Source organism: Mesorhizobium sp. B2-7-1 (assembly GCF_006440735.1).
Lineage (GTDB): Bacteria > Pseudomonadota > Alphaproteobacteria > Rhizobiales > Rhizobiaceae > Mesorhizobium.
The window spans coordinates 1-56669 of record NZ_VFUA01000020.1; the positions used below are offsets into that span (position 1 = coordinate 1).

Here is a 56669-nt window from a genome sequence, read left to right on the forward strand (position 1 = left end):
CTACACGACGGAGTCTGCGCTTGGCCTGATCCCGCCGAATGCGGACTATATCGCGTCGGAAACCGCATACTACCTTGCCAACGTCACGAACGTGAAATCCATCGACGATCTGATGGCCAACAGCCGATTGTACAACTATGCGCTCTCGGCTTATGGGCTCGATCCGGCCACGGAAAGCAAGGATCTCATCCGCAGCGTCCTAGCCAGCGGCGTTCGCGATCCCGACAGCGTCGCCAACAAGCAGACCAACAAGGCCTATGCCGGGCTCGCCACCGCCTTCAACTTCGAGCAGTACGGCGAAAACGCGACCACGACCAATCCGGCGCAGCAGCCGACCGTCGACATGTACATGCGCCAGACGCTGGAGGAGGATGCCGGCAAGACCAATGAAGGCGTGCGGCTGGCACTTTATTTCCAGCGCAAGGCGCCAGACATCACCAGTTGGTACGACGTGCTGGCCGACACGGCGCTTGCCAGCGTGGTCCGCACCGCGCTCGGCCTGCCCGATTCCTTCGCCACCGCCGACATCGACAAGCAGGCGCAGCTTTTCGAGCAGAAGCTCGACATCACGGACTTCACCGATCCCGACAAGCTCGGCAAGTTCCTGACCCGCTTCACCAGCATGTACGAGATCAACCATCCCACCTCGACGGCCGTGACGTCGGTCAGCGTGCTCTTTGCGCAGCCGACAAGTGTCGGGATCTCCACCGATCTGATGATGGCCATGCAGCAGTTGAAGTTCTGAGAAGATCATGCAGGACAGTCTTTACGTCGCCCTTTCCTCCCAGATCGCCCTCGAGCGTCGTCTCGACACCATCGCCGACAACGTCGCCAACGCCTCGACCATCGGCTTTCGCGCCACCGGCGTGAAGTTCGAGGACGTGGTCTCGGGCACCGGGCCGAAATCGGTCTCCTTCGCCTCCTCCGGCAAGACTTATCTTTCCGGCGCGCATGGCGCGCTGACCGAAACCGGCAACCCGTTCGACTTCGCCGTGCAGGGCGACGCCTGGTTCGCCATCGAGACGCCGGCAGGCACGGTGATGACGCGTGACGGCCGCTTCTCCATGAACGAGAACGGCGAGCTGATGTCGATCGAAGGCTACCCGGTGCTGGACAGCGGCGGCGCTCCGATCCAGCTCGATCCGCGCAACGGCCCGCCCAAGGCAGGCGCCGACGGCTCGCTCAGGCAGAACGAGCAGCTGGTCGGCGCCATCGGCCTCTACAATTTCGACCCCGGCGAGAATTTCGTCCGCTATGGCAATTCGGGCATCGTTCCTGCGCGCACGCCCGAACCCGTCACCGATCGCTCGGACGTCGGCGTCGCTCAAGGATTTCTGGAAGAGTCGAACGTCAACCCGGTGCTGGAAATGACCCGGCTGATCCAGGTGCAGCGCGCTTTCGAGAACACCGCGGCGCTGATGCGGCAGACCGATTCCTCCACCGACGACGCGATCAAGACGCTCGGCTCGAAGTGACGGCATGACGACCGGCTCGTCCCTGTTGCGCGCTTCCGAAGGCCCGGCGGATACCGGGCATACGGACAGGCTGGCCGCGCTCGAACGCGTCTGGCGGCGGTTCGACGATCCGCAGGCGCTGCTTGCGCGCGGCGGCCGCGTCGCCGAGATATCGCCGACGCATTACAAGGTCCGCGGCCTGTCCGGGATTGCCCGGCTCGGCGACATCGTCGAGCAGCGCGGCAAGGCCGGCGCGCGGCGCGGCGAGATCGTCAAGATCGGCAGCGACGAGGTGGTGGTCGCGCCCCTCGAGCGCAGCGCCGATGCCGGCATCGGCGATGCCGTCTTTCGCCGCGGCCCGCTCGCGGTCACGCCGCATGTCTCCTGGCGAGGGCGCGCCATCGACGCCTTGACCCGCGTCATTGACGGCGGTCCGCCGCTGATCAGGCCGAATGCGGCCGATGCCGCGCATGGCGCGACGCCTGGCGCCCTGTCGCGACAGCGCGTCGGCACCGGCTTCCTCACCGGCGTCAGGGTGATCGACATCTTCACCCCGCTCTGCTTCGGCCAGCGGCTCGGCATCTTCGCCGGTTCCGGCGTCGGCAAGTCGACGCTGCTTGCCATGCTCGCCGGCGCCGACGCCTTCGATACGGTGGTCGTGGCGCTGATCGGCGAGCGCGGCCGCGAGGTGCGCGAATTCCTCGAGGATACGATCGGCGCCGAGAGCATGGCCAAGACCATCGCCGTCGTCGCCACCAGCGACGAAAGCGCCATGATGCGCCGACGCGCGCCCGACACCGCCATGTGCGTGGCCGAGCATTTCCGCGACCAGGGCCATCGCGTGCTCCTGGTGCTGGATTCCATCACCCGCTTCGCGCATGCGCTGCGCGAGGTCGCGACCGGAACCGGCGAGCCGCCGGTCGCGCGCGGCTATCCGGCCTCGGTCTTCACCGACCTGCCGAAGCTGCTCGAACGCGCCGGGCCTGGAGCTGAGGGCCCCGGAGTTAAAGGAAGGGGATCGATCACCGCCATTATTTCCGTGCTGGTCGACGGCGACGACCACAATGATCCGGTCGCCGATTCGGTGCGCGGCATCCTTGACGGCCACGTCGTGCTCGACCGCTCGCTCGCCGAGCAGGGCCGCTATCCGCCGGTCAATCCGCTGTCGTCGATCTCGCGCCTTGCCGACAAGGCCTGGAGCGCCGAGCAGCGCATGCTGGTGACAAGGCTGAAATCGATGATCGCGCGCTTCGAGGATACGCGCGACATTCGTCTGCTGGGCGCTTACCAGAGCGGCGCCGATGCCGAGCTCGACAACGCGGTGCGCCAGGTGCCGCTGATCTACGAGGCGCTCACGCAATCGCCGAGGGACCGCGCATCGGCCGATCCGTTCGCCGACCTCGCCCGCCATCTCAAGGGGAAGCTGAATGGCGATCAAGGAGACTGAGCTCCAATACACCGAGCGCATGCTGCGCGACATGCTTGCCGAGGCCGAGGCTGCGGAAAGGGCTGAGGCCGACGCGGCAAGAACTGCCAGGGACAAGACCGCGCGCGCCAAGGCTGACAAGGCGACGGCGCTTCTGACCAGGGCCGACAGGCCGCATGCGCCGCGGACATCCGCCACCGCTGCAGCCGGTGTGGCTGAGATCAGCCCCGATTCGTTGCTCGACGGTCTTTTTCCCCGCGCCGAATGGCCTGAGCCGTCGAAAGCCCAGTTCCCACGCCTCACCGACAGGAGCGCCGACCGCCGCAGCGATTTCGTCATCGCCGCGCTCGGCATCACGCTCGGCCTGATCTGCGCGTTGTTCCCCTGGTACATCTTCTTCAACCAGGAGCAGTTCGGCGTTCAAGCCATCAAGTTCGGCGGCAGCGGCAGCAACTCCGGACGCGATGGCGGCGGCATCGTGGCCGAACGCAGCGGACCGCTGACGGCCAAGGACGTTCCCAATGCCGATATCGACCTGTTTGCCACCGGAACGGTGCAGGACGATCCCGCGCCGCCGCCTGGCGACCAGCCCTTCCCCGCCGCCGCTTCGGAATTCAAGATGGTGCATGTCGCCAACGGCCGCGCCATGATCGAGGACGATACCGGTCTGTGGATCGTCCAGCGCGGCTCGGTGCTGCCCGATTCCAGCCGCGTCGCCTCGATCGAGCAGCGCGGCGGCAAGTGGGTGATCGTCACCAGCACCGACCAGGTGATCCAGCTCTCCAAGTAAGAATCCGGGCCTTACAGCTCGCCCCGCGCAAGGTCCGCGCAAGACTGGCCGCCTAGTCTTGTGCGTACTTGCCCGGGAGATTCCTATGGAACCGGTAAATCTTTTCGATCTCGCCACGCGGCAGTCGCAATGGCTGGCCGTGCGCCAGTCGGCGATTGCCTCCAACATCGCCAATGCCAACACGCCGGGCTACACGGCCAATGACGTCGAGCCGTTCGAAAAGGTGCTCGACCGCACCGCGGTGACGCTTGTCGCCACGCAGGCTGGCCACCTTGGCGCCGAAACGGCCCATGCCGGCTTCAACGTCAAGCCGGAAGACGCTGACGGCGCGATCATGCCGTCGAAGAACACCGTGGTCCTCGAACAGGAGCTGATGAAGGCCGGCGAGGTGCGCCGCTCCTTCGAGCTCAACACGGCGATCGTCAAGGCCTTCCATTCGATGATGACGATGGTGGTGAAGAGCTGACCATGGATGCGCTGACTGCAGCCCTCAAAGTCGCGGCCTCCGGCCTTGGCGCCCAGTCGGAACGCCTGCGCGTGGTCTCGGAAAACCTCGCCAACGCCCAGTCGACCGGCAACACGCCCGGCGCCGATCCCTATCGTCGCAAGACGATCACCTTCCAGTCCGAGGTCGACCGCGCAAGCGGCGGCTCGCTGGTGGAAGTCAGCGCGATCTCCCGCGATCCATCGGACTTCCCGATCGAATTCCAGCCCGGCAACGAAGCCGCCGACGACAAGGGGTACGTCAAGATGCCCAACGTCAACACGTTGGTCGAAATGGCCGACATGAGCGAGGCGAACCGCTCCTATGAAGCCAACCTGCAGGTGATCAAGCAGGCTCGCGATCTGATTTCCATGACCATCGACCTGATGAGGAACCAGTAATGATCGGCGGTATCGGGGCAATACAATTCAAGACGGCGGTAGACGGAGCGGAATCTGCGTCTCCAAACCTGCTGCCAGGCGGCGTCGGAACGCAGGCCAGCGAAAGCGTCGGCAGCACCTTCGCTGAAGTCCTCAGCCAGGCGGCGACGAAGACCGTCAACACGCTGCAGGGCGCCGAGCAGATGTCGATACAGGCGCTCAAGGGCGATGCCGACACGCGCCAGGTCGTCGACGCGGTGCTGAGCGCCCAACAGGCGCTGCAGACCACTATCGCCATCCGCGACAAGGTCGTCTCGGCCTATCTCGAAATCAGCCGCATGAGTATCTAGGACCGCGTCATGAAAGCCCTTGCCATCGCCGCTACCGGCATGAACGCCCAGCAGACCAATCTGGAAGTCATCGCCAACAACATCGCCAACATCAACACCACCGGCTACAAGCGCGCCCGGGCCGAGTTCTCCGACCTGCTCTACCAGGTCGACCGCACGCAGGGTGTGCCCAACCGTTCCAACACCTCGCTGGTGCCGGAAGGCGTCTCGATCGGCCTCGGCGTCAAGACGACGGCAGTGCGCAACGTCCACACGCAGGGCGAACTGGCCAGCACCGGCAACAGCTTCGACCTGGCTTTGACCGGCCGAGGTTGGTTCCAGATCCAGGGCGCCGACGGCGGCATGCTCTACTCGCGCGCTGGCGCCTTCAACACCAACGCCACCGGGCAATTGGTCACAGTCGACGGCGCCGAGGTCATTCCGGCCATCACCGTGCCGACCGACGCTGTCGAGGTGATCGTTAACAAGACCGGCCAGGTCTTCGCCCGCCTCGATGGCCAGACCGACCTGCAACTGCTCGGCCAGCTTCAGATCGTCAACTTCGCCAATGAGGCGGGGCTGGCGCCGCTCGGCGACAATCTGTTCCAGGAAACGGCCGCCTCTGGTCCTGCCAATGTCGGCGTTCCGGGGGATCCCGGCTTCGCCACCATCCAGCAGGGTTATCTCGAATCCTCCAACGTCGATCCGGTCAAGGAAATCACCGAGCTGATCTCCGCCCAGCGCGCCTACGAAATGAATTCCAAGGTCATCCAGGCCGCCGACGACATGGCCTCGGTGGTTTCGAAGAACATCAGGTAACGGATGATGGCCGGGCCGATCTCCTCCGCACTCCGCCGCGCCGCGCTGGCCATCGTCCTGGTGGCCACCGGCTTGCCGGCATTCGCGCAGGACACGACCGGCCAGTCGGCAAACCAGATCGCCGTCGGCGAGGCCGTCGGCGAGGCCGTGCTGATCCCCAACCGGGTCATCTATCCCGGCGAGACCATCGAGTTCGCCTCGCTCAAGCAGGTGACGCTGATCCCCGGCAAGCACAAGCCGGACGGCATGGTGACGCGCTCCGAGGAACTCCAGGGCAAGGTCGCCAAACGCACGCTTCTGCCCGGCCGCTACATCCCGGTCAGCGCCATCCGCGACGCCTGGCTGGTCGAGCAGGGCGCTTCCGTGCAGGTCTATTTCACCGCCGGCGCGCTCACCATTTCGGCGGCCGGCGTCACGCTGCAGCCAGGGGCCGCGGGCGACCAGATCAAGATCCGCAACACCGACAGCGGCAAGATCATCTCGGGCACGGTGATGGCCGACGGCACCATCAAGGTCGGCGCTTCGTGATGCGCGCCTTTGTCCTTCTGCTGAGCGCCGCCATCGGCCTTCAGCCGGCAATGGCGGATGGGCTGACGCCCAAGGCCAAGCGCGAGCTCGCGCAGAAGAACGGCGGCGTCTACGACGATCCGGAATATGATCCGGCGACCACCCAGCGCATGTTCCGGGTCTCGACCGGTCCAAGCACGCTGCCGCCCGGCCAGGTCGCCGCGCGCATCAAGGACATCGCCCAGTTGCAGAGCGCGCGCGACAACCAGCTCGTCGGCTACGGCCTGGTCATCGGCCTTGCCGGAACCGGCGACAGCCTGCGCAACTCGCCCTTCACCGAACAGTCGATCCGCGCCATGCTGGAAAACCTCGGCATCGCCACCGAAGGTGGCAGCGCGCGCGCCAAGAACGTCGCCGCCGTCATCGTCACCGCCAACATGCCGCCCTTCGTCCAGTCGGGCGCCCGCATCGACATCGACGTCTCCTCGATGGGCGACGCCACCTCGCTTGCCGGCGGCACTCTGGTGATGACGCCGCTGAAGGCGGCCGATGGCGAAATCTATGCCGTCGGTCAAGGCTCGGTGATCGTCGGCGGCTTCGTCGCACAGGGCCAGGCCGAGCAGTTGACCCAAGGCGTGCCGACCGCCGGCCGCGTGCCCAACGGCGCCATCGTCGAGCGCTCGGTGCCGGCCGAATTCGACGATCAAGGCGTATTGACGCTGCAATTGCGCAATCCCGATTTCTCCACCGCCATCCGCATCGCCGACGCCATCAACGACTATACCTCGCAGCGCTTCGGCATGCGCGTCGCCGCCGAGCGCGATGCCCGCACCGTGCAGATCAGGCGGCCGAAGAACGTCTCGGCCGCGCGTTTCTATGCCGAGATCGAGAACCTCGTCGTCGAGTCGGACGCTCCTGCCCGCGTCGTCATCGACGAGCGCACCGGCACCATCGTCATCGGCAACAATGTCAGGATCTCGCGCGTGGCCATCAGCCATGGCACGCTCACAGTGCGCATCACCGAGGCACCGCGAGTCGTGCAGCCGGAACCGTTCTCCAAGGGCGAGACCGCGGTCGAACCGTCCACCGCCATCGACGCGACCCGGCCCAACGCCCGCGTCGCCGTGCTCGACGGCCCCGATCTCGAAACGCTTGTCTCCGGCCTCAATCGCCTCGGCGTGAAGCCCGACGGCATCATCGCCATCTTGCAAGGCATCAAATCGGCCGGCGCCTTGCAGGCCGACCTGGTTCTCCAATAGGCACGCCGATGATCGCGCTTTTCTCCCCGAAGACACGCCGCCCTCTCACAGTGATCGCCGCCGCGGCAGCCGCCGCGCTGCTTGGCGGCGCTTCCGTCGGCGCGGAGGAAATTCGCCAGGTCCTGCCCGGCGGACAGGCGCCGGCCCAGCCGGCCGAACTCACGCGCGAGAAGGAGCCGGCGCAGCCGGCCGCGCTCGCGGCCGGGAAAGCGCCTGACGAAAGCGAAGTCCAGCGTTTCTGCTCCAACATCGCGGACGCAGCGCGCGACCGCCGCTACGCTCTTCAGGCCGAGGAATTGAAGCAACTGCAGGCCGGTATCGACGAGCGCGTGAAAGCGCTGGAGGCGAAGCGGGCCGAATACGAGGAATGGCTGAAGCGCCGCGAAGTGTTCCTGGCGCGCGCCGAGGACGGTGTCGTCAAGATCTATGCAGGCATGAAGCCCGATGCCGCCGCCGAACGTCTGGCGATGGTCAATGCCGAACTCGCGGCCGCCATCCTGATGAAGCTCGATTCGCGCAAGGCCGGCGTCATCCTGAACGAAATGGACCAGAAGGCGGCGGCGACGCTCACCGGCATCATGGCCAGCGCGGCGCGAAGGGTTGATCCGTCATGAAGTTGAAATTCTCTGTTCTCGTCGCGGTTGCGGCGCTGTCCGGCTGCGGCACCAATTTCAAGGAGATCGGCCGGGAGCCCGCGCTGTCGCCGGTCGGTTCCGGCATCGGTGAAGGCGGTTCCGGACCCTATAGCTATCCCGAGCCGCCTGCCTCGCGGCCGAAGAAATTCTCGCTGTGGGACGACCGCCAGAGCCGGCTCTTTACCGATCCGCGCGCGCTGCGCGCCGGCGATATCCTGACCGTCAACATCAAGCTCAACGACAGGGCCAATTTCAAGAACCAGAACGACCGCAGCCGCACCGCCGCGCGCAAGCTCGGCTACGACATCAATCTCGGCTGGGAGAAGGCGAGCACCAGCGGCAAGGGCGATGCCGGCTTGAGCTCCAGCACCGAAACCAACGCCGATGGCGAAATCAAACGCTCGGAAGACCTCGCCCTCAACGTCGCCGCCGTCGTCACCGAGGTGCTGCCCAACGGCAATCTGATGATCAGGGGCTCGCAGGAGGTCCGCGTCAACTACGAGCTTCGGGTGCTGACCATTGCCGGCATGGTTCGTCCGTCCGACATCGGCGCGGAGAACACCATACCCTATGAGCGCATCGCCGAGGCGCGCATTTCCTATGGCGGCCGCGGCCGTGTGAGCGAGGTCCAGCAGCCGGCCTATGGCCAGCAGGTCCTCGACCAGGTTCTTCCCTTCTAGGACTGGGAGCGGCTGCCGTGGCGAATGTCGAACAGGTCCAGCCCAAGAAGGGACCTTCCCTGGTGATCCAGCTCGCCATGCTGCTGGCGATGACGGGCGCGGCTATCGGCATGGGCTGGTTTTCCGGCGGCTATCTCAAGCAAGGCGAAACGCCGAAGCCGGTGCCCGCGGCGCCGGAAAACGCCGGCACAGCGGAAAAACCCGCCGAAGGCGGCAAGGCGGCAGCCGGGCCGACGCTGGTTCAGCTGGCGCCGATCACCACCAATCTCGCCTCGCCCTCGGACGTCTGGATCCGGCTGGAGGCGTCGCTGCTCTATGACGCCCCGCAGCCGGCGGAAATGACCGAGCAGGTCCACCAGGATCTGCTCGCCTTCGTGCGCACGCTCAAGCTGCACCAGATCGAAGGCGCCAGCGGCTACCAGCATCTCAAGGCCGATCTCGAAGAGCGCGCGGCGCTGCGCAGCGGCGGCCACGCCAAACAGGTTCTCGTCAGGACGATGCTGCTCGAATGAGAAAGTTCCTCATAGCCACGGCGCTCATCGTCGTCACCACTTCCGTCGCCGCGGCCCAGCAGCTCGATCTTGGCGGCATCGGCAAGGCCGACGGCACGACGGTCGGCTATCTGATCCAGATGTTCGGCCTGCTTACAGTGCTTTCGGTCGCGCCGGGCCTTTTGATCATGGTGACGAGCTTCACTCGCTTCGTCATCGCCTTCTCGATCCTGCGTGCCGGCATCGGCCTGCAATCGACACCGGCCAACCTGATCCTGATCTCGCTGTCGCTGTTCATGACCTTCTATGTCATGGCGCCGACCTTCGACCAGGCCTGGAACACCGGCGTGAAGCCGCTGATGGACAACCAGATTACCCAGGGCGAGGCGTTCGAGAAAATCTCCGGCCCGTTCCGCGACTTCATGCTGCACAATGTGCGCGACAAGGATTTCGACCTCTTCGCCGACCTCGCCCGCGAACGCGGCCAGACCGTCTCGCGCGAGACCGTCGACCTGCGCATCCTGGTGCCGGCCTTCATGATCTCCGAGATCCGGCGCGGCTTCGAGATCGGCTTCCTCATCGTCCTGCCCTTCCTGGTCATCGACCTCATCGTCGCCACCGTCACCATGGCCATGGGCATGATGATGCTGCCGCCGACGGTGGTGTCGCTGCCGTTCAAGATCCTGTTCTTCGTGCTGATCGACGGCTGGAACCTTTTGGTCGGCAGCCTGGTGCGGTCCTTCACCTGACGACGCCGGGGCGAGTGCTGGAAACGCACTCCCGTTCCATTCGAATTTTACGCAATATATTTTCGATTAACCGTCCGATTTAGGTCTTTGGTAGGGACTTCCCGCCATAGTCGCTCGCAGATGGCGGGTGACCCAGCTGAGCGGTCATTGGCATGATGCCGCACCGTCATACCGGACATGCCGGTATGTAAAAAAAATCCGTGTAAAAATAGGGTACGAGTACCATGGCCAGTATCATGACCAACGCCTCGGCGTTGACCGCTCTGCAGAGCTTGAACGCCACCCAGAAGAACCTCGACACCACCCAGGCCCGCATCTCGACGGGTTATCGCGTTTCCCAGGCTTCGGACAACGCCGCTTACTGGTCGATCGCCACCACGATGCGCTCCGACAACCAGGCTATGTCCACCGTTTCGGACGCTCTCGGCCTCGGCGCCTCGAAGGTCGACACCGCCTACACCGGCATGGACAGCGCGATCACGACCATCAACCAGATCCAGCAGAAGCTGACCGCTTCCTACGGCCAGACCGATGCTTCGAAGGAAAAGACCCAGGTCGAAATCGCCGCTCTTCAGAAGCAGTTGAAGGCCTACGCCGACGGCGCCACCTTCTCCGGCACTAACATGCTCTCGGTCAACAGCGGCACCACCGCCACGACCGCAGCCGACGTCAAGATCGTTTCGGCCTTCAACCGCAGCGCCACCGGCGCGGTTTCGATCTCGACGATCGACGTCAACGTCGAAAGCATCAAGCTCTACGAAGCCGGCACGGCCACGGGCGTGTCGAAGGGCATCCTCGACGCCGACCGCCTCGGCACCGACGGCAGCGTCGCGGCGGCCGCCTCGAACCCGACCCTGGGTAACGCTGCGGCGGCCACCGACACCTATTCGGTCGCCAGCCTGAAGATCTTCTCTGGCACCACCGCCGCCAGCGACACTCAGATCCAGGCGATGATGAACGTCGTCGATGCCGCGCTCAAGTCCATGACGAACGCCGCGACCAAGCTCGGCGCCGCCAAGAGCTCGATCGACCTGCAGAAGACCTTCACCTCGAGCCTGATGGACTCCATCGATCGCGGCGTCGGCCAGCTCGTCGATGCCGACATGAACAAGGAATCGACCCGCCTCCAGGCGCTGCAGGTTCAGCAGCAGCTCGGCGTCCAGGCGCTGTCGATCGCCAACGGCTCGTCGCAGTCGATCCTGTCGCTCTTCCGCGGCTGATCGCTCTAAAAACAGCTACATCAGACAATCGGGCCGCGCCAAAAGCGCGGCCCGATTTGCGTTGAACAGTTCCCTCTTTCACGCAAGCGGGGACGGCCCATCTCTTTGCTTTGAAGCGGACTCCACATCGAAAATCGTTTTCAAACTTTTCTTGGAATTGCTCTTGCTCAAGGCTCGCGCAACCCTCGTTCCTTAACCTCTCGAAAGCCTACTTTTAACAGGCCATTAACCATATCGAGCTAGGTATGGTTAACCAATGACTTAGGTTGTCGAATCGGCCCGACCGGCACGATCGCAACCGATGGGCAGGCCGATCCTGGCCTGTGTGGCATGCCGGCTTTGAGAAGGAGCGAGTTTCTTGGCGAGCATCATGACGAACGCTGCGGCGTTGACTGCACTTCAAAGCCTCAACGCCACCAACAAATCGCTCGAACAGACGCAGGCCCGGATCTCGACCGGCTACCGGGTCTCCGAGGCCGCCGACAACGCAGCATACTGGTCGATCGCCACCACCATGCGCTCCGACAATTCGGCCCTGTCGACGGTGCAGGACGCGCTCGGCCTTGGCGCCTCGAAGGTCGACACTGCCTACACCGGCATAAACAATGTGCTGACCACCGTCGGCCAGCTCAAGACCAAGCTGCTTTCGATGGTTGGCCAGACGGATGCCAGCAAGGCGAAAACGCAGACGGAAATCACCACGCTGCAGGCGCAGATGAAGTCCTTCGCCGATGCCGCCACCTTCTCCGGCTCGAATTTTCTTTCGGTGATCTCCAAGCAGGTCACCAATCCCAATGACGGCGTCCAGCCCGACGCCAAGATCGTCGCCTCGTTCAACCGCTCTTCCTCAGGTGCCATCTCGCTCGGAACGATCGACGTCGATGTCGAAAGCACCAAGCTGTTCGATTCCGGCCTCTCCACCGCCGTCAAGAACCAGGGCATCCTCGATCGGAAGACTTCGATCTATTCCACCGCCGCCGACCAGTCGGCATATGATGCCGCCTACGCCGCCTCGATCGCCATCGGCAAAACCGACATCGCCGCCAACGCCGATGGCCAGGCCGCTGTGACGGGCACGCCCGTCAAGATCGACAACGTCTCCGCCTTCAACCTCGATATCACGGCGCCGGGCGTGACCGACGACATCATCACGCAGATGGTCACCAAGATCGACAACGTCATGAGCCAGCTGACGGACTCCGCCACCGTGCTTGGCGCTGCCAAGAGCTCGATCGACCTGCAGAAGACCTTCACGCAGAGCCTGATGGACTCCATTGACCGCGGCGTCGGCCAGCTCGTCGATGCCGACATGAACAAGGAATCGACCCGCTTGCAGGCGCTCCAGGTCCAGCAGCAGCTCGGCATCCAGTCCCTGTCGATCGCCAACAGCTCCTCGCAGTCGATCCTGCAGCTGTTCAAGAACGGCTAAGCCGCCCGGTCGCCTCGACCAACGAAAAGGGCCGCGCTTGAAGCGCGGCCTTTTTCGTTCTCGGATGGCGGCCGCCTGTCCGGCGCTTTGCTGGACCTTCGGCGGCACGCCCTATCATCCTCGCACAAGCTTCGCAGTCTAGTCTTCCGGCGGACAGTCATGCTGGGAGCGGTTGAATCGTGCCTGAACAGATCCAGAGCATCATCGCGAATTTGAAGAGCTTCGGCGTGCGACGTCTGGCGCTGATGGGCGGTATCGCGGCCCTGGTCATGGCCGTCATCGGCATCGCTTCCGTCTATCTCAACCGTCCGGCTTACGAGACGCTCTATGTCGGCCTCGAGCGTTCCGACGTCAACCAGATCGGCCTGGTGCTGGCCGATGCCGGCATCGGCTTCGATGTCGGCTCCGACGGAACCTCCGTGCTAGTGCCGGCCGGCACCACCGCGCAGGCGCGCATGCTGCTTGCCGAGAAAGGCCTGCCGACCAGCGCCAATGCCGGCTACGAGCTGTTCGACAATGTCGGCTCGCTCGGCCTCACCTCCTTCATGCAGCAGATCACCCGCGTACGCGCGCTGGAAGGCGAGATCGCGCGCACCATCCAGTCGATTTCCGGCGTCAAGGCGGCGCGCGTCCACATCGTCATGTCCGAGCGCGCCAATTTCCGCCGCGACGAGCAGCAGCCTTCCGCATCGGTGGTCATCCGCTATGCCGGCAACGATGCGGAGAAGAGCGCCATGTCGATCCGCCACCTCGTCGCCGCGGCCGTTCCAGGCCTCTCGGCGGACAAGGTCACCGTGCTCGATTCGAACGGCAACCTTTTGGCTGCCGGCGACGACCCGTCCAACACGAGTGCGGCTCGCACGCTCGGCGTCGAGCAGACGGTCGAGGCGCAGATCGGCGACAACATCCGCCGCGCCCTCACGCCCTATCTTGGCCCCGACAATTTCCGCGCCAGCGTCAAGGCCGACGTCAACACCGACACCCGCCAGACCGAGGAGACGATCTTCGATCCGAACTCGCGCGTCGAGCGTTCGGTGCAGTCGGTGAAGACCAACGAGGCCAGCAACCAGAAGCAGGCCTCGACCCCGACAAGCGTCGAGCAGAACCTGCCCGAGACGCAGACCACCAGCACCGAGGGGCCGCAATCCACCTCGCAGAACGACCGCAAGGAAGAGATCACCAACTACGAGATCAACTCCAAGAAGATCGCCACCGTCTCCAACGGCTACACGGTCAACAAGATGTCGATCGCGGTCGTCGTCAACCAGGATCGGCTGAAGACCATCCTCGGCAAGGACGCCACGCCCGACCAGATCGCCAAGCGCGTCGCCGATATCCAGAAGATGGTGGCCTCGGCGACCGGCTTCGACGACAAGCGCGGCGATATCATCGACGTGTCGGCCGTCGAGTTCATCAACGGCCTCGACGGCGAGCCGATCGACCAGCCTGGCATCCTCGCATCGATCGGCACCTATACCGGCACGCTGATCAATGCCGGCGCCTTCATCGTCGTCGTCTTCCTGGTTGCCTTCTTCGGCTTGAAGCCGATGGCCGCCGCGCTGACGGCGTCGGCGAAGCCCGCGGCCATTGCCGGCCCGAGCTTCGACGACGTGCAGCGCTCCTTGCCGACGCCCGATGCGCCCGTCGCCGCGATCACCGCCGACACCCTGCCCGGCGCGCGCGCCGGCGCAACCCCGCTCGATGACCTGCGCCAGAAAATCCGGCCGGCGCCGCAGGAGCGGCTGGCCCGCATGGTCGACCTCAACGAGGAGCGCACCGCGCAGATCCTGCGCAAATGGGCGGCCGCCCCGGAAGCCGTGGGTTAGGCCATGGCCTCGGCGCTCTTCGATCTCCTGCCCGATTTCGGTTCGCGAACCTCGCGTGCCAGCCAGCCGCCGTCCGCACGCGCCGCCGAGCATATACCTGTGGCGCCAGCGCCGCAGGCCGATATCGGCGCGCTGATCGCCGAGGCGGTGGCCGACGCGGAAGCCGCGCTCGAGGCGCGCCTTGCGCTCGCGCATCAGGCGGCGCTTGATGCCGAGCGCCAGGCCAGCGACGATGCGGCGAAAGCTTTCCTTGAAAGCTTCGGCGGCGATCTCGGCGCTGCTGTCGCCACGCGGATCGAGGCCATGGAGCAGCGCGTTGCCGCGCTTGCCGGCGCGACCGTCGCCCGCATCGTCGGCGGCCTTCTCAGCGACGACCTGCAGCAACGTTCGCTGCAGGCCCTTTCGCGCGCCATCGGCGCCGCGGTCGCCGACAGCGAGGCCGTGCGTATCGGTGTCCGGGGGCCGCTCTCGCTGTTCGAGCCGCTGAAGGCGGCGCTCGGATCCCGCGCCGCCAATCTCGACTTCACCGAGGCGCCGGGCTTCGACCTGACCGTCACCATTGACGAAACGGTGTTCGAGACGCGTATCGCCGAGTGGTCGGCGTCCTTGTCGGAGGTCCTGTCATGAGCGCCGTCGACCATGCCGACCCCCGGCACGAGATCATCATCGTCAAGCGCAATCACGACGGTCACGACGACGGTCACCATGGTGGTGTGTGGAAGATCGCCTTCGCCGACTTCATGACGGCGATGATGTGCTTCTTCCTCGTCATGTGGCTGATCAACGCCGCCAACGAGCAGACCAAGGCAGCCGTCGCCAGCTATTTCAATCCGGTCGAGCTGATCGACCGCAACTCCAGCCGCAAGGGTCTGGAAGACCTTGGTGACGGCCCGAGCAAGGTCGGGCTGACCGCGGACAACCCGCAGCAGGGCGCGACCAAGGCCGGCGATAACGGCAAGGGCGGCGCCGGTTCCTCCGAACGCCAGCAGACCAAGGATGGGGCGCAGGATGCCCAGCTCTCCGACGAAAAGCTGTTTGCCGATCCTTATGCCGTGCTGGCGGAGATCGCCGCCGATACGGGAGTGATGCAGAACGTCAGCGCCAAGGGCGAAGGTGGCGCCCAGACGTCCGGTCCTGCGACAGGCGCCTCCGGCGGCGAATCCTACCGCGATCCGTTCGCGCCGGATTTCTGGTCGCAGCAGGTGGCGGCGCCCGATGCCGAGGCAACCGCCGAGCGCGCCAAAATCGACGGCGATCCGGTCAAGCCCGGCGACAAGGTCGCCACGGTGGCCGTGCCGAAGGTGAAGGCCGTTCCGGCTGCACCTCCGCTCACGGCCGCGCCGCTCGAGCCGCTGGCAACTCAGGAAAAGACCGACGCCAAGAACGGCCAAAAAGCCGCGCAGGGCGAGTCCGAGAAGCCATCGAGTGAAGCCAGCAAGACCGAGAAGGCACAGGGCGGGAAAGCCGAAACCGACAAGCGCGAGGCCGCAGCCGGCGACGCTAAAGCTGAGGCGGCGAAGGCGGAAAAGACCGAACAAGAGCAAGCCGCAGACAAGGCTGACAAGGCGCCGAGCAAAGCCGCTCTTCAGGAAGCGGCGGACATCAAGAAGGAACTCGCCAAGGCATTCCTTCCGGGCGAGAAGCTCGCCGACGGCGTCTCGGTCGAGGCCACAGACAAGGGTGTCGTGATTTCGATCACCGACCAGCTCGATTTCGGCATGTTCGAGATCGGTTCGGCCATGCCGCGCCGCGAGCTTGTGCTGGCGATGGAAAAGATCGGCCACATCATCAACGAGAAGAAGGGCACCATCACCATCAGCGGCCACACCGATGCGCGGCCGTTCCGCAGCGACACATACGACAATTGGCGGCTGTCCACCGCACGCGCCCATTCGGCCTACTACATGTTGGTGCGCGGCGGCGTCGACGAAAGCCGCATCACCGAGGTCGCGGGCTTCGCCGACCGGCAGCCCAAGATCGCCGCCGATCCGATGGCTGCCGCGAACCGGCGCATCGAAATCTTGATGGCTGCTGGCGGATGAAGGGCAGAACCGTCATCGGCGGCGCGATAGCGCTGCTATTGCTTGCCGCGGCGCCGACATCGTCGGCCTTCGCACAAGACGCCCTGCAGCCCTATCAGCTGGTGCGTTCGCTGCAGCTGATCCAGGATCGCATTGCCGGCGGCGATCATGCCGCGCTGCCGATGCAGGCAAAGCTGCTCGAAATGATCGACGCCCGGATGCGCGACGCGAATGCCGAGGATTTCAAGGAACCGAAGAACTTCCGCGCTCTGCTCGTCTATGGCATGAGCGGCGGCAATCCGGTGACGGTCGCGGCGGCGGCCTCGCGCGCGATAACCGACCCGCAAAGCCTGGCCATCGCCAAAGGCGTCGTCGCCTATCTGAGCGGGCGGCCGGCCGAGGCGATCGACATGCTGAAGCCGATCGATCCGATGAGCGTGCCCGCCGACCTCGGCGCCTTCCTGGCGTTGGTCAAGGGCTCGCTGCTCGCGACCGATGACCCGGCGGCAGCGCTCACGCTGCTCGACGAGGCGCGCCTGCTCAGCCCCGGCACGCTGGTCGAGGAGGCTGCGCTTCGCCGCTCCGTGGGCATCGCGGCCGCGCAGGGCGACGCCGCCCGTTTCGCGCTGGCTTCGACCCAATATGTCGCGTCCTACCTCTATTCGCCCTACGCGAGCCAGTTCGCCGATGCCTTCGTTTCCGGCGTCATCACGCTGCACATGGCGATCAGCCAGGACAAGATCGCCGACATCACCTCGATAATGGATCCCGAGCGCGAGAAAGTGATCTACCTGCGCATCGCGCGCCATGCCGCGATCGACGGCATGACCGAGCTCTCGGCTTTCGCCTCGGCCAAGGCGGAGCTCGGCCGCAACGGCAACGGCAACCAGGACGACCCGCGCACCCAGCTGTATTCGAGCCTTTCCACCATGACATCGGCCAGTGTCGACGAGGTGCGCGCCAAGCTCGGCAAGATTGATCGCGGCAAGCTTTCGCAAAGCGACCGTGAACTGCTTGACGCTGCGCGGGCTGTCGCCGGCGAGGTGGTGGCGCCGGTGAAAGCGGCCGCCAAAGCCGACGCAGCACCGACAACCGTCGCAAAAGATGACGAGGCGAAATCCGTGGCCGAGGCCTCGGCCGATCCGGCCAATGCGGACCTGCCTCCGGTGGAAGGAGCAATGCCCGACCAGCCAACGGTTGCGGCACGCGATCCAGCGGTCGCGACAAGCGATCCGGCGGTCGCCTCGAGCGATCCGGCGAAGGACGCGCCGACCGCGGTTTCGCCGCCCCCTGCTCCACAGCCGGCGCAGACATCGGCTGAAACGCCGGCGGCCGCTCCGGCGCCGACTGACGCCGCGCCGGTGGTGCAGGCATCCGCGCCGGCGGCCTCGAATACGCAAGACCCGATCGACGCGGCGGTGACCAGCACGCGGCGTCAGCTCGACCAGATCGACCAACTCCTCGGAGCAGCCCCGAAATGACCAGCGTCAGCCAGACCCTGCCGGGCTTAGCTTCGTCCCAATCCCAGCCCCGGCAACATGCCGCCGGCAGCAAGGATGGAGATCAGAATTTCGGCGAAATGGTGCATGGGTCCGAGAAGCCCGAACGGCCGCAGGACAAGCACGCGACCGGACCGGTAGTGCCGAACGCGCATTCTGCAAGGCGCTCGCCGGTCAACAACGGCAACCGGGAGCCGGACCAGGATTCGCAGGGGAAAACCGGCACGCAGAAAGCAGCGACGGGAAAGTCCGCCAAGACCAGCGCCCAGACCGATCAGGCGAAGCCGAAGGCGGACAAGGATTCCACGGCGCAAGCCGACGATTCCGCACCGCTGCAGGATCGCCTGCCGTTGCTGATGGCGCTGAGCGACATGAAGCATTTCGCGCAGTCGTCGGGCGCGAGCGGCACAGGTTCCGCCGAAGGCGAAGATGGCGCCGGCGAACACGGATCGCTGGAATTGCCGCTGCGCGCGGGCAAGCGCACGGCGGTCGACAGTTCCGTCGAGCCGCGATCGCGATCCGCCCGTTCGACGGCGGCTGAAGATCACGGGCCAGACTTCGGGCAGAAGCCGGTAAAGGCGGACGCAGCTCTCGACATGCCGGGCCGCAGCGATATCAAGATCTTGCCGACGCAAGGGAATGAGCCGCAGGCCGACAGCCCGGCGCCGCCGCAAGGCTGGCGGCCGGCTTCCGCCTCCAAGACCTCCCAACAATCGCAGTCGACCACGCAGCAGACACCGGCCAAGCAGTCTTCTTCAGCCGCACGGATGGACGTCGTCAGCCAGCAGAGCTTCCCGGCGCCGGCACAAAACCCGATCGGCCAGACCGCGTCGGCACTGGTTGAAGCGCTTGCCTCCGACAAGGGCGTCCAGCAGGCCTTCGCAAGCGCCTCGCCGGGCTCGCAGACGACCAATTCTGTTGCCGTTCCGACACATGTGCTGAAGATCGAGCTCCACCCTTCGGAGCTCGGATCGGTTACCGCCAGCCTACGGCTCTCGGGGGAGCAACTTTCGATTGAGATGAAGCCCGCGACACACGAGGCATACCGCCGTCTCACTGCCGACAGCGACGCCATCGTCAAGTCCATGCGCAGTCTCGGCTTCGACGTCGACAAGGTTACGATCCTGCAACCTTCGATAGCAGTGCATGCGGCCAGCCGCAGCGACGCAACCAGCGCCATGCCGATGTCGACAGGCCGCGACCAGCCTTCGTTCCAGCCCGGGAACTCGGGCGGCAACGGCTCGGGCGGCGACCGGCAACCGGGAAGGAACGATGGCAATGGCGCACAGGAATTCGGTCGTGCCGCTCCGCCTCATCGCGAGGGTGCTGGCGACGATATGTATATCTAGTTTCGCCGCCGGCACAGCCAGCGCCGCCGCCAATCCCTGCGAGCCGGAGATCCTGCGCGCCGCCGATCGCTACGGCGTGCCGGCCGGCATCCTCTACGCCGTCGGCCTGACCGAGACCGGAAAGAAAGGCAGCCTTCAGCCTAATGCCTTGAATATAGAGGGAAAAGCTGTCTTTCCGCGCAGCCGCGGCGAAGCGCTCGCGACATTCGAGAATGCCCGCCGCGAGGGCAAGACATTGATCGATCTCGGCTGCATGCAGATCAACCAACACTATCACGGCGATCACTTCCGCAGCGTCGACGACATGCTCGATCCGCATCAGAATGTCGACTACGCGGCGCGCTTCCTGGCGAGCCTGCATGCCAGGCACATGACCTGGTCGATGGCCGTCGCCCGCTATCATGCCGGCCCCGACAACGATCCCGCGCAGAAGGTCTATGTCTGCCGCGTCATCGCCAACATGGTCGCCACCGGCTTCGGCAAATGGACGCCGAATGCCAGCGCTTTCTGCAACCAATAGTTGCTTGTTCTTTAACCCCGATCGGCCTTCGCCAGCCTATCGGCCGGCGCCAATATTCATCGGCCAAAAGTGGGGGCAAATACACCTGCGCGACCGCTTTTATTACGGCTCTCAAAAAAACTCCCAAGAAAATAGTTACAAGAAATGATGGTTTTTCAGGATTCACCGCGCCGGCTACCCCTTTCCGCACGGGGCAGATGAACTGATTCGGGGGCGGGTCGATGATCGTGATCGTTGATGAGCGAGAGCTCGTAACAGCGGGCTACTCTTCACTTTTCGATCGCGAGGGCGTGGCCACGGCCGGCTTCGCGCCGGGCGAATTCGGCGAGTGGGTGAGTTCCGCCGCCGACACCGATCTCAGATGCGTCCGGGCATTTCTCATCGGCGACTGCCGCGATGGCGCGATATCGCCGCGCCAGATCCGCGACCGCACCGGCGCACCGGTGATCGCGCTCAGCGAACACCACTCGCTCGAACATACGTTGCGACTGTTCGAAAGCGGCGTCGACGACGTCGTCCGCAAGCCTGTCCATATCCGCGAGATCCTCGCTCGTATCACCGCCATCCGCCGTCGCGGTTCCGAAGAAGCCGCCTATACCGAAGTCGGGTCGATGCGCATCTTCATGGATGGCCGCGACCCGGAGATCGACGGCGAGCCGCTGCCGCTGCCGCGGCGCGAGCGGCGCATCCTGGAATACCTGGCCAGCAACCGCGGCCGGCGCGTGACCAAGACGCAGGTCTTCAACGCCATCTACGGCATCTTCGACGAGGAGGTCGAGGAGAACGTGGTGGAGAGCCACATCTCGAAGCTGCGCAAGAAGCTGCGCGAGAAGCTCGGCCGCGACCCGATCGATTCCAAGAGGTTTCTCGGCTACCGGCTGATATTTTGATGGCCGCCCAAGGCACATCCCGCGCCAGCCTCGCGCAAGACACGAGGCATAGTTTCATGGCCTCCTACCCAGGCACTGCGGAGATCCATCGATGAGCCTCTACGGAATGATGCGGACCGGCGTTTCCGGTATGAACGCGCAGGCCAACCGCCTCTCCGCGGTGGCCGACAACATCGCCAACTCGGACACCACCGGCTACAAGCGCTCTTCGGCCGAGTTCTCGACACTGATCATGCCCGGCACCGGGGGCGCCTATAATTCGGGCGGAGTGACCACCACGATCCGCTCGGCCGTCAGCACGCAAGGCGTCATGACCTACACCACCTCGGTGTCCGACCTTGCCGTCAACGGCGATGGCTTCTTCGTCGTCCAGGATGCCAGCGGCACACCCTATATGACTCGCGCCGGTTCCTTCGTTCCGGATGCGCAAGGCCGCTTGGTCAATGCCGCGGGTTACCAGCTCATGGCCTACAGCTACGCCAATGGCGAACCGGCCGCGACGGCCAACGGCTTCGAAGGCCTCGTGCCGGTGCAGATCTCCGACCAGGAGATGACGGCGACGCCGAGCACCGAGGGCCTCTTCTCCGGCAACCTGCCGGCGGGCGCGACACCGCCCTCCGGCCCGCTGCCGTCCACCAACGGCGCGACCGCCGAATACACATCGAAGACCTCGCTGGTTGCCTATGATAATCTCGGCAACAGGAAGCTGCTCGACGTCTATTTCACCAACACCGCCGCCGGCACCTGGCAGGTCTCGGTCTTCGATCAGTCGAAGGCGACGCCCGGCACCTCCTTCCCCTACACCGGCGGCGCATTGGCATCGCAGAACCTTACCTTCGACACCACCACGGGCAAGATCACCGGCACCGACAATATATCCTTCACTGTGCCGGGCGGCTCGACGCTGAACCTCGATCTCTCCAAGGTCACCCAGCTCGGCACCGGCTTCACCGTCGCCGACGCCAAGGTCAACGGCAACGCGCCGAGCTCCATCCAGAAGGTGCAGATCGGCCAGGACGGCGTCATCTACGCGCAGTTCGAGGACGGCTCGACCAAGGCGCTGTACAAGATCCCGCTGGCCGATGTTCAGAGCCCCGACAACCTCACCGCCATGCCCGGCAACGTCTATGTGCAGAGCACCGACTCCGGCGCCGTCCACATCGGCTTTGCCAATGAGGGCAAGCTCGGCTCCATCGTCTCCGGGGCGCTTGAAAACTCCAACGTCGATATCGCCGAGGAGCTGACCAACATGATCGCGGCGCAGCGCAGCTACACCGCCAATTCCAAGGTCTTCCAGACCGGTTCGGACCTGATGGACGTCCTCGTCAACCTGAAGAGATAAACGACGGGCGCCGCCCGTGAAAGATCAGCATGTCGCTTTCCTCCGCACTAAGCATTGCCCAGTCGGCGCTTCTGGCCACGTCCAAGCAGACCAGCGTCGTATCGCGCAATGTGGCCGATGCGTCGAACCCGGACTACACCCGCCGCATCGCCGTGGTAACCAGCACGGCACCCGGCGCCCGGGCGGTGGAAATCCAGCGCACCGCCAATGACCTCCTGTTCCGGCAGAACCTCTCTGCGCTGTCGGCGTGGAGCGGCCAGAACGCGCTTTACAACGGCATGGATCAGCTCGACCTATCGGTCAACGGGGTCGACAATGCGTCGTCCCCCTCCACCGCGATCGCCGACCTGCAGAAAGCCCTGCAGCTCTATGCCACCACGCCGTCGAACCAGAACCTCGGCACCAGCGTCGTCGACGCCGCGAAGCAGGTGGTGAATTCGCTGAACAGCGGCACCAAGGCGATCCAGGACTTCCGCACCCAGGCGGACAGTCAGATCTCCACCGCCGTCAACGATCTCAACTCGCTGCTCAGCCAGTTCCAGGACGCCAACAAGGCGGTCATCTCGGGCACGCGGTCCGGCACCGATGTCTCCGACGCGCTCGACCAGCGCGACGCCCTCCTGAAGAAGATATCGGAATATGTCCCGGTCTCGACCTTCACGCGCGGCGACAACGACATGGTCATCACCACCAAGGACGGCACGACGCTGTTCGAGACCGTGCCGCGTTCGGTGACCTTCACGCCGTCTGCCGGTTATTCGGCCGGCACATCCGGCAACACGATCTACATCGACAATGTGCCGGTCTCGGCCGGCACTGCCGACAACGCCACCGCCGACGGCAAGCTTGCGGGCCTTCTGAAGCTGCGCGACGGCGTCGCCTCGACCATGCAGAGCCAGCTCGACGAAATCGCGCGTGGCCTCGTCACGGCATTTGCCGAAACCTCGTCGTCGCAGCCCAATGCGACCGGCCTGTTCACATGGTCCGGCGCGCCTGCAATTCCGACCGCCGGCACCCTGGTCGACAGCCTCGCCGGCACGATCAGCGTCAACGCCGCCTTCGATCCGAGCGCCGGCGGCAATCCCGCGCTGCTGCGCGACGGCGGCGCCAACGGCGCGGCCTATGTCGCCAACACCAGCGGCGGCGCATCCTATGCGGACCTGCTGATCGGCTACTCCAGCAAGCTCGATCAGCCGATGGCCTTCGACAGCTCGGCCGGCATCACCGTCAGCTCCGGCGTCTCCGACTATGCGGCCAACGCCATCGGCTGGTTCGAGGGCGTGCGCCAGCAGGCCTCGACCAATGCCGACAGCAAGCAGGCGCTGGCGGTGCGCACGGCCGAGGCGCTCTCCAACGACACCGGGGTCAATGTCGACCAGGAAATGTCCCTGCTGCTTGACCTCGAGCACACCTATCAGGCCTCGGCGCATATGATGAAGACGGTAAGCGACATGCTGGACGCCTTGATGAGCGCGGTAGGATAATTCATGAAAGCGACAGGCGTTTCCTCAGCGGCCATTTCCAACGCGCTGCGTTACCAGCAGGCAAAGATGCAGGCCGACCTCATCAAGGCGACGAAGGAATCGCAGACCGGCACGGTCGCCGATGTCGGCCTGGCGCTTGGCAGCCGCACGACCCAGGCCGTCACCTTCCAGCGCGATCTCGACCGGCTGAACGGCATTGTCGATTCCAACGCGCTCGTCTCCGCGCGCCTGACATCGACCCAGGATTCGCTCGGCCAGATCGCCGGTGCCGCGCAGAGCTTCCTGTCGGCGTTGACCAGCGGCGTGTCGGGCGACTCCTCGACCAGCATCCTGCAGACCGCCGGCTCCTCGGCGCTGCAGCAGATGACGGGCATCCTCAACACCAGCGTCAACGGCGAATATCTGTTTGCCGGCACCAACACCGACGTCAAGCCGGTCGACGATTTCAACGCCGCCGGCTCGCCGGCCAAGGCTGCGTTCGATGCCGCCTTTTCGAGCTATTTCGGCTTTACCCAGACAGATCCGGGGGCGGCGAACATCACCGCCGCGCAGATGGACGACTTCATCACCACCAAGGTCGAGCCGCAATTCCTGGGCGCCGCCTGGCAGGCCAACTGGTCGAGCGCTACCGACGACCAGATCACCAGCCGCATTTCGCTCAACGAGACCACCCAGACCTCGGTCAGCGCCAACGACCAAGGCATCCGCAAGCTTGCCATGGCGTCCGCCATGGTCAGCAGCCTGCTTACCGGCAGCATCAGCGAGGCTGCCCAGAACGCCGTCGTCGACCGCGCGCAGGCGCTGGTCGGCGAAGCCATCGGCGGCATCACCCAGGTGCGGGCAGAGACGGGCCTTGCCCAGCAGCGCGTGTCCGACGCCAGCGACCGCATGAAGACCCAGGTCGATCTCTTCGAGAAGCATATCGTCGATCTCGAAGGCGTCGATCCGGCGGAAGCCGCCACCCGCGTCGCCGACCTGACGCAGCATATCGAGACGTCCTTCGCCTTGACCGCGCGTCTGCAGCAGCTCAGCCTGCTCAACTACCTGACTTGAACACATAAACCGGAACGCCAGAGCGCCGACGATGTATCAATTCTCCTACGCCGACATCCAGACCGACTCCGTCGCCGACGCCAAGGACCGGGAACGGCAGTTGCTCACCCGCTCGATCGACATGCTGGCCGCGGCGGCAGCCGTCGGCACCGATTCGATGGAAGCGGTCGAGGCGCTGCACTTCACCAATCGCGTCTGGACCACCTTCGTCGAGGATCTCGGCTCCAGCGACAACGCCCTGCCTAAGGAGCTGCGCGCCAACCTGATCTCCATCGGCCTGTGGCTGCTGCGCGAGACGGAAGACATCCGCCAGGGCCGCACCAACAATTTCGAAGGACTGATCGAGGTCTCCCAGATCATCCGAGACGGCATCCAATGACCAACACGCTGAAGATCTCGCTGAAGCCCAACGAGAAGATCTATATCAACGGCGCGGTCATCCGCGTCGACCGCAAGGTCACCATCGAGCTGATGAACGACGTGCAATTCCTGCTCGAAAGCCATGTCATCCAGGCCGACCAGGCCTCGACGCCGCTCAGGCAGCTTTATTTCATCGTGCAGATCATGCTGATCAACCCGGCGGGCGTCGCCGAGGCGCGCGACATGTTCCGTCGTTCGCTGCCGATGCTGATCGCAAGCTTCGACAACTTGGACATCTGCACGGGCCTGAAGCAGATCGACCGCATGGTCGGCGAGGACGATATCTATGAGGCGCTGAAGGCGATCCGCGCGCTCTACCCGCTCGAGCGCAGGGCGCTCGACGACAATGACGACATTCCCGAAACGCCCCGCGCATTGGCTGTAGGAGCATAAGATGGCCGTCGACATGACGACAACGATTCCGGTTGGCGCCAACCAGGCCAGCCAGCAGACCTCGAAGACGGCGGTGGACTACCAGTCGTTCCTGAAGCTGCTCATCGCCGAGATGAAGAACCAGGATCCGACCAAGCCGATGGATTCGACGCAGTATGTCGCGCAGCTCGCCACCTTCTCCCAGGTCGAGCAGTCGGTGCAGACCAACACTAAGCTCGACCAGATCATGCAGTCCTCGGCCCTGTCGCAGGCCGACGCTCTGATCGGCCGCTCGATCACCTCGGCCGACGGCAAGACCACCGGCACGGTGGCTTCGGTGACGCTCTCGAGCAGCGGCCTGATCGCCGTGCTGCAGGACGGCACCCAGGTTCCGGTCGGCGCGGGTGTGTCGATCAAGCCGGCCGCCTAAGCAGGTCTCCCGAAAGTGGGTCCGGTTTCGGGACAAAGACATGCTTGAAATCAAAAAAGCTAACGCAGGTCGCGTGAAACCTTTTTCACGCGACCTGCGTTAGCCGATTCCCTGTAGGGGCAGCCCATGAACGAGGCCGACGCCCTCGATATCGTCCAGTACGCGGTGTGGACGGTTCTTACCGCTTCCGCTCCCGTGGTGCTGGTGGCGATGGCGGTCGGCATCGGCATCGCGCTCATCCAGGCTTTGACCCAGATCCAGGAAATCACGCTGACCTTCGTGCCGAAGATCGTCGCCATCATGCTGGTGGTGGCGCTGACCGGCCCGTTCATCGGCAGCCAGATCTCGGCCTTCACCAACGTCATCTTCGAGCGCATCGAACACGGCTTCTGACGCAAAGCCGCAGCAAGTGTCTGATGGCCTGTTCGCAAGCCGCGAGATCGCTTGCGGCAGCGTTTCTTGCAGCTAGATTGTAGGCGCGACGGCGTCGGCCGACGTCTCAGGCGATTCAGGAAGCGATGCATCAGGCAAGAACGGCCGGCAGGCCATGTGCGGAATAGCCGGCGTCTGGCGAAAGCGCGATCCGATCGGCAGCGGCGATCTTTCCGATATCGCGCGCATGATGCAGGTATTGGCGCATCGCGGCCCCGACGATCACGGCAACTGGAACGACGCCCGCCTGGCGCTCGGCCACCGCCGGCTGACCATCATCGACCCGTCGCCCGCCGCGCGCGAGCCAATGCTGACCGCGTCCGGCGACGGCGTGCTGTGCTACAACGGCGAGGTCTATAATTTTCGCGCGCTGCGCAAGACGCTGGAGACGGAAGGCCTGGCGTTCCGCACGGTGTCCGACACCGAGGTGGTGCTGCAGGCCCTGCACCACTGGGGTCCGCAAAAGGCCGTGCCGCTGTTCGACGGCATGTTCTCCTTCGCCTATTTCGATGCCCGCGACGGCGCTCTGTGGCTTGCCAGGGACAGGCTGGGCATCAAGCCGATGTCGGTCGCGGAAACCGGCGACCGCGTGCTGTTCGCCTCCGAAGACAAGGCGATCCTTGCCTGCCACGACTTTGCGCGCCGGATGGACACGCGCGAGCTGACGCTGCGGCTCGCCTGGCAGAGCCGCGATTCGAGCTACAGCGTTTTCGACGGCATCGAGCGGCTGCCGCCGGCTGGCCTTTGGAAGATCACTGGGGACGGCATCGACAAGCGCCGCTTCTGGCACGTGCTCGACGTCGTCGATGCCACGCGCATCGCTGGCGACAAGGCGTCCGACACCGAACATATGGCGACGCTTCGGACGCTGCTCGAGCAAAGCGTCGAGCTGCATTGCATCGCCGATACCAGCCTTGCCACCGCCTGCAGCGGCGGCATCGATTCCGGCCTGATCACCGCGCTCGCCAAACGCTTCAGGCCCGAGCTGCACGGCTACGTCATCGACCAGAAGCTCGGCCGCAGCGAGGCGCCGGACGCCGAGCGCACCGGTCGCCATGTCGGCGTCGACCTCCGCCGGGTCCCTTTCGACAAGGACCGGTTCTTCGAGCTCTGGCCGCGTGCGGTCTGGCATCTCGAAACCGATGGCTGGCATGCCAGCCACGCGGCGCTGCTGGCGCTTGCCGAGCAGTGCCGCGCCGACGGCGTCAAGGTGCTGCTCACCGGCGAGGGTTCCGACGAGCTCTTCGGCGGCTACAAATGGCAGGCATCGACGATCAGGCTCTGGCGTCAGTCCTGGCTGCAGCGCCTGTTTCGTTCCAAGGCCAGGCGCGACCGCAAATTCGCCGAATTGCGCCGCGCTCCGTTCCGCAACTCGATCGGCCGCGGCTCGCTTACGGACCGCACCATGGCGCTCAGAGCCCTGTCGCCCGAGTTGAACTTCCTGCAGACAAAGCTGTTCGACAGGCTGGTAGGCGTCACGCCGCTTGGCGACCGCGCTTTCCTGGCAAGCTGCTTCTACGACCTCTACTCGGATCTGCAGGACCTGCTGCACAGGCACGACCGGTTGAGCATGGCGGCGTCCGTCGAGCTCAGGGTGCCGTTCCTCGAGAACCGGCTGATCGACTTCGCCCTTCATCTGCCGCGCAGGCAGAAATACCGCGACGGAACCGGCAAGTGGCTGCTGAAAAAGGTGGCCGAGCGCCATCTGCCGCGCGAAGACATTCGCGCCGCGAAAAACGGCTTCGAGATGGCCGACGCTTTTTCGGCCGGCACGCAGGGCCTGCTGCGCGGCGGTCTGCTGCGCGACGCGATGAAATGGTCATCTTCGGAATTGGACGACCTGATCGACATGGCAAGAAGCCAGGAAACGTCGCGCCTGCGTCTCGTCGGCATGGAAATGCTGCTCAGGCTTTACATGAATGGCGAGACGACAGGCGACCTGACCGAGGCCCTGCATGCCGAGGCGAAAGGCGGGAAATAACCAAAAGTTGGTCCAGACCGGCGAGATGCTTGGTTTAAAGCTTCGCCGACGCATTTTCGCCTTTGCCATCCTATTGTTGGGTCGCACTCTTTGGCGAGTCGCCCGCCCTTCCGGGCGCGGCGAGCCTCTATAGCGGGACGAAGGCGCAACCATGATCGACGACGAGCCGGAAAGCGAACGCGTGTCCGCGCTGGCGCCGTTCCGGCACGGCATCTTCCGCGCTGTCTGGTCGGCCAGCCTGGTGTCGAATTTCGGCGGCCTGATCCAGGGCGTGGGCGCCGCCTGGATGATGACCACGATCGCCACCTCGCCCTATCAGGTGGCGCTCGTCCAGGCCTCGACCACCTTGCCGATCATGCTGTTCGCGCTCGTTGCCGGCGCCATCGCCGACAGCTTCAACCGCCGCAAGGTGATGCTGGTGGCGCAGACCTTCATGCTGGTCGTCTCGGCGCTGCTGACCTTGTTCACCTGGCAAGGCTGGATGACGCCGTGGACGCTGCTTGCCTTCACCTTCCTGATCGACAGCGGCACCGCGCTGAACAGCCCGTCATGGCAGGCCTCGGTCGGCGATATGGTGCCGCGCGCCAAGGTGCCGGCGGCGGTCGCGCTGAACTCGCTGGGCTTCAACATCACCCGCAGCGTCGGTCCCGCGATCGGCGGCGTCATCGTCGCCGCGGCGGGCGCTGCGGCCGCCTTCGCCGCCAACGCTGTCAGCTATATCGGCCTGATCGTCGTGCTCGCCCGCTGGAAGCCGGAGATGCCGGCACAGACATTGCCGCGCGAGTCGCTCGGCGCGGCGATGGGCGCCGGCCTGCGCTATGTCGCCATGTCGCCCAACATCGCCAAGGTGCTGGTCCGCGGTTCCGCCTTCGGCTTCAGCGCCGGCGCGGTGCTGGCGCTGCTGCCGCTGGTGGCGCGCGACGTCGTCAAGGGCGACGCGCTGACCTACGGCATCATGCTCGGCGCCTTCGGCATCGGCGCGGTCGGCGGCGCGCTGATCAGCGTGCGGCTCAGGCAGCTGCTCTCCAGCGAGGTGATGGTGCGCATGGCCTTCTGCGGCTTCGCGCTCTGCGCCTTCAACGCTGCCGTCAGCCACAACGCCTGGCAGACGTCGGCTGGCCTGCTCATCGGCGGCGCCTGCTGGGTGATCGCGCTCTCGCATTTCAACGTCACGGTGCAGATGTCGACGCCGCGCTGGGTGGTCGGACGCGTGTTGTCGATCTACCAGACGGCGACCTTCGGCGGCATCGCGCTGGGCAGCTGGATCTGGGGCGTCGTCGCCGACGCGCATGGCGCGGAAACCGCGTTGATCGCCGCGGCGATAGCGATGTTCGCCGGCGGCGCCATCGGCTTCGTCCTGCCGCTGCCACGGCAGACGGTGCTCAACCTCGATCCGCTCAACCGCTTCAAGGAGCCGATGCTGGCGCTTGACCTCAAGCCGCGCAGCGGTCCGATCGCCATCATGATCGAGTATATCATCCGTGAAGACGACGTACCGGAATTCCTGGCGACCATGGCCGAGCGCGGCCGCATCCGCCGCCGTGACGGCGCCCGCAACTGGACCTTGGCCCGCGATCTCGAAAATCCCGGCATCTGGATCGAGCATTACCACACGCCGACCTGGGTCGAGTATATCCGCCACAACCGGCGCGCCACCCATGCCGACGCGGTGGTCGGCGAACGCATCCGCGCGCTGCACAGCGGCGAGAACCCGCCGCGCGTGCGCCGCATGATCGAACGCCCGACCACCGCCGGCACGGCGCTTGTCTCGCCGAAAGGCCCGATCGATCACTAGATGCATCTGGTATTTTGCAGGGAAGCTGGATCGTCAGCGACAACTTCCAGCGTCATCGGCTTTTTTGCTACTGTTCAGGCGGTCCCAGTTGGATAGGCTGAATGATCTCGATCACGGAATACGCCGAACGTCACTTTGACGGCACTGATGCGCTGTGGCGAGAGGCATTCCCCAACGATGCCCCGTGGAATGCGGCCCACATTTCAATCGCCGAGAAGTTGCGGTTTCAACCAAACTTGCTTTTGGTAGCGATTCAGGCCGACCGTGTCGTCGGATCAATCATGGCCGGGTATGATGGCCACCGAGGATGGATATCTCGGATTGCCGTCCTGCAGTCCCATCGGCGGAAAGGCATCGGCGAGGCCCTCATCCATGAGGCCGAAACGCGGCTCGCCGGCCTTGGATGTGTCAAGATCAACCTTCAAGTCGTTGTTTCCAACTCGGCGGTTCTTGGGTTCTACCGCAAGTGCGGATACGAAGTCGAAGAGCGTGTGAGCATGAGCAAGTTGCTGCCGAAGTGCTGAGTACTTCACGTCAATCTGCTTTCAGCGATATTGAACGACTGGTCCTTGTCTCGCCCAAGCGCCGATCGAGCTCTGATGCAGGTCGCCCAAAAACGTCCAGAGCTTTGGGAAAGCAAAATACATCGAAAAAAGGATAAGCAATCAGGCGGCGCTCTGGATCATGTAGAGCTTGCGCGTCCTTTCATGGATCAGCCACTCGCCCTTCCACCCTTGCGGCAGGACGAGAAGGTCGCCCGGCCCCAGCTCACGCATCTCGCCATCGGCGCGGCTCACCGCGACGCGGCCGGAGATGATGTGGCAGATCTCGGACGAGTTCGCGCGGTCGGCGGTGAAACGGCCGGGCGTGCATTCCCAGATGCCTATGTCGACGGTCCCGTCCGGCCGATTGGAAGAACGATCGCGCGGCCTCCAGCTGATCCCCTTCGACAGAGGTCGGCTTCGATGAAAAGGCGCCGATGTCGGCCTTGGCGAGGTCGTGGAAAGTCGAAAGATCGATCAAGCTGGTCTCCATGAATCAGGGCAATTCCGGCGGTCTGGAACTGCGCGAGAACGAAACGGTCGGAGCGGCTCTGCGAACCGCTAATGTCCGGTGATGCTGTCGGCGAGAGCGGCCAGTTTCGACGTGTGACCGAGCCCGGCAGCCTCGCGGTTATCGGCGACGCGGTAGAGCTGGTACATCGAGTGGACGCCCAGCCAGCGGAACGGCTCCGGCTCCCAGGGCCGCACCTTGCGGTTGACCCAGGGCAGCCGCGTCAGCTCGGTTTTCTGGTCGAGCATCAGATCGGCGAGCGTGCGCCCCGACAGGTTGGAGCTCGACACGCCGAGCCCGACATAGCCGCCGGCCCAGCCGATCCGCGTCGCGGGATCGAGGCCGACCGTCGTGCACCAGTCGCGGGGCACGCCAAGCACGCCGCACCAGGCATGATCGACGCGGCAGCCGGCCGTCTGCGGCAGGAGCGTCGTCAGGATCGCGTGCAGCTGGTCGATCGTCGCCTGCTGCGTCTGGCCATTGACGTCGGTGCGCGAGCCGTAGCGATAAGGCACGCCGCGGCCGCCCATGGTGATGCGGCCCTCACGCGTGCGCTGGGCATAGCAATAGGCATGCGCGGCATTGCCGAGTAATTCGTGCCCCTCCCAGCCGATCTTGCGCCAGAGCTCGTCCGTCAGCGGCTCGGTGACGATCTGCGCGCTGTTGAGCGCCAGCCAGGTCCGCTCTTCTCCAGGGATGCCCGCCGTGAACCCTTCGGTGGCGCGGATGATGGTTTCGGCCCGCACCGTGCCGCGATCCGTGGTCACGACGCCCTTGGCAATGGCCGTGACCGTCGTCTTCTCATAAATCGAAACGCCGAGACGCTCGACCGCCGCCGCCAGCCCGCGCACCAGCTTGGCCGGCTGCACGCGCGCTTGGCCGTGGATGACGAAGCCGCCCATGACATTCCGGATGTTGATGCGCGCGCGTGTCACTTCGGCATCGAGCAATTCGATGCGTTCGGGATCGGCATCCCAGGAGCGAATCGTCTCGCATTCCTCGCGCACGCGTTCCAGCTGCGCGGCATTGGTGGCGACCGTCAGATTGTCGACGCGGCGGATGTCGGCGTCGATGCCTTCTTCCGTCGCCACTCGGATCACCTCGTCGACGCAGCCGGCCATCGCCTTCTGCATGGCGGTGACGCCTTGCCGTGTCGACGTCTTCAGATATTTCTCGCGCGACCAGCCGAAGCCGCCCGACAGCCAGCCGCCATTGCGCCCCGATGCACCGAAGCCCGCGAACTCGCGTTCGAGCAGCACGATGCGCAGCGAGGGCTTCGCCTTCTTCAGGTAATAGGCCGTCCAAAGCCCGGTATAGCCGGCGCCGACGATCGCGACATCGGCCTCGATATCGCCCGGCAAAGCCCGACGCGGCGCGGGGATGGCGCCCAGATCCGCATACCAGAACGAGATGTCGCCATTGCGCTTGACTTGCATGGGATGACTTCCGGGAGTGATCGTCTTATTGGCTGGACTGTCGATCGGTCAGCCCTCGCCCGACAGGTCGCGGCGCGCCTTGTCGAGCTCTTCGGCATAACGGCGCATCAGATGGCTTTCGGTGAGCAGGCCAAGCACGATGCGTTCGTCAAAATCCTCGACCACCGCCAGTTCTTCGGCGCCGGTGCGCTGGAAGGTCTCGGCGGCGGTCTGGACGTTCATCGAGGGCACCAGCACCGCATCCTTGAACTGGGCGAGCGCGCTGACTGGCGTATCGCCGTCGGAGGGATCGCTGTGCAGTTCCGGCACCAGCAGCATGCCGACATATTGGTCGGCCTGTTCGACGGCGATGACGCGTTGCCCGGAGCCGAGCGGGATCTCCTTGCGGAATTCGGAGAGCGTGGTCGAGGCGGGAATGGTGCGGACGTCCTTGCGCATCATCGAGCCGACGGTGAGGCTGCGCATCCAGCCGACGTCATGGGCGCTGCGGATCGTCTCGCCGCGCAGGTGGAAACGCCAGGTCGAGAAGGAATAACCGAAGGTCTCGCGCACCAGGATCGCCGACATGATCGAGGCCGCCAGCACCACGCCGGTGAGCGTCAGGTCGCGGGTGGATTCCAGCGCCAGGAACGTCATGGTCAGCGGGCCGCCGACGACGCCCACCGCAAGCGAGGTCATGCCGACGACGGCGGCGACCGCCGGGTCGATGCCGGCCGCCGGCGCGGTCAGCGCCATGACGCCGGCAAAGACCTTGCCGAGCAGCGCGCCCAGGAACAGCGAGGCAAAGAACAGGCCGCCGCGGAAGCCCGAGCCGAGCGAGATGGCGGAGGCCGCCAGCTTCATCACGAAGACGCTCGCCACCACCGGAAGCGCGTAATTCATGGCGAACTCGCGGTGCAGCGCGCCGTGGCCGCTGGAGAGCACCTGCGGCGTGACCAGTCCGAGCAGGCCTACGAAGATGCCGCCGATGAAGGGCCTGACCGAGGCGTCGATCGACAGCCGCACGAAAACGCGCTCGACAATGCTCACCAGTTGCATGATCGCGATCGAGGCCGCGCCACCGAGCAGGCCCAGCAGGAGGAACGGCACATACTCGCTGGCGGTCAGATTCGGCAAACCTGACAGTTCCAGCGGGAACGGCACGCCGCCGAACATTTCCGCCGTCAGCGAGGCGGCGATCGCCGCCGTCATCACGGGCGCCACATTGCCGACGGAGTAGATGCCGATGACCAGCTCGAAACCGTAGAAGGCGCCAGTCAGCGGCGCGTCGAAGGCGGCGGCAATCGCGCCGGCCGCACCGCAGCCGACCAGCATGCGGACGTCGTTGCGGCGCAGCCGAAACGCACGGGCAAGTCGGGAAGCTATGCCGGAGCCGATCTGCGTGTAGCCGGCTTCCAGTCCGACCGAGGCGCCGAAGCCGCTGGAGATCATCGTCTGCGCCACGATGATGAAAGTGTCGGTGAGCGACATGCGCCCGCCATAGAGGGCGTTGGCCTCGATCGGGTCGATCGGCGTGCGGAACTTGCGCTTTCTGAGCCAGATCACGGAAAGGCCGAGCAGCAGGCCGCCGATCGCCGGGAACATCGCCTGGACCGGATCGGCGAGCGAAAACATGGCCGAAAGCCGGCCGCCCGGCTGCACGTCGAACAGCAGCCAGTGCATGCCCTGCACCAGCGCGCTCATGCCCGTGACCAGCGCGCCCGCGATGACGCCGACCATGCCGGCCATCAACACGATCGCGATGCCGCGCGCCTCAAGCACGGGGATCGAACTGATCAGCACCGCGCGAAGCCGGCGGGCGTAGACTTGTGGGTCGTTTCTGGCAGGCAACGGAACGGCTCGCCGGTATGCGAAAGAAAACAGCTGCCGTGCCTGATACGCGCGGCGGCTCTGCGTGGCAATCGCAATGCCGACCGCTTGTGGCGTCATTTTGGCGTCGCGCGAATTAGCCTTAAGCAAGACTTGTCGCGCGACCAAGGAGATAGACTTAGTCAGGTACGGGGATGGTGAGAGGTCCGCAGTCGTCCTCCGCGACGAAGATCGCCAGCAGTTCGGCCGGCTCGGTGGCGCTGGCATTCTCCGCGAAGGCGTGGATCGCGCCTGGCGCTTCGAACCAGGTCTGGCCCATCGTGTATGTGACGGCGGGCCCGCCTTCCATCTGCGAACGCAGCGCTCCCTTGATGACGAAGGCCGTGACGGAGCCGGGATGACGGTGTCGCGGCGTGTAGGCATTGGGCGGGAATTCGACCAGCGCCGTGGTGATCGAATGCCCCGGCACGTTCGGCAGCTTTTCGCAGGAGAGCGGCTTCACCGTGGTGGTCGGACGCGCCATCGCCCCCTCCCTGGCGTCGGCCCCCATCATGTGGATATGCGCGTCCATTCCGCCAGTGATGGCGGTTGCCCTGTCGCTCTGGATTACGGCCACGCCAAGCAGCCCGGCAGCGACCGCGGCGACGCCGAGCAGCGCCAGGCTTCGGGAAGAAACGTCTTCGGTCATGACGGCAACTCCCTCACTCACCCGACAGCCTGAACCCGGCCTGCCAGCCAAGTTCGCGGACGGCCTTGTCGGTCGTGATATGGCTGTTTGGCTCGGCGACATTGAAGGCGCCCTGCGCGCTCCGCTCTATGGCAAGCAGCGCCGCGTGAGCGGCCGCGTCGACATGCACCGCGGGCTCTGCAGCGACTTCCGCGCCCGTGCCTGGGCCGTAGAGATGGCCATAGCGCAGCACGATGCCGGTGATCGGCGAGGCCCCGAGCACATGCTTCTCGAGCGCGATGACGCCGCCGACGCTGACGGCCCGGCCGCCTTCGGCGCCGCTGTCCAGCGGATCGGTCTCGGCATGCGGCTCTGCTCCCGCCGCGTAGGCCCAGGCGATGCTTTGCGCGATCAGACGCTTGGCATTGGCCGCCTTCGCCGCCCCGACGAGGTTGCGGGTTCCTTCGTCGCGGATGCGGGCGTTGCGTGCGATCGCCTCGGCCATCCGCGACGGATCGAGCCCGGCCGGCAGATCGGTAAGCTGGTGGATGACGATCTCCGGCTTCGCTGCCACGACCGCCGCCTGCAGTGCGCTCGCATCGAACACATCGACCACCACCGGATCGGCGCCGAGCGCGCGAAGATCCTCGGCTTTTGCCGCCTGGCGGGTCGCCGCCGTCACCCGATGGCCGGCCGCCACCAGGTGCGGCACCAGCCGGCGACCGATCGCGCCCGAGGCGCCCGCAAGAAAAATGCGATGGCCCATCGTCTTACGCTCCTTGATACGATAATATCAGAATACGAACAACATATAAGAGCTCTGATATTATGCGCAAGGGCAATCCATCCATTCCGTCCGCTGGTGAAGGCAAGCGCGGCGAGCAAGGCTATCTGGGCTATCTGCTGCGCCAGGCGGCCGGCGCCTACCGCCTGAAGGTGGAGCGGGCGCTGGATGAATTCGGCGTGACGCAGGCGCAATTCGCGGCCCTCACCATGATCTCGGCCTATCCCGGCCTGTCCAATGCCGACCTGGCCCGGCTTGCCGTGCTGACACCGCAGACGGTCAGCGTGATCGTCGGCAACCTGGAAAAGGCCGGCTCCCTTGTCCGCCGGCCGCATGCCGTTCACGGCCGCATCCAGCATCTCGACCTCTCGGACAGCGGCCGCGCCTTGCTGAAGAAATGCCGCGAGCGGGTTTACCGGCTGGAGGGCGAGCTGACCGTCGGGCTATCCGCCGACGAGGAGAGCGCGGTGCGGCGTTGGCTGGTGGCCGTCGCGACCGCGGATGCGGCACGAACATGAGAGCAGGTCGTTTTCAGGTCGGCGCGCCGCCATCCGTCTCGTAAAGCGTGAGCTTGCGGTCGCCGATGCAGAGTTCCGCCCAGCTCGCGCGCCATTCCGCGATATGCGCCGACTTGAAATGCGTTTCGAGCGCGACACGGTCGCTCCAGGCTTCCGAAACATGGATTAGCCCGGCCTCCAGCACGTCCTGCGCGTAGGAATAGCCGAGGCAGCCCGGTTCGGCGCGGCTTGCCAGGACCATGCTTTGCATCACAGGCTTTGCCTGTTCGAGCCTGTCTGGCGGCAGCCGGATAGTGCCGATGATCAGGAGCATCTGCCTTCCTTTCGCAAGACCGTGGTCAAATCCCGTAGCCACTCTCCCACCTTCGCGCAAGCTTGGGGGGTTACGGTCAAGGGCCTGCCCTGTACGTGGCGCTTCTTGATTTGGGGACGATATGGCGATCAGCGAAACACTCCCGTCCGGCCTTGTGGCCAAGAACGGGCGCGACGTCTTCTTCGCGCTCGGCATCGTCTTCATCCTGGCGGTGCTGTTCCTTCCGATCCCGGCCTTCCTGATCGATATCGGCCTCGCCTTCTCGATCGCGCTCTCGGTGCTGATCCTGATGGTGGCGCTGTGGATCCAGAGGCCGCTCGACTTCTCGTCCTTCCCGACCGTGCTGCTGATCGCCACCATGCTGCGGCTCTCGCTCAACATCGCCACCACACGCATGATCCTGTCGCATGGCAATGAGGGCACGCATGCCGCGGGCTATGTCATCTCCGGTTTCTCCAAGCTGGTGATGTCGAGCGACTTCGTCATCGGCCTCATCGTCTTCATGATCCTGATCGTGGTGAACTTCATCGTCATCACCAAGGGCGCGACCCGTATCGCCGAAGTCGGCGCGCGTTTCACCCTCGACGCCATCCCCGGCAAGCAGATGTCGATCGACGCCGACCTTTCCGCCGGCATGATCGACGAGAAGACGGCGCAGCTGCGCCGCCGCGAGCTGGAGGAGGAATCTTCCTTCTTCGGCTCGATGGACGGTGCCTCGAAATTCGTCCGCGGCGACGCCATCGCCGGCCTGATCATCACCGCCATCAACATCGTCGGCGGCATCGCCATCGGCTATCTGCGCCATGGCATGGGACTCGGCCAGGCGGCCGACGTCTTCATCAAGCTGTCGGTCGGCGACGGCCTGGTCACGCAGATCCCGGCGCTCATCGTTTCGCTCGCCGCCGGCATGCTGGTCTCCAAGGGCGGCACGCGTGGTTCGACCAACCAGGCGGTGTTTGGCCAGCTCGGCGCGCATCCGCGCGCGCTCTATGTCGCGGCCTCGCTGCTCGTCATCCTCGGCCTGATGCCCGGCCTGCCGTTGTTCCCCTTCTTCGCGCTCGCCGGCGGCATGGCCGGCCTCGGCTATATCATCCCGCTGCGCCAGAACCGCGAGCGCGCCGCCGCCGAAGCCCTGAAGACGCAGGAGAAAGCGAACAAGGTCGAAGAGGAGAAGAACTCGGTCAAGGCCTCGCTGGTCACCGCCGAGATCGAGCTTCTGATCGGCAAGCAGCTTTCGACCAGACTGATGGTGGCACATCAGGAGCTGGTGTTCCGCATGTCGAAGATGCGCAAGAAATTCGCCCAGCAATACGGCTTCGTGGTGCCGGAGGTGCGCGTCGCCGACGACTTCGCCATCCCGCCCAAGAGCTATCAGATCAAGGTGCACGGCACGGTGGTCGCCGAATACCAGATGCGCGTCGGCGAGATCATGGTGCTGCTCGGCACGCGCGGCGTGCCGGAGATCCCCGGCGAGGAGATCCGCGAGCCGGCCTTCGGCATGCGCGCCTATTCCGTGCTCGAAACCTTCGCCGAGGACCTGAAGCGCGAGAACTTCACCTTCGCCGACAACATGTCGGTGCTGCTCACCCATCTCTCCGAGGTGATCCGCAACAACCTGCCGCAGCTCCTGTCCTACAAGGACATGAAGGCGCTTTTGGAACGGCTCGACCCCGAATACCGCAAGCTCGCCGACGAGATCTGCACCTCGCACATCTCATACCCCGGCCTGCAGGCGGTGCTGAAGCTGCTACTCGCCGAGCGCGTCTCGATCCGCAATCTGCATCTGATCATCGAGGCCATTGCCGAGATCGCGCCGCATGTGCGCCGCACCGAGCAGATCGTCGAGCATGTGCGCATCCGCATGGCGCAGCAGATCTGCGGCGACCTCTCCGAAGGCGGCACGCTCAAGGTGCTGCGCCTCGGCAACCGCTGGGACCTCGCCTTCCACCAGAGCCTCAAGCGCGACGCCAAGGGCGAGGTGCGCGAGTTCGACATCGATCCGCGCCAGCTCGAGGAATTCGGCCAGGACGCCACCAAGGCGATCCGCAAGCATCTCGAGGCCGGCGAGCGCTTCGTGCTCGTCACCGCGCCCGACGCGCGTCCGTATGTGCGCATGATCATCGAGCGGCTGTTCACCACGCTGCCGGTGCTGAGCCACGTCGAGATCGCCAAGGGCGTCGAGATCAAGGTGCTCGGAACCATCTCGTGAACGCGCTCTCTCAAGGCGTCGTCATCGCCGCCTTCCTCGCCTTCTGCCGCATCGGCGCCTGCTTCATGCTGATGCCCGGCCTGTCGAGCGCCCGCGTGCCGATCCAGATCCGGCTCTTCGTGTCGGTGGCGGCGACCGGCGGGCTGCTCGCCTTCCTGTGGGACCGCATCTACCCGTTCGTCGATCCGCGCCCGCAGATCCTGGCGCCGATGATCGTCTCCGAGTTGCTGGTTGGCGGGCTGATCGGCGCCATGACCAGGCTCTATATGGAAGCGCTGCGCTTCATGGGCTCGGCCATCGCCATGATGATCGGCTATGGCGGCTCTGGCGGGCCGGCGATCGAGGAACCGGAACCGCAGGCGGCGCTTGCGGCCATCATCTCGTTCTCGGCGCTGCTTCTGCTCTTTGTCTTCGACTTCGACCACGAGATCGTCAAGGCGCTCGTCGCCTCCTATCAGGTCGCCCCGGTCAACGTGTTCTTCAACCCGCAGGCGGCGCTGGTCGACGTCACCGACACGGTGTCGGACGCCTTCTTCCTGGTCATCCGGCTGGGCAGCCCCTTCGTCGCCTATGCCATCCTGGTCAATCTGACGATCGGCTTCGTCAACAAGCTGACGCCGCAGATCCCGGTCTATTTCATCTCGCTGCCCTTCGTCATCGCCGGCGGCATGATCATCTTCTATTTCGCCGTCGGCACGCTGCTATCGCTGTTCGTCGACGGCTTCGTCGACCTCACGCTGGCGAGATAGCCGTGACCACGCGAAAAGACCGCCTGAAGAAACTGGTCAAGGTGCAGGAGCAGTTGAAGGCGCTGCACGAGACCCGTCATGCCGGCTTCCTCGCCTCCGCCGTCAAGGCGGAAGCGGAGGCCAAGGACCTGATCGAACGCTTCGATACCGACAGTTCGCTGGCCGGCCTGTTCCCCGCGCTTTACCACCGGCGCATCACCGACGCGCTCGGCCGGCAGAAACAGAACCAGGAAGATGCCAGGCAGGAAGCCGCCCTGATCGCCACAGCGACGGCGCGCACCAACATGGTCGAACGCGCCTACAAGGACGTGCGCCGTCGCGACGAGCGCGAGCGCTCCGACCGCGAGCGGCTCGATCTGATCACGCAAAAAAGAGACCAGGGCGACCGGTAATCCGGCCTTTCGGGCACCTCTCAAAACCGTGTCGAGAAACTCGCCTTGAACGCGTTCTCCATCGCGCCGGATGCGAACTGGCCGTCATAGCTGAAGCCGAGATGGCTGGCCGCGCCGAGATCGAAATCGACGCCGGCCTGCAGCGCCATAGCGTCGCGTGCGATCGGCACGCCGAAGACCGTGAAGCCGTCGCCGCCGTCGAACGAGAGCCGCGCCGCCGGCGCGTCGGCGAAGGCATGGCGCCAGCCGAGCAAGGCGCGCGCCTCGAAGGCTCTGCCGCCGACAATCATCTTTCGCGACACCCGCGCGCCGAGCGTGGTGAAGGTGGCGTCGTTGCTGAAGCCGCCTGAAGAGAGCGCCGCCGCGCCGCCGTCCTCGGCGAAGCCGTCGGTCGACAGATGCACATAGGCGAGATTGGCGAGCGGCTCGAGCTTGAGCGCGCCGAGATCGAAGGGACGCGACGCCTCGCCGAACATCTGCAGCGTGCTGGCGCCATAGCTGGCGCTGAGCTCGTCGCTGAAGCCTGGGAAGGCCGGGCTTCGCTTGGTGTCGACGTCGTGATGGCTGTAGCCGGCGCCGAACTTCAAATGAACGCTGTCGATGGCGCCGCCGCCGTAAGCGCCGAAATGCACGCTGGTGATGTCGGTGGAGGACGCACGGTCACCGATATCGAGCGAGGTGACGCTGATCCCACCGAGGAAGCCGAGCGTCCAGCCGTCGCCGACCGCGGCGTCGATGCCGGCGAAGAAGGCACCCGTGTTGGCGTCCGCATCGGCGGCGTTGCCGTCGCTTCTCTGCGAGCGGGCCAGGCCGGCGCCCTGCATCCAGAACCCCCTGGCGGCGGGTTCCGCGATAGCGGCGCCGACGCGGCCGAGCGCCGCTTCGCGCAGCAGCGGGCTTTCGTCCAGCAGCAGGCCGGCGGCCGCGGCATGGACCTCACCGGACAGCTGGTCGAAGGCAAAACGCGCGCCGTCCGCCGAAAGCGGGGCAACGGCATTGTAAACGGGGTTGCCGGCGCCGAGCGACTCGATGCCGCCGGCTGCCGCCTTCTGGTTCGGCGTTTCGGCAACAGACGAAAAGTCGACCGCGTTGCGGGTCAGCGTCAGCACGACATTGTTGCCGTCGCCGCCGTCATAGACCACGTCCGGCGTCAGGAAGGCATAGACATGGTTGATGCCGGCGAACTGCCCGGTCACGGCGTTGGCGCCCTGATTGTCGATGATGGTGTAGGTCTGGCTCGGCTGCCAGCCGGTGCCGGTCAGTTCGTGCAAGGCAAGCGTGCCGCCGGTGATATCGACATTGCCCGTCACCACGACCTTGTCGGCGCTGGCTGTATCGACTTCGATGTCGAGCGTGCCCGCCATCCTGTAATCGCCGTGGATGGTCTGGGCGCCGATCGACGCGCCCGGCGCATGATGGCCGCCGGACTGGATGGTGACCGTGCCGCCGGCCAGCGTGCCGATCGTGCCGTTGCCGCCGAGCGTGGCACCGCTTGCGACAGTGACATCGGCGGAGCCGAGCGAACCGTCGATCTGCAAGCTCCCGGCGCTGACGATGGTCATGCCGAGATAGGTGTTGGCGCCGGACAGGACCAGCTTGCCGGTGCCGGTCTTGGTGAAGCTGCCCTTGGCCAGCGCGCCGCCATCCGAAATGACGCCCGATATCGTCTCGTCGAGATTGAGCGCGCCGGTTTTAAGCGTATGCGCGCCGAACGATATGTCGCCAGCGCCGGAGACTGAGCCAAGCGAAACGCAATTGCACGGTCCGGCGGCATCGAAGGTCGAAAGATCGAGCTTGCCGCCGCTCTGATTGATGATCCTTGCCTGTTCCGACGTATTGTCGCTGCGGACCGCCGTGGTACCGCCGCTCTGGTTGGTGATGGCAGCGTTGCCGGCGCTGCTGCCGGCGAGGAAAACAGTCTCGCCGTTCCCCTGGTTGGTGATCTGAGCCGTGCCGGCGCTCGACTGGTTGTCGAACACCACCGAGCCGTTCTGGGTCGAGATCGAAAGCCCGTTGGCATTGACCGGACCGGCAAAGCGCAGCACTGGCAGGAGCGCCGCCGCTGGTGCGCCCGTCACCGAAACCCCGCCGGTGCCGAGCGCGCCATTGGCCGCTGCCACCAGTTCGCCCTCCTTGGTCGTCGTGCCGCCCTGATAGGTGTTGGCGACACCGAGCGTCAGCGTGCCGTCGCCCAGCTTGACGATGCCGCCGGTTCCGGAAATGCCGACATTGATGACGGCGTTGTTGACGCTGGCGCCGGGATCGGCGGCGACGATGATTTCGGTGGCGGCCGAATTGGTGATCAGCGCGCCGCCCGTGCCGGCGGCGAGCGTATAGGTCCAGTCGGTTGGATGCGAAACGAAGCGCAGGCCGGTGAAGGTCTGAGAGCCCGCCACCGTCACCGTGCCGGGCGTGCCGGCGAACACCGCCTTCTGGCTCGCCCAGGCGGCGTTGATGTCGCCGGCGGCATTCGTCCAGTTGGTGCTGGAGGGGCCCCAGGTGCCGTTGCCGCCGCGCCCATCGGCCACCCCGCCGGGGCTCATATTGGCGCCGTCCCAATATTGCTCGGCGGCGCCGGACGCCACCACGAGGTTGACGACGCCGCTGCCGCTCTGGATCGACCAGTCGCCGGGGTTGAAGCCCGGCGGCACGATGCCGATCACAAGCCCGTTGTTGACAAAGGCGCCGCCATAGTTGGCGATGCGGTAGGTGCCGTTGCCGAAACCGCCCGCGTCGCTCACCGAAAGCTTTCCGTCCAGTGTCAGCGCGCCGGTGACGTCGAACAGCGGCATGGTGTTGGCGGCGCCCAGCGAGACGTTGAGGTTCGAGCTGTCGTTCAATGTCAGCGAGGCCATGGTCAGCGTCTGGCCGGCAACGCCACGCAGCGTGCCGCCATTGAAGACCGTCGTCGCGCCCAGCGAACCCGTGCCGCCGAGCGTGCCGCCGGCATTGACCTGGAACGTGCTCGCCGCCATCGAGCCGTTGACCAGCAGCGTACCCGCATTGACCTTGGTCGTACCGGTGAACGTCCCGGAAAAGGTGGTGGAGGGAACCATCGTCAACGTGCCGGTGCCTTCCTTGGTGAAGGTACCGCTGCCGGTGATGAGACCGATGAAGGTGGTGTCGGCGGCGCCGCCGGCGGTAAAGTTTCCGGTGCCGGCGAAAATCCGTCCATAGCCGGACAGGTCGCCCACCGCCTGGTTGAAATTGTTGAGATCGAAGATGCCGCCGTTGACGGTCAGCGCGCCCGTGGCGGCCAGCCGGTCATTGCCGCCCAGGATCAGCCTGCCGAACGACACCAGCGTGCCGCCGGTATAGGTCTGCACGCCGTTGAGCGTCAGCGTCCCGTTGCCGGATTTCTCGAAACTGCCTTCGCCTGAAATGACCCCGGAATAGGTAGGCGTGCCGTTGGAATAGGAGAGGAGCTTGCTGTGGTTGACATAGTCGCCGGTCAGCGTGCCGTCACCGAGGAAATTGCCTGCGTTCAACTGGCCGCTATTGATGATGGTACCGCCGGTATAAGTGTTGGCGCCCGTCAGCGTGATCGTGCCGCTGCCGTTCTTGACCACCTGGCCACTGCCGGAAATGACGCCGGCATAACCAAGGCCGATATCATTCGAACGGTTGAGGATCAGCGTGCCGTCATTTGTGACGTTGCCGCTGATGCTGCCCGTCGTGCCGCCATTGCCGAATTGCAGCGTGGCCCCCGCGCTGATCAAGGTCGGCGCGGTGTAGGTGTTGTCGTTGGTGAAGATGGTGGTGCCGGCAATGATGTTGACGGCACCCGGGTTGTTGCCGGTGATCTGCGGCGCGAACTCGTAATTGGCTGACGTATGGTTGAAATTGATGGTTTGCGGTACGCCGGTGCTGGTGAAGATGACCTTCGCCGCGTCGAGCGTACCGGGCGCGGCGGCCGGACTGGCGGCGGCCGCACCGATGTTGAGCGTGCCTGACGACCCGGCCAGCCCGCCGATGAAGACAAAGGCATCCGTGGTGTTGACCTTGACGACACCGCCGTCGGCGATGGTCAAGACGCCCTTGCCGGCGCCGCCGATGGTCAGGCCCTGCAGATCGCTGGGGGCGGATCCCAAAATAGTGCTGATGGTCCAGACCGAGCCGGCGCCGCTCACGGTCACCGTGTCGGTGGTGGCGGCAGTCGCATCGGTGGCGCTCGAGATGTTGGTGTAGCCGGTGTCGAGCTTGCCGCCGCCGGACACGGTCACGGTGGCGGTCGAATTGGCCGCATTGCCGAGATAAAGCCTGTAGGGCGTGGTGAAGCTCGACCCCGCACCGTCGATGGTGATCGCCGCTTTCGAGTTTGCTGTGTTGGCGATGCGGGCGTCACCGCTGAGGAAGCTGCTCGCCGTGGAATCGATCAGCACCGTGCCGCCAGCAAGCACATTGAGTTCCGAAGTCTGGCTGGTCGAGCCCATCGCCAGCGGCACACTGTTGTAGGCACCGGTGATCTTCCATTGCGAACCGGCGCCGGTGACGGTGACCTTGCCGTTGGTGATGCTGGCGGCAGTGCTTGCCCCGACTGTGTAGGTGGTCGTGAGCTTGCCGCCGTTGGAAACGGTGAGCGTGCCGGTCGCCGTCTGGCCGACAAACAGGTTTCCCGTCGACCACGACGCGCCACCGGAGACGACAGCCGTGCCGACACCGCTGGTGCCGACATTGCCACCGACATAGGTGCGTATGGTCGTCGCCGTGGCATTGTCGAGCAGCTGGAAATCGCCCTTGCCGGTGGCGCCGATGACGAACTGAGCGGCTATCGAGCCGTTCATCGTGAAGTCCGAGCCGCTGCCGTTGACGATCAGTTGCCCGTCGGCATTGGCCGAGGTCTCGCCGATCATCACATTGCCGCTGGACAACAGCTTGCCGCCCGCCTCGACGCGAACACGGCCGACCGCGCCATTGTCCGCCGAGATCGACAGGAAATTGTTCGTCCATTGCGAACCGGCGCCTGTGATGGTGGCGGTGCCGTTCGAGGACGCATTGTTGGCGACGACACCGCCGGCGCTGGTGATCTTGCCCCCGCCCGAGATCGTCAGCGTGCCGGTGCCGTCGTTGCCGAGGATGAGATAGTTGCTTGCCACCGACAACGTGCCGGCGCCGATGACGACAAGGCCGCCGTTTGATCCGGATGCATTGCCGATGCTGACGGTTTTTGCCGCTGCCCCCGCAGCGCCGATCGTGGCGGTGTTGGCCACGCTGTCGATGACGATGTCGTCACTCGAAGTCGGCAGCGCGGGCGATGTCCAGTTGCCGGGCGTGAACCAGTTGTTGGAGATCGACCCGTTCCAGCTCAGCGACGCGCCGAGCGCGAGCGTCGAGCTCGACATGAACAGCGCCGCCAGACCGGCGACCATTACCGGCGAGGCACGCCGGCCCGCCTGCGCACGCTTCGTCATGTCCATTCCATGTCCCCAGCCTGCTGACGCAACCGCGCAGAACCCCCTTGGGCGCACCGACCGGTGGCCCGGGTCGAAAGCTAGAGACGCATGCCCAGAGCCGATACCGGCACATATGGACAGATGCGGACAATTCAGGACACGAGGGCGGGCTGTCCGTCGGTGGGAGCAGGTCTGGCTCGTGAATTGGCCTGCCCTCGGCGCCATTTGACGGTGCGACGACGAATCGTCGCTGCTCTTTCGCCGGCTGCGGATCACGTCGCCGTCATCATCCGATATCGCAAGCCTGCCACAAGCTTGTTCAGTCATTGTGCAGATGACAAAATCGGCAAAGGGCGGACTTTCTTGGCCATTTCCCCACCCAGCGACATCGTCATGGACGTTGCCCGCGCAGCGGAGCCGGCCGATGTCGAGGCCGCGCGGGCGGCGCTCGCCAGACGAGCGAACGGCGCCTCGGCACCGTTCGCCCTCGATCCATCCGCGACGGTCGATGCCGGCTCCGTGCTCTCGCGCGCCACGGCCGACAAGGCCGAGGCCGCCAATCCGGCGAAGAAGTTCCAACGTTTCGAGGCGATGGTGCTGACGACCTTCATCCAGAACATGATGCCCAAGGACACCGAGGGCGTTTATGGCAAGGGCCTGGCCGGCGACATGTGGAAGTCGCAGCTCGCCGAAAAGGTGGCCGATGTCATGGCCGCGCATGGCGGCATCGGCATCGCCCGATCCATGCTTGCCGACCACTATCTCGACGGCAAGCACAAGGTGCCGGTCGGCCCCGTTGGTGGCGGACCGCAGAAAACCGAGATCGACCAGCAGACCAGGCTTTCGACCTCGATGCTCGAGGAGCTCGAGCGCAAAGCCGCACGGTCGATGACCGGCGACGACATAAACATAAAAACGGACATCAAGATCTAGGGACCTACATGGCCGACCAAACGGACCTTTCCAACCTTCCCGCACGCACCAACGCAATGGAGGCGCCCGTCGCCGCGCGACCCGGCAACCTCGCCGCCATCATCGGCCGCATCGAGGAAGTCGTGGACGAGGAGACCGCCGGCATCCGCAGCGGAACAGCGTATGACCTCAAGGCCTCGAACGCGCGCAAGAGCCGGTACCTCTACGAGCTGAACCGCGCCTTGAAGGGTGCCAACGAGATCGAATTCCTCGAACAGCACCGCGAAGGCCTGCTGCGGCTGCGCCAGAAGCTGGCCAAGAACGAGGCGGCGATCCTTGCCCATCTCAACGCTGTCAACGAGGTCGCCACGCTTCTGCGGAACGCCATCCAGCGCGCCGATACCGACGGCACCTATTCGGCCGGCGAATTCGGAATGGCCCGGGCATGATCCCGAACCGCAGGACCGCGTCAGCGAAAAGTGGAGGCCGCTTTTCGGACGAGATCATGCTCGAAACAAATAGAACATGATAAAGTTCATCGCCGCCGCGCTGTGGATCTGCGCCGTGACGCTCGGCGCGGTCTTCTATTCCTTCCAGGCGGCCGGCCAGCGCGGCGCGGCCGAACCGCCGAAGCCGATGCTGGGCGGCCTCGACTACGTCAAGACCGACATGATCTCGGTGCCGTTGCTGCGCGACGGCACGATCGACGGTTATTTCCTCACCAAGCTCGTCTACACGGTTGAGCCGGAACAGATAAAGAAGCTGTCGATCCCGGCGCAGGCGCTGATGACCGACCAGGTCTATTCCTATCTCTATTCCAACCCTCAGATCGATTTCACCAAGAAGGAATCGATCGACCTCGACGCCTTCCGCAAGTCGATCCGCGACACCATCAACAGCCGCGTCGGCGTCGAGCTGGTGCACGAGGTGCTGATCGACCAGGTCAATTTCCTGTCCAAGGACGATATCCGCGACAACGCGCTTCGCCGCCGCAAGAATGCCGGCGAAACCGCGGCAGCGATGACCAAGCCCTTCCAGGCGGCGCCGGAGCATTGACGGCCTGACCGCCGTCCGGCGGAGACATGGCACAGCCCTCCAAGCGATATGACGCAGGGTGACCGCGTTGACGTTAACGTCAACTCGAAGCTATATGCGCCGGTGACAGGCAACCGCGCGCGGGCGCGGCGCCCTACCTCGCCCAGCGGCCAAGCGCCGGTGCGCGTCAACGCAACCAACGAGGAGACCGCCATGGGCGTTCAGGAGATTGCCGACAAGATCAAGTCGCGCGTGGCAAGCGCCGGCTTCGAGCATTCCGTCAAGTTCGACACCGGCAGCGACGGCGTCATCGTCATCGACGGCGCGACCGTCTCGACCACCGACGCGCCGACCGACTGCACTGTCAAGTTGTCGCTCGACGATCTGGATTCGCTGATTGCCGGCGATCTCAACCCGACCATGGCCTTCATGGCCGGTAAGCTGAAGGTCGAAGGCGACATGACCGTCGCCATGGCGCTCGGCCAGTTGCTCGGCTGATCCTTCGCAAAAAACAGCAATGCCGCCCGATGGGCGGCGTTGCTGTTTTGTCGAACCTGGAGCAATTCCAGGAAGAGTGCGTAGCGGTTAGGCTCGGCGCCTTCGCCGTAGCTTTCCGTCCGGAATTGCGTGAAACAAAGGCTTCAGGCGAGGAAGCCCGGCGCCTGTCCCTTGATCTTGCGGCCGGCGGCCTTGATCGTGCCTGTGGCGTCGCCCAGCGCGCCGTCCTTCAGTTCCAGCGCCAGCAGCCGGTGCCGCTCATAGGGGCCGGGCATGGCAAGCGCTCCGGTACGGTCGGCCGAGAAGCCGAACCGCCCATAATAGGGCGCGTCGCCGACAAGCAGGATCGCGCCATGGCCGAGCCGCGCGGCCTCAGTGATTGCATGCCGCATCAGCGCCGAACCTATGCCGCCGCTCTTCAAGCCCGGCTCGACCGCGAGCGGGCCAAGCAGCAGCGCCGCCGGACCGCCCTCGCCCAGCCTGACATCCCAAAGCCGCACCGTGCCGATGACGGCGCCCGAGGTATCGCGCGCGACGAAGGCCAGGCCTTCCGAGGGCCGGCGGCCGCGCCGCAGCTTCTCGGATGACTTCTTTCTGCGCTTCGGCCCCATGGCGCGGTCGAGCAGCGCTTCGCGCGCCACGACGTCGCCTCCGCCTTCGCCAAGGATGACGAAGGCAGGCGCCTGGGCGGCCCCCTCGTCCGGCGCGCCGCGCGAGCCAGCCTGTGCCCGGAGGGCAAGGGAGGGCGCCAGCGCCGCAGTCGGGCTCTTCTCCCCCGCGGAGAAAAGCTCAACCAACGGTCCGGACGAGGGGGCAATTTCGGTGGCCAAGATGGCCGATTTGGTCAGGTATTCCATGTCCGCGATCCTTCACGAGCGGAGATCTGTTCCACAAGCGAGCCCGGGCGGGCGATGGAGATCGCCCGCGCCGGATGATCTGAACGGTGCTTGCGAACCGGTCAGATCACGTAGGATCGGAGAGGCTCGAAGCCGTTGAAGGCGACCGCCGAATAGGTGGTCGTATAGGCTCCGGTGCCTTCGATCAGCACCTCGTCGCCGATGGTCAGCGACAGGGGCAGCGGATAAGGCGTCTTCTCGTACATCACGTCGGCCGAATCGCAGGTCGGGCCGGCGAGCACGCAAGGCGCGGTCTCCGAGCCGTCATGGCGGGTGACCAGCGGATAGCGGATCGCCTCGTCCATCGTCTCGGCGAGACCGCCGAACTTGCCGATGTCGAGGAACACCCAGCGCACATTGTCATTGTCGGCCTTCTTCGAGATCAGCACGACTTCCGACTTGATGACGCCGGCATTGCCGACCATGCCGCGGCCCGGCTCGATGATCGTCTCGGGCAGCGCATTGCCGAAATGCTTGCGCAGCGCCGAGAAGATCGCCTGGCCATAGGCCTGCGCGACCGGCACGTCCTTCAGGTAACGGGTCGGGAAACCGCCGCCCATGTTGACCATCTTCAAGACGATGCCTTCCTCGGCGAGCGTCGCGAACACCTTCTTGGCATCGCCCAGCGCGCGGTCCCAGGCCGAAAGGTCCGTCTGCTGCGAGCCGACATGGAACGACACGCCATAGGCGTCGAGGCCGAGACCCTTGGCATGGCGCAGCACGTCGACGGCCATCGCCGGCACGCAGCCGAACTTGCGCGACAGCGGCCACTCGGCGCCCTCGCCGTCGGTCAGCACGCGGCAGAACACGCGCGAGCCGGGAGCGACACGTGCGATCTTCTCCACCTCTTCGACGCAGTCCACGGCGAACAGGCGAATGCCGAGCTGGTAGGCGCGTGCGATGTCACGCTCCTTTTTGATGGTGTTGCCGAAGGAAATGCGATCGGCCGGCGCGCCGGCATCCATCGCCATCTCGACCTCGGCAACCGATGCGGTGTCGAAGGACGAGCCCATCGCAGCAAGCAGGCGCAGGATTTCCGGCGCCGGGTTTGCTTTCACCGCATAATAGATCTTGGAATCGGGCAACGCCTTCTCGAAGGCGCGGAAATTGTCGCGCACGACATCGAGGTCGACGACGAGGCAGGGACCGTTCGGACGTCGGGTGGCGAGGAAGTCAAGGATGCGCTGGGTGGCCATCGGGGTCTCTCCATCACGCCTTTCGGCGCGCAATAAGGCTGCGGGACGCGGGCTGTCGGCCTCGCGAACACGCGGTGGACAAAGGCGGGACGGAAATTCATGGAACCAGCCGGTGGAGACCCCGGAACCATGAAACGCCGTCTCGCGGCGGTGAACCTTGGCCTTGCCCGGCCTCGGTTCGCTTTGTCTGCCTTGGCTTGGATGGGAGACCCGTCCGCACTGCCGGCAATGAAGGTGTGCCTCTTTAGTAACCCCGGTCTTTGGACGACCGGAAGAGAACCAGAAAGGCCCGCACCGTCGTTGCTTCAAGGTGTCCTCGGTCTTGTGGTTGGCCACTGACCGACTGGAGGGGTTGGCTCCAGTTACCTTACCGATTGCCCTCACCATTCGAGGATCGGCGGACACCCACAGGCACGTGCGACTTTGGGCAAGCGCGATATAGGAGCGAAGGGTTTCACAATCAATAAAAATCGTAAGCCCAGGTTGTAAAATTTCTGGCATCGAACAATGTTTGTCGCACTGTATCCGGAAATCGAACGATGCCAGGAACTCAAGGACCGCTGAACGCCTTCCTCGATCTGCGCCAAATGCCTGTGGCGAATGCGGAATTGGGCCCGCTCGCCGGTCTGCGCCTGGCCGTCAAGGACATTTATGACGTCGCCGGCTACCGCACGGGCTGCGGCAACCCGCAACGGTTCGAGGAGGCGCATGCCGCCTCGCGCACGGCGCTAGCGGTGCAGACGATCCTCGATGCCGGCGCGCGATTCGTAGGCAAGACCCAGACCGACGAGCTGGCCTTCTCGCTTTTCGGCCAGAACGCGCATTTCCCGTACCCGGTCAATCCCGCAGCGCCAGATCGCGTCACCGGCGGCTCCTCTTCCGGCTCGGCGGCCGCGGTTGCCGGCGGCCTGGCGAACATCGCCACCGGCTCCGACACCGGCGGCTCGATCCGCGCGCCGGCGAGCTTCTGCGGCCTGATCGGGCTGCGCACCACCCATGGCCGCATCCCGCTCGACGGCGCGATGAAGCTGGCATCGAGCTTCGACACGTTCGGCTGGTTCGCCGACGACATCGAGACCTATGAGACGGTCGGCAAGCTTCTGCTCGGACGCGATCCGCACCAGCACCCGCTCAACCGCCCGCTGTCGATCCGCTGGCTGGACGCCTTCGTCATGGGTCCGGCGGAAGCCGCCGAATATGCGCGCATGAAGGCGCTGGCCGCCGGCGTCATCGGCCAGCCCGTGGAGACCGAATACGCCTTCGCCTCTTTCCCCGACGAGCTTTACTGGTGCTTTCGCCGCTTGCAGGCCTTCGAGGCCTGGCGCGAGCACGGCCCATGGATTTCGGCCGGCGGTCGCCTCAGCCCGGGCGTCGAGGAGCGTTTCGGCTTCGGCCGCACCATCGATGCCAAGATTGCCGGCACCGAAGCAGCGCGCCGGTTGGCGTTCCGGGCCGAATTCGAGGCACTGCTCGGCAACAACGGCTTCCTGGTGCTGCCCACCGTTCCCGGCGCGGCACCGCTCGCCGCCGGCGCGCCGGAACAGTTCCAGGCCTATCGCGAAAGGGCGCTGCATCTCTTGTGCCTCTCCGGGCTCTCGGGCTTTCCCCAGATCACCTTGCCGATCGGCGCGATAGACGGCGCACCCTTCGGCCTGTCGCTGCTCGGGCCTTCCGGCAGCGACGTTGCCCTGATACGGCTCGGCCGCAAGATTCTCGACGCGGCACGAAAGGTCTGACCATGGATACATTGACCCGCATGCGCGCCTTCATCGACGTGGTCGAAGCGGAAGGCTTTTCGGCCGCGGCGCGCAAGATCGGCCGCTCCAAGGCGCTGCTGTCGAAATATGTCCGCGAGCTGGAGGACGAGCTCGGCGCGCTGCTTTTGAACCGCACCACGCGCCAGTTCTCGCTGACCGAATCCGGCCACACCTATTATCAGCGCGCTTCCGAGATCGTGCGCGAGGTCGACAGCCTCGCCGAGACGGTGCGCCAGTCTTCCGGCGATGTTCGCGGCAGGATCAAGCTGTCGGCCGCCCGCACCTTCGCCGACGCGCCGATCGGCCAGTCGCTGGTCGACTTCGCCAGGCAGCACCCTGACATCGTGCTCGACATCCATCTCGACGACCGGTTCGTCGACCTCGTCGAAGAAGGCTTCGACCTTGCCGTGCGCATCTCGCGGCTGGAGAACTCCTCGCTGATCGCCAGGCGGCTGGCGCCGTTCTCGGTCAGGCTTTGCGCATCCCCGGAGCTGATCGCCAAGCACGGCGCGCCGACGCGGCCGCAGGATCTCGCCAACATGCCTTGCATCGTCGACACCAACGGCCGCTCACTGGCCAACTGGCGCTTCAAGGGCGAAGGCGAGGACTCTGTGAGCGTGGCCGTTTCCGGCCCGATCGAGGTCAACAGCCCGATCGTGGCAAGAGCGGCCGCGCTCTCCGGCCTGGGCTTCGCCATGCTGCCGGATTTCGTCGCCGCCCCCGACGTCGCATCCGGCAAGCTGGTCACCGCGCTCGACGACCGCATCCTGGCGGGTACCGGAATCTTCGCCGTCTACCCGCACCGCCGCTATCTGCCGGCTAAGGTGCGCGTCTTCGTCGACTTCCTGGTGCACTGGTTCAGGACGCGCGACACGGCCTGACGCCTGCGCCGGAACGTCAGCAACGGCGCGCATCGAAGTGAAGCTGCGGCATGTCGCCCAAAAGCGCGCAGCGGTTTTGGGAGAACGACATGCATTGAAATCAATGCGCGTCCCAATTTCGCCCGCTTTCTGTCAACTCTCGGGCTCGCCCCCGAAGTCAATGGAATCACGGCACGGAATGCATCTGAAACGGCAAGCAACCATGCTGGCTTCGGCCCTTGCGGCCACATTAGCCTCGGTCGAGCAGGCTGAAGTGCACCCGCACGTCTTCGCCGAAGCCCGCCTCGACGTCATCCTCAGCGCGGATCACCAAAGTGTGACGGCGTTGCGCCACCTTTGGCGCTTCGACGACCTGTTTTCGAGTACGGTGCTGATGGAGTTCGACAAGAACAACGACCTCAAGCTTGACGACAAAGAGCTCAAGGAAGTGGCCGACACCGTTCATTCCTCGCTGGCGGAGTTCAACTATTTCCAGCTCGTCACGCAGGACGGCAAGGACGTGCCCATGGTGCCGCCGCCGCATCTGATGGCGAACTTCGAGAACGATCAGTTGATCATCCTGTTCGAGTCGCAGCCGAAGGCGCCGATCAAGCTCGCCGGCAAGATCGATATCGGCGTCTACGATCCGACCTTCTATACGGCGATCGACTTCACCGACGACGCCAATCTCAACGTTGAGGGACTGCCTTCGACCTGCACCAGGAAGGTTATCCGTCCCGACCCGGACGAAGCGATCAAGGAAAACCAGAAGACCCTGACGGACGCATTCTTCAACGATCCGACAGGCACCGACATGAGCAAGATCTTCGCCACCAAGCTCGAATTGAACTGCGCGCCAGAAGGATGATCGGGTGATGAGACCGTCGCTGCGTTTGGCCCTCGGCCTCTTGGCCGCCGCCTTGATGGCGACCCATCTGTCGGGCGTGGCCCATGCCCAGAGCTCGCTCGGCATCGGCGTCAATGACGGCATGGCGCCGACCACCACGGGTCCGTTCGCCCATATCCTGATGTGGATCAACCTTCGGCAGCAGGAATTCTACCATTCGTTGGCTGCCGCCATGAAGGCCATGCGCCAGGACGGCAGCAAGCTCTGGCTTTTGATTGGCCTCTCCTTCGCCTATGGCATTTTCCACGCCGCCGGCCCCGGCCACGGCAAGGCGGTGATCTCGTCCTACATGGTCGCCAACGAAGTGGCGCTGAGGCGCGGCATCCTGCTTTCCTTCGTCTCGGCGCTGCTGCAGGGCCTGACGGCGGTGGTCGTCATGATGCTTGCCTATTTCGTGCTGCGCGGCACCTCGATCTCGATGACCGACGCCGCCTGGTTCCTCGAAATCTCCAGCTTTGTGCTGGTGACGCTGTTCGGCGCCTGGCTTTTGTGGCGCAAGCTCGGTCCGTCGATCCTGCGCCTGTTCGGCCGCGCACCCGCCTACAGCCTGTCGGCCGCCCATGCCGGCCATTCCCATGCGGGACACGCGCACGCCCATTCGCATGCGGGCCATTCCCACGCACATGCGCACGCCGCGCATTCCCTGCACGTGCACGACGATCATGATCACGATCATCATGACCACGCGCATGCCCACGCCCATGGTCATGGCGCGCATGAGCACCACCATCACGCCGCGCACGATCACGGTCACGCCCACCACGACCACGGCCTGGGTGAAGTCTGCGAGACCTGCGGCCATTCGCATGCGCCGGATCCGGCGATGCTTTCGGGCGACCGCTTCGACTGGCGCACGGCCTGGTCTGCGGTGGCCGCCGTCGGCATCCGCCCCTGCTCCGGGGCGCTGATCGTGCTGAGCTTCGCGCTGCTCAACGGGTTGTGGGTAGGCGGGCTGCTGTCGGTGCTGGCGATGTCGATCGGCACCGCGATCACCGTCTCGGCGCTGGCGACGATCGCCGTGACGGCCAAGAACTGGGCGGTCTATTTCGCCGGCGACGGGCGCATCGGCAACCGCATCCATTCCATCGTCGAGATCGGCGGCGCCGCCTTCATCTTCCTGGTCGGACTGCTGCTTCTGTCGGCCAGCCTGTCGGGCGGCGTCTGACTTTTAAGGCTGGCTCGCCAAGGTTGTTGAGATCAGGTCAGGCCGGCCTTACCTGGATATCAACGCACCTTCCCGCCCAGCTCATCATCGATGTGAGCCTGGATAATCTCCTCGAAATTGCTTTCGGCGGCAAAGCCGAGCTTCCGCGCCCGCCTCGCCTCGAACCGAGTCGGCCAGCCTTTGACGATCGCCCATATCGTTTCGTCCGGCTGCTCGCGTATCCGTTTCGCGACCTCGGCGCCGGCAATGCGCTGCAGCGCCTCGATCTGCTCGCCGACAGTGACGGCGACGCCGGGCATGGTGAGGTTGCGGCGCGGCCCCACCGCAGCGCCATCGATTTCCGCAGCGTGGATCAGGAAGCCCACCGCCGAGCGCGGACTGGCATGGGTGTGCAACACCGAGCGCGGCACCGGCAGGATCGCCTCCTGCCCGGCGAGCGGCTCGCGGATGATGCCGGAGAAGAAGCCCGACGCCGCCTTGTTGGGTTTGCCGGGGCGAACGCAGATCGTCGGCAGCCGGATGCCGATGCCGTCGAAGAAGCCTCGCCGCGTATAGTCGGCGAGCAGCGCCTCGCTCATCTGCTTCTGCGTGCCGTATGAGGTGAGCGGCGTCGGATGGAATTCGTCCGGGATGACGTCCGGGAACGGCGCGCCGAATACGGCGATCGACGAGGTGAAGATAAGGCGCGGCGCGAACGCCGCCAGCCGCACCGCATCGAACAGCGCGCGCGTGCCGTCGAGATTGACGCGATAGCCGAGATCGAAATTGGCCTCCGCCTCCCCCGACACGATGCCGGCCAGGTGGAAGATCACATCCGGACGGGAAGCCACGAGGGCAGCCGTAGCGCCGGGCGCGGAAAGATCGCCAGTATGGATCGAGACATCGACGCCGGCGAGCGCCGGCGCCTGCGGCGCCACGATGTCGTGCAGGTCGAGCGCCGTTATTTTTCGCCCGCGCAAGGCACCGTCCCTGGCCAGCCGCGCGATAAGCGTGCGGCCAACCATGCCGGCGGCACCCGTGATCAGAATCCTCATCTTCAGAGACCTTTCTTGCGCTGGCTGCGTCCGCGCAGCCAAAGGACCACGAACAGCCCGACCATGAAGACCACGGCAATGGCAGCGGCCAGGACCGTCGATACCTTGCCCGCGGCCAGCATGATCGTCGGCAGGAAATAGGCGGCGAGACCGAACAGAAGCAGTATCACGGCCGCGGCGATCGCCGCGTTGCGGGTGTCGCGATCCATCAGCAGGCCTTCCTCGTTTCGAGGCTGTTCGGCTTCGTCATCACGGCGCGATCAGTGATAGTGCCGGCGATCGGCAGGCGCGCCATGCGCGTGGTTGTGATCATGATGGTGGTCGTGCTCGTCATGGCTGTCGGCGCACTGGCCGAATTCGGTCTCGACCGTTGCATGCTCGATGCCGTGCTTGGCCGCAAGCCGTTTCTTGATGGCGCTCACCGCTACATGCGGATCGACGCCGTCGTTCAGGCAGGCATGCAGCGTCGCCATGTTGGAGGTCCCGTCGAGCGACCAGACATGCATGTGATGCACCTCGCGCACGCCCTTGACCGCGCCTTCGATGTCCTTGGCGACCACGTCGCGGTCGAGGCTTGCCGGCACGCCTTCGAGCAGGACATGGGCGGCCTCGCGCATCAACGACCATGCCGTCGACAGGATCAGCAGCGACACCAGGACGGAGAGGATCGGATCGATGGGCGTCCAGCCAGTTGCCAGGATGATGAGGGCTGCCGCGATTGCCGCGGCCGAGCCAAGCAGGTCGCCCAGCACGTGCAGGATGGCGCCGCGCATGTTCAGGCTCTCGCGGTCGCCGCCATGGAGCACGAAGAAGGAGGCGAGGTTGACCAGCAGACCTGCCACCGCCACGACCAGCATCGGACCGCCGAGCACCGGCGCCGGGTTCATCAGCCGCCCCCAGGCCTCGTAGACTATCCACAGCGCGATGACGAAGATGGCTATGCCGTTGGTGTAGGCAACCAGCGTCTTCACGCGGGCGAAGCCATAGGTGAGCCGGCCGGTGGCCGGACGCCCCGTCAGG

56 protein-coding genes and 1 pseudogene (1 of these 57 running past the window's edge) are annotated in these 56669 nt (G+C 65.0%); 45 read left to right on the top strand and 12 right to left on the bottom strand.

Going from position 1 to position 56669, the window contains the following annotated elements:
* From FJ471_RS10635 to FJ471_RS10795, 33 genes are all read left to right on the top strand, one after another.
* On the top strand, positions 1-745 hold a 745-nt coding region (locus FJ471_RS10635), incomplete at its 5' end, for a DUF1217 domain-containing protein (RefSeq protein ID WP_246684684.1).
* A 7-nt stretch (positions 746-752) separates the two neighbouring features.
* Positions 753-1475 carry a flagellar basal-body rod protein FlgF gene (flgF, locus tag FJ471_RS10640; RefSeq protein WP_140803112.1) on the top strand — a complete coding sequence of 241 codons (723 nt, stop codon included), beginning with the start codon at positions 753-755 and terminating at the stop codon, positions 1473-1475.
* A gap of 4 nt (positions 1476-1479) precedes the next feature.
* Complete coding sequence (fliI, locus tag FJ471_RS10645; protein ID WP_140803113.1) at positions 1480-2901, top strand: flagellar protein export ATPase FliI; 1422 nt, start codon at positions 1480-1482, stop codon at positions 2899-2901.
* Positions 2882-3670 carry a hypothetical protein gene (locus FJ471_RS10650; RefSeq protein ID WP_140803114.1) on the top strand — a complete coding sequence of 263 codons (789 nt, stop codon included), beginning with the start codon at positions 2882-2884 and terminating at the stop codon, positions 3668-3670. Before fliI ends, FJ471_RS10650 begins: the two co-directional genes overlap by 20 nt.
* A gap of 85 nt (positions 3671-3755) precedes the next feature.
* Positions 3756-4136, top strand: coding sequence for a flagellar basal body rod protein FlgB (gene flgB, locus FJ471_RS10655; RefSeq protein WP_140803115.1), 381 nt, complete (start codon positions 3756-3758; stop codon positions 4134-4136).
* Positions 4137-4138: 2 nt separating this feature from the next.
* Positions 4139-4555: a flagellar basal body rod protein FlgC gene (gene flgC / locus FJ471_RS10660; RefSeq protein WP_140803116.1), complete on the top strand. Its 417-nt coding sequence runs from the start codon at positions 4139-4141 to the stop codon at positions 4553-4555.
* On the top strand, positions 4555-4884 hold the full coding sequence (locus FJ471_RS10665) for a flagellar hook-basal body complex protein FliE (protein WP_140803117.1): 330 nt from the start codon (positions 4555-4557) through the stop codon (positions 4882-4884). Before flgC ends, FJ471_RS10665 begins: the two co-directional genes overlap by 1 nt.
* Before the next feature lie 9 nt (positions 4885-4893).
* Entirely contained in the window at positions 4894-5682 is a 789-nt protein-coding gene (gene flgG / locus FJ471_RS10670) for a flagellar basal-body rod protein FlgG (protein WP_140803118.1), read from the top strand.
* A 6-nt stretch (positions 5683-5688) separates the two neighbouring features.
* Entirely contained in the window at positions 5689-6210 is a 522-nt protein-coding gene (flgA, locus tag FJ471_RS10675) for a flagellar basal body P-ring formation chaperone FlgA (RefSeq protein WP_181179319.1), read from the top strand.
* Between the two features lie 149 nt (positions 6211-6359).
* Positions 6360-7448 (top strand): flagellar basal body P-ring protein FlgI, encoded by a 1089-nt coding sequence (locus FJ471_RS10680; RefSeq protein ID WP_224668075.1) that lies wholly within the window; start codon positions 6360-6362, stop codon positions 7446-7448.
* Between the two features lie 8 nt (positions 7449-7456).
* Positions 7457-8062 (top strand): MotE family protein, encoded by a 606-nt coding sequence (locus FJ471_RS10685; RefSeq protein WP_140803121.1) that lies wholly within the window; start codon positions 7457-7459, stop codon positions 8060-8062.
* Entirely contained in the window at positions 8059-8763 is a 705-nt protein-coding gene (flgH, locus tag FJ471_RS10690; RefSeq protein WP_140803122.1) for a flagellar basal body L-ring protein FlgH, read from the top strand. The genes FJ471_RS10685 and flgH overlap by 4 nt, the downstream gene beginning before the upstream one ends.
* A gap of 17 nt (positions 8764-8780) precedes the next feature.
* On the top strand, positions 8781-9275 hold the full coding sequence (locus FJ471_RS10695; protein WP_140803123.1) for a flagellar basal body-associated FliL family protein: 495 nt from the start codon (positions 8781-8783) through the stop codon (positions 9273-9275).
* Positions 9272-10003: a flagellar type III secretion system pore protein FliP gene (gene fliP / locus FJ471_RS10700; RefSeq protein WP_095766375.1), complete on the top strand. Its 732-nt coding sequence runs from the start codon at positions 9272-9274 to the stop codon at positions 10001-10003. The genes FJ471_RS10695 and fliP overlap by 4 nt, the downstream gene beginning before the upstream one ends.
* 224 nt (positions 10004-10227) lie before the next feature.
* A complete protein-coding gene (locus tag FJ471_RS10705; protein ID WP_140803124.1) occupies positions 10228-11223 on the top strand; it encodes a flagellin in 996 nt (331 codons plus the stop codon).
* A 358-nt stretch (positions 11224-11581) separates the two neighbouring features.
* A complete protein-coding gene (locus tag FJ471_RS10710) occupies positions 11582-12652 on the top strand; it encodes a flagellin (protein WP_140803125.1) in 1071 nt (356 codons plus the stop codon).
* A gap of 179 nt (positions 12653-12831) precedes the next feature.
* Complete coding sequence (fliF, locus tag FJ471_RS10715) at positions 12832-14478, top strand: flagellar basal-body MS-ring/collar protein FliF (RefSeq protein ID WP_140803126.1); 1647 nt, start codon at positions 12832-12834, stop codon at positions 14476-14478.
* A 3-nt stretch (positions 14479-14481) separates the two neighbouring features.
* Positions 14482-15105, top strand: a complete 624-nt coding sequence (locus FJ471_RS10720; protein WP_140803127.1) for a hypothetical protein — start codon at positions 14482-14484, stop codon at positions 15103-15105.
* Positions 15102-16520, top strand: a complete 1419-nt coding sequence (locus tag FJ471_RS10725) for a MotB family protein (RefSeq protein ID WP_140803128.1) — start codon at positions 15102-15104, stop codon at positions 16518-16520. Before FJ471_RS10720 ends, FJ471_RS10725 begins: the two co-directional genes overlap by 4 nt.
* Complete coding sequence (locus FJ471_RS10730) at positions 16517-17980, top strand: chemotaxis protein MotC (RefSeq protein WP_140803129.1); 1464 nt, start codon at positions 16517-16519, stop codon at positions 17978-17980. The genes FJ471_RS10725 and FJ471_RS10730 overlap by 4 nt, the downstream gene beginning before the upstream one ends.
* A complete protein-coding gene (locus FJ471_RS10735; RefSeq protein ID WP_140803130.1) occupies positions 17977-19347 on the top strand; it encodes a flagellar hook-length control protein FliK in 1371 nt (456 codons plus the stop codon). The genes FJ471_RS10730 and FJ471_RS10735 overlap by 4 nt, the downstream gene beginning before the upstream one ends.
* Positions 19277-19867, top strand: a complete 591-nt coding sequence (locus FJ471_RS10740; RefSeq protein ID WP_224668015.1) for a transglycosylase SLT domain-containing protein — start codon at positions 19277-19279, stop codon at positions 19865-19867. The genes FJ471_RS10735 and FJ471_RS10740 overlap by 71 nt, the downstream gene beginning before the upstream one ends.
* Positions 19868-20088: 221 nt before the next feature.
* Positions 20089-20757: a response regulator transcription factor gene (locus tag FJ471_RS10745; protein ID WP_140803131.1), complete on the top strand. Its 669-nt coding sequence runs from the start codon at positions 20089-20091 to the stop codon at positions 20755-20757.
* Between the two features lie 91 nt (positions 20758-20848).
* Positions 20849-22099, top strand: a complete 1251-nt coding sequence (locus FJ471_RS10750) for a flagellar hook protein FlgE (RefSeq protein WP_140803132.1) — start codon at positions 20849-20851, stop codon at positions 22097-22099.
* Between the two features lie 29 nt (positions 22100-22128).
* Positions 22129-23583 (top strand): flagellar hook-associated protein FlgK, encoded by a 1455-nt coding sequence (flgK, locus tag FJ471_RS10755; protein WP_140803133.1) that lies wholly within the window; start codon positions 22129-22131, stop codon positions 23581-23583.
* 3 nt (positions 23584-23586) lie between these two features.
* Positions 23587-24636, top strand: a complete 1050-nt coding sequence (locus FJ471_RS10760) for a flagellar hook-associated family protein (RefSeq protein ID WP_140803134.1) — start codon at positions 23587-23589, stop codon at positions 24634-24636.
* 31 nt (positions 24637-24667) lie between these two features.
* On the top strand, positions 24668-25015 hold the full coding sequence (gene flaF, locus FJ471_RS10765; protein ID WP_027165130.1) for a flagellar biosynthesis regulator FlaF: 348 nt from the start codon (positions 24668-24670) through the stop codon (positions 25013-25015).
* Positions 25012-25449 (top strand): flagellar biosynthesis repressor FlbT, encoded by a 438-nt coding sequence (flbT, locus tag FJ471_RS10770; RefSeq protein WP_140803135.1) that lies wholly within the window; start codon positions 25012-25014, stop codon positions 25447-25449. Before flaF ends, flbT begins: the two co-directional genes overlap by 4 nt.
* Position 25450: 1 nt before the next feature.
* Entirely contained in the window at positions 25451-25858 is a 408-nt protein-coding gene (gene flgD / locus FJ471_RS10775; RefSeq protein ID WP_027165132.1) for a flagellar hook assembly protein FlgD, read from the top strand.
* A gap of 126 nt (positions 25859-25984) precedes the next feature.
* Entirely contained in the window at positions 25985-26251 is a 267-nt protein-coding gene (fliQ, locus tag FJ471_RS10780) for a flagellar biosynthesis protein FliQ (RefSeq protein ID WP_027165133.1), read from the top strand.
* A 154-nt stretch (positions 26252-26405) separates the two neighbouring features.
* Positions 26406-28271 (top strand): asparagine synthase (glutamine-hydrolyzing), encoded by a 1866-nt coding sequence (asnB, locus tag FJ471_RS10785; RefSeq protein WP_140803136.1) that lies wholly within the window; start codon positions 26406-26408, stop codon positions 28269-28271.
* A 151-nt stretch (positions 28272-28422) separates the two neighbouring features.
* The gene (locus FJ471_RS10790; RefSeq protein WP_140803137.1) at positions 28423-30066 is read left to right on the top strand and encodes an MFS transporter; all 1644 of its coding nucleotides are present in this window, start codon (positions 28423-28425) and stop codon (positions 30064-30066) included.
* 101 nt (positions 30067-30167) lie between these two features.
* A complete protein-coding gene (locus tag FJ471_RS10795) occupies positions 30168-30590 on the top strand; it encodes a GNAT family acetyltransferase (protein WP_140803138.1) in 423 nt (140 codons plus the stop codon).
* Between the two features lie 141 nt (positions 30591-30731).
* Here the strand turns inward: FJ471_RS10795 and FJ471_RS10800 are convergent.
* The 5 genes and pseudogenes from FJ471_RS10800 to FJ471_RS10820 form a co-directional block, all read right to left on the bottom strand.
* Positions 30732-31101 (bottom strand): annotated as a pseudogene (locus tag FJ471_RS10800) (cupin domain-containing protein).
* Between the two features lie 68 nt (positions 31102-31169).
* Entirely contained in the window at positions 31170-32555 is a 1386-nt protein-coding gene (locus FJ471_RS10805) for an FAD-binding oxidoreductase (RefSeq protein WP_140803139.1), read from the bottom strand.
* A gap of 48 nt (positions 32556-32603) precedes the next feature.
* Positions 32604-34385, bottom strand: coding sequence for a chloride channel protein (locus tag FJ471_RS10810; RefSeq protein ID WP_140803140.1), 1782 nt, complete (start codon positions 34383-34385; stop codon positions 32604-32606).
* Between the two features lie 157 nt (positions 34386-34542).
* Positions 34543-35052: a cupin domain-containing protein gene (locus tag FJ471_RS10815; protein WP_140803141.1), complete on the bottom strand. Its 510-nt coding sequence runs from the start codon at positions 35050-35052 to the stop codon at positions 34543-34545.
* 13 nt (positions 35053-35065) lie between these two features.
* Positions 35066-35797 (bottom strand): NAD(P)-dependent oxidoreductase, encoded by a 732-nt coding sequence (locus tag FJ471_RS10820; protein ID WP_140803142.1) that lies wholly within the window; start codon positions 35795-35797, stop codon positions 35066-35068.
* A 62-nt stretch (positions 35798-35859) separates the two neighbouring features.
* Here FJ471_RS10820 and FJ471_RS10825 point away from each other — a divergent pair, with 62 nt between their 5' ends.
* Complete coding sequence (locus FJ471_RS10825; protein ID WP_140803143.1) at positions 35860-36333, top strand: MarR family transcriptional regulator; 474 nt, start codon at positions 35860-35862, stop codon at positions 36331-36333.
* A 13-nt stretch (positions 36334-36346) separates the two neighbouring features.
* Here the strand turns inward: FJ471_RS10825 and FJ471_RS10830 are convergent, their stop codons facing one another.
* A complete protein-coding gene (locus FJ471_RS10830; protein ID WP_140803144.1) occupies positions 36347-36646 on the bottom strand; it encodes a putative quinol monooxygenase in 300 nt (99 codons plus the stop codon).
* Positions 36647-36767: 121 nt separating this feature from the next.
* Between FJ471_RS10830 and flhA the strand changes: the two genes are divergently transcribed.
* From flhA to FJ471_RS10845, 3 genes are read left to right on the top strand one after another with little or no spacing between them, the layout of a single operon-like run.
* Positions 36768-38855, top strand: coding sequence for a flagellar biosynthesis protein FlhA (gene flhA / locus FJ471_RS10835; RefSeq protein ID WP_140803145.1), 2088 nt, complete (start codon positions 36768-36770; stop codon positions 38853-38855).
* Positions 38852-39604, top strand: a complete 753-nt coding sequence (gene fliR, locus FJ471_RS10840) for a flagellar biosynthetic protein FliR (protein WP_140746540.1) — start codon at positions 38852-38854, stop codon at positions 39602-39604. Before flhA ends, fliR begins: the two co-directional genes overlap by 4 nt.
* Before the next feature lie 2 nt (positions 39605-39606).
* Positions 39607-39996 carry a hypothetical protein gene (locus FJ471_RS10845; protein ID WP_140803146.1) on the top strand — a complete coding sequence of 130 codons (390 nt, stop codon included), beginning with the start codon at positions 39607-39609 and terminating at the stop codon, positions 39994-39996.
* 20 nt (positions 39997-40016) lie between these two features.
* Here FJ471_RS10845 and FJ471_RS10850 read toward each other — a convergent pair whose 3' ends face one another.
* A complete protein-coding gene (locus tag FJ471_RS10850) occupies positions 40017-45407 on the bottom strand; it encodes an autotransporter domain-containing protein (RefSeq protein ID WP_181179327.1) in 5391 nt (1796 codons plus the stop codon).
* A 345-nt stretch (positions 45408-45752) separates the two neighbouring features.
* Here FJ471_RS10850 and FJ471_RS10855 point away from each other — a divergent pair, with 345 nt between their 5' ends.
* The 4 genes from FJ471_RS10855 to FJ471_RS10870 all read left to right on the top strand — a co-directional run bounded on the left by FJ471_RS10855 (position 45753) and on the right by FJ471_RS10870 (position 47834).
* Positions 45753-46322, top strand: a complete 570-nt coding sequence (locus FJ471_RS10855; RefSeq protein WP_246684685.1) for a rod-binding protein — start codon at positions 45753-45755, stop codon at positions 46320-46322.
* Positions 46323-46330: 8 nt separating this feature from the next.
* Complete coding sequence (locus FJ471_RS10860; RefSeq protein WP_140803148.1) at positions 46331-46750, top strand: hypothetical protein; 420 nt, start codon at positions 46331-46333, stop codon at positions 46748-46750.
* A 76-nt stretch (positions 46751-46826) separates the two neighbouring features.
* Positions 46827-47357, top strand: coding sequence for a hypothetical protein (locus tag FJ471_RS10865; protein ID WP_140803149.1), 531 nt, complete (start codon positions 46827-46829; stop codon positions 47355-47357).
* A gap of 192 nt (positions 47358-47549) precedes the next feature.
* On the top strand, positions 47550-47834 hold the full coding sequence (locus FJ471_RS10870; protein ID WP_140803150.1) for an SCP2 sterol-binding domain-containing protein: 285 nt from the start codon (positions 47550-47552) through the stop codon (positions 47832-47834).
* 143 nt (positions 47835-47977) lie between these two features.
* Here the strand turns inward: FJ471_RS10870 and FJ471_RS10875 are convergent, their stop codons facing one another.
* Both FJ471_RS10875 and odc2 read right to left on the bottom strand, forming a co-directional pair.
* On the bottom strand, positions 47978-48691 hold the full coding sequence (locus FJ471_RS10875) for an N-acetyltransferase (protein ID WP_140803151.1): 714 nt from the start codon (positions 48689-48691) through the stop codon (positions 47978-47980).
* A 101-nt stretch (positions 48692-48792) separates the two neighbouring features.
* Positions 48793-49926, bottom strand: a complete 1134-nt coding sequence (gene odc2 / locus FJ471_RS10880) for an ornithine/lysine decarboxylase (protein WP_140803152.1) — start codon at positions 49924-49926, stop codon at positions 48793-48795.
* Positions 49927-50465: 539 nt separating this feature from the next.
* Here odc2 and FJ471_RS10885 point away from each other — a divergent pair.
* From FJ471_RS10885 to FJ471_RS10900, 4 genes are all read left to right on the top strand, one after another.
* Positions 50466-51662 (top strand): amidase, encoded by a 1197-nt coding sequence (locus tag FJ471_RS10885; protein ID WP_140803153.1) that lies wholly within the window; start codon positions 50466-50468, stop codon positions 51660-51662.
* Between the two features lie 2 nt (positions 51663-51664).
* Positions 51665-52564 carry a LysR family transcriptional regulator gene (locus FJ471_RS10890; protein ID WP_140803154.1) on the top strand — a complete coding sequence of 300 codons (900 nt, stop codon included), beginning with the start codon at positions 51665-51667 and terminating at the stop codon, positions 52562-52564.
* A 178-nt stretch (positions 52565-52742) separates the two neighbouring features.
* On the top strand, positions 52743-53411 hold the full coding sequence (locus FJ471_RS10895) for a DUF1007 family protein (RefSeq protein WP_140803155.1): 669 nt from the start codon (positions 52743-52745) through the stop codon (positions 53409-53411).
* 7 nt (positions 53412-53418) lie between these two features.
* Positions 53419-54615 (top strand): nickel/cobalt transporter, encoded by a 1197-nt coding sequence (locus FJ471_RS10900; RefSeq protein WP_140803156.1) that lies wholly within the window; start codon positions 53419-53421, stop codon positions 54613-54615.
* A 59-nt stretch (positions 54616-54674) separates the two neighbouring features.
* Here the strand turns inward: FJ471_RS10900 and denD are convergent, their stop codons facing one another.
* The 3 genes in view from denD to FJ471_RS10915 are tightly spaced (at most 51 nt apart) and all read right to left on the bottom strand, a layout consistent with a single transcriptional unit that may run on beyond the window.
* Positions 54675-55649: a D-erythronate dehydrogenase gene (denD, locus tag FJ471_RS10905; RefSeq protein WP_140803157.1), complete on the bottom strand. Its 975-nt coding sequence runs from the start codon at positions 55647-55649 to the stop codon at positions 54675-54677.
* 2 nt (positions 55650-55651) lie between these two features.
* Positions 55652-55858, bottom strand: a complete 207-nt coding sequence (locus FJ471_RS10910; protein ID WP_140803158.1) for a hypothetical protein — start codon at positions 55856-55858, stop codon at positions 55652-55654.
* 51 nt (positions 55859-55909) lie between these two features.
* Positions 55910-56669, bottom strand: the 3' portion of a protein-coding gene (locus FJ471_RS10915) for a cation diffusion facilitator family transporter (protein WP_140803159.1). The gene runs 230 nt beyond the window's last position; 760 of the gene's 990 nt are visible here — the last part of the coding sequence; its start codon lies beyond the right edge, outside the window; the stop codon is at positions 55910-55912.

What these genes read in the sequence shown, in the direction of transcription:
- FJ471_RS10895 (WP_140803155.1), top strand. Translation starts at nt 52,743, where the DNA reads ATGCATCTGAAACGGCAAGCAACCATGCTGGCTTCGGCCCTTGCGGCC.
- FJ471_RS10820 (WP_140803142.1), bottom strand. Translation starts at nt 35,797, where the DNA reads ATGGGCCATCGCATTTTTCTTGCGGGCGCCTCGGGCGCGATCGGTCGC.
- FJ471_RS10680 (WP_224668075.1), top strand. Translation starts at nt 6,360, where the DNA reads ATGTTCCGGGTCTCGACCGGTCCAAGCACGCTGCCGCCCGGCCAGGTC.
- flgC (WP_140803116.1), top strand. Translation starts at nt 4,139, where the DNA reads ATGGATGCGCTGACTGCAGCCCTCAAAGTCGCGGCCTCCGGCCTTGGC.
- FJ471_RS10720 (WP_140803127.1), top strand. Translation starts at nt 14,482, where the DNA reads ATGGCCTCGGCGCTCTTCGATCTCCTGCCCGATTTCGGTTCGCGAACC.
- flhA (WP_140803145.1), top strand. Translation starts at nt 36,768, where the DNA reads ATGGCGATCAGCGAAACACTCCCGTCCGGCCTTGTGGCCAAGAACGGG.
- FJ471_RS10860 (WP_140803148.1), top strand. Translation starts at nt 46,331, where the DNA reads ATGGCCGACCAAACGGACCTTTCCAACCTTCCCGCACGCACCAACGCA.
- FJ471_RS10665 (WP_140803117.1), top strand. Translation starts at nt 4,555, where the DNA reads ATGATCGGCGGTATCGGGGCAATACAATTCAAGACGGCGGTAGACGGA.
- FJ471_RS10705 (WP_140803124.1), top strand. Translation starts at nt 10,228, where the DNA reads ATGGCCAGTATCATGACCAACGCCTCGGCGTTGACCGCTCTGCAGAGC.
- flgB (WP_140803115.1), top strand. Translation starts at nt 3,756, where the DNA reads ATGGAACCGGTAAATCTTTTCGATCTCGCCACGCGGCAGTCGCAATGG.
- FJ471_RS10885 (WP_140803153.1), top strand. Translation starts at nt 50,466, where the DNA reads ATGCCAGGAACTCAAGGACCGCTGAACGCCTTCCTCGATCTGCGCCAA.
- FJ471_RS10740 (WP_224668015.1), top strand. Translation starts at nt 19,277, where the DNA reads ATGGCGCACAGGAATTCGGTCGTGCCGCTCCGCCTCATCGCGAGGGTG.
- denD (WP_140803157.1), bottom strand. Translation starts at nt 55,649, where the DNA reads ATGAGGATTCTGATCACGGGTGCCGCCGGCATGGTTGGCCGCACGCTT.
- FJ471_RS10735 (WP_140803130.1), top strand. Translation starts at nt 17,977, where the DNA reads ATGACCAGCGTCAGCCAGACCCTGCCGGGCTTAGCTTCGTCCCAATCC.
- flgF (WP_140803112.1), top strand. Translation starts at nt 753, where the DNA reads ATGCAGGACAGTCTTTACGTCGCCCTTTCCTCCCAGATCGCCCTCGAG.
- fliQ (WP_027165133.1), top strand. Translation starts at nt 25,985, where the DNA reads ATGAACGAGGCCGACGCCCTCGATATCGTCCAGTACGCGGTGTGGACG.
- FJ471_RS10870 (WP_140803150.1), top strand. Translation starts at nt 47,550, where the DNA reads ATGGGCGTTCAGGAGATTGCCGACAAGATCAAGTCGCGCGTGGCAAGC.
- flgG (WP_140803118.1), top strand. Translation starts at nt 4,894, where the DNA reads ATGAAAGCCCTTGCCATCGCCGCTACCGGCATGAACGCCCAGCAGACC.
- FJ471_RS10850 (WP_181179327.1), bottom strand. Translation starts at nt 45,407, where the DNA reads ATGACGAAGCGTGCGCAGGCGGGCCGGCGTGCCTCGCCGGTAATGGTC.
- flbT (WP_140803135.1), top strand. Translation starts at nt 25,012, where the DNA reads ATGACCAACACGCTGAAGATCTCGCTGAAGCCCAACGAGAAGATCTAT.
- FJ471_RS10750 (WP_140803132.1), top strand. Translation starts at nt 20,849, where the DNA reads ATGAGCCTCTACGGAATGATGCGGACCGGCGTTTCCGGTATGAACGCG.
- FJ471_RS10875 (WP_140803151.1), bottom strand. Translation starts at nt 48,691, where the DNA reads ATGGAATACCTGACCAAATCGGCCATCTTGGCCACCGAAATTGCCCCC.
- flgK (WP_140803133.1), top strand. Translation starts at nt 22,129, where the DNA reads ATGTCGCTTTCCTCCGCACTAAGCATTGCCCAGTCGGCGCTTCTGGCC.
- flgH (WP_140803122.1), top strand. Translation starts at nt 8,059, where the DNA reads ATGAAGTTGAAATTCTCTGTTCTCGTCGCGGTTGCGGCGCTGTCCGGC.
- FJ471_RS10730 (WP_140803129.1), top strand. Translation starts at nt 16,517, where the DNA reads ATGAAGGGCAGAACCGTCATCGGCGGCGCGATAGCGCTGCTATTGCTT.
- FJ471_RS10745 (WP_140803131.1), top strand. Translation starts at nt 20,089, where the DNA reads ATGATCGTGATCGTTGATGAGCGAGAGCTCGTAACAGCGGGCTACTCT.
- flaF (WP_027165130.1), top strand. Translation starts at nt 24,668, where the DNA reads ATGTATCAATTCTCCTACGCCGACATCCAGACCGACTCCGTCGCCGAC.
- flgD (WP_027165132.1), top strand. Translation starts at nt 25,451, where the DNA reads ATGGCCGTCGACATGACGACAACGATTCCGGTTGGCGCCAACCAGGCC.
- FJ471_RS10830 (WP_140803144.1), bottom strand. Translation starts at nt 36,646, where the DNA reads ATGCTCCTGATCATCGGCACTATCCGGCTGCCGCCAGACAGGCTCGAA.
- fliI (WP_140803113.1), top strand. Translation starts at nt 1,480, where the DNA reads ATGACGACCGGCTCGTCCCTGTTGCGCGCTTCCGAAGGCCCGGCGGAT.
- FJ471_RS10760 (WP_140803134.1), top strand. Translation starts at nt 23,587, where the DNA reads ATGAAAGCGACAGGCGTTTCCTCAGCGGCCATTTCCAACGCGCTGCGT.
- fliP (WP_095766375.1), top strand. Translation starts at nt 9,272, where the DNA reads ATGAGAAAGTTCCTCATAGCCACGGCGCTCATCGTCGTCACCACTTCC.
- odc2 (WP_140803152.1), bottom strand. Translation starts at nt 49,926, where the DNA reads ATGGCCACCCAGCGCATCCTTGACTTCCTCGCCACCCGACGTCCGAAC.
- FJ471_RS10795 (WP_140803138.1), top strand. Translation starts at nt 30,168, where the DNA reads ATGATCTCGATCACGGAATACGCCGAACGTCACTTTGACGGCACTGAT.
- flgA (WP_181179319.1), top strand. Translation starts at nt 5,689, where the DNA reads ATGGCCGGGCCGATCTCCTCCGCACTCCGCCGCGCCGCGCTGGCCATC.
- FJ471_RS10910 (WP_140803158.1), bottom strand. Translation starts at nt 55,858, where the DNA reads ATGGATCGCGACACCCGCAACGCGGCGATCGCCGCGGCCGTGATACTG.
- FJ471_RS10725 (WP_140803128.1), top strand. Translation starts at nt 15,102, where the DNA reads ATGAGCGCCGTCGACCATGCCGACCCCCGGCACGAGATCATCATCGTC.
- asnB (WP_140803136.1), top strand. Translation starts at nt 26,406, where the DNA reads ATGTGCGGAATAGCCGGCGTCTGGCGAAAGCGCGATCCGATCGGCAGC.
- FJ471_RS10890 (WP_140803154.1), top strand. Translation starts at nt 51,665, where the DNA reads ATGGATACATTGACCCGCATGCGCGCCTTCATCGACGTGGTCGAAGCG.
- FJ471_RS10685 (WP_140803121.1), top strand. Translation starts at nt 7,457, where the DNA reads ATGATCGCGCTTTTCTCCCCGAAGACACGCCGCCCTCTCACAGTGATC.
- FJ471_RS10650 (WP_140803114.1), top strand. Translation starts at nt 2,882, where the DNA reads ATGGCGATCAAGGAGACTGAGCTCCAATACACCGAGCGCATGCTGCGC.
- FJ471_RS10825 (WP_140803143.1), top strand. Translation starts at nt 35,860, where the DNA reads ATGCGCAAGGGCAATCCATCCATTCCGTCCGCTGGTGAAGGCAAGCGC.
- FJ471_RS10865 (WP_140803149.1), top strand. Translation starts at nt 46,827, where the DNA reads ATGATAAAGTTCATCGCCGCCGCGCTGTGGATCTGCGCCGTGACGCTC.
- FJ471_RS10815 (WP_140803141.1), bottom strand. Translation starts at nt 35,052, where the DNA reads ATGACCGAAGACGTTTCTTCCCGAAGCCTGGCGCTGCTCGGCGTCGCC.
- FJ471_RS10790 (WP_140803137.1), top strand. Translation starts at nt 28,423, where the DNA reads ATGATCGACGACGAGCCGGAAAGCGAACGCGTGTCCGCGCTGGCGCCG.
- FJ471_RS10805 (WP_140803139.1), bottom strand. Translation starts at nt 32,555, where the DNA reads ATGCAAGTCAAGCGCAATGGCGACATCTCGTTCTGGTATGCGGATCTG.
- FJ471_RS10900 (WP_140803156.1), top strand. Translation starts at nt 53,419, where the DNA reads ATGAGACCGTCGCTGCGTTTGGCCCTCGGCCTCTTGGCCGCCGCCTTG.